At 54.1% G+C, this 57,671-nt stretch carries 49 protein-coding genes and 1 pseudogene (1 of these 50 running past the window's edge); 21 read left to right on the forward strand and 29 right to left on the reverse strand.

Annotated elements, in window-relative coordinates; translation table 11 throughout:
* Positions 1–6: 6 nt before the first annotated feature.
* Positions 7–849: a pirin family protein gene (locus LMED105_RS13070; RefSeq protein WP_050771243.1), complete on the forward strand. Its 843-nt coding sequence runs from the start codon at positions 7–9 to the stop codon at positions 847–849.
* 71 nt (positions 850–920) lie between these two features.
* Here the strand turns inward: LMED105_RS13070 and LMED105_RS16495 are convergent, their stop codons facing one another.
* Both LMED105_RS16495 and LMED105_RS13080 read right to left on the reverse strand, forming a co-directional pair.
* Positions 921–2,414: a hypothetical protein gene (locus LMED105_RS16495; protein WP_008252110.1), complete on the reverse strand. Its 1,494-nt coding sequence runs from the start codon at positions 2,412–2,414 to the stop codon at positions 921–923.
* A gap of 165 nt (positions 2,415–2,579) precedes the next feature.
* Positions 2,580–4,271 carry an AMP-binding protein gene (locus LMED105_RS13080; RefSeq protein WP_008252112.1) on the reverse strand — a complete coding sequence of 564 codons (1,692 nt, stop codon included), beginning with the start codon at positions 4,269–4,271 and terminating at the stop codon, positions 2,580–2,582.
* Between the two features lie 173 nt (positions 4,272–4,444).
* Between LMED105_RS13080 and LMED105_RS16500 the strand changes: the two genes are divergently transcribed.
* A complete protein-coding gene (locus LMED105_RS16500; protein ID WP_008252115.1) occupies positions 4,445–4,705 on the forward strand; it encodes a hypothetical protein in 261 nt (86 codons plus the stop codon).
* Positions 4,706–4,725: 20 nt separating this feature from the next.
* Here the strand turns inward: LMED105_RS16500 and LMED105_RS13090 are convergent, their stop codons facing one another.
* The 7 genes from LMED105_RS13090 to LMED105_RS13125 form a co-directional block, all read right to left on the reverse strand.
* Positions 4,726–6,021, reverse strand: coding sequence for a thiolase family protein (locus LMED105_RS13090; protein WP_008252117.1), 1,296 nt, complete (start codon positions 6,019–6,021; stop codon positions 4,726–4,728).
* On the reverse strand, positions 6,018–6,899 hold the full coding sequence (locus LMED105_RS13095) for a MaoC family dehydratase (RefSeq protein ID WP_008252119.1): 882 nt from the start codon (positions 6,897–6,899) through the stop codon (positions 6,018–6,020). The genes LMED105_RS13090 and LMED105_RS13095 overlap by 4 nt, the downstream gene beginning before the upstream one ends.
* Before the next feature lie 22 nt (positions 6,900–6,921).
* Positions 6,922–8,064, reverse strand: coding sequence for an acyl-CoA dehydrogenase family protein (locus tag LMED105_RS13105; RefSeq protein ID WP_008252120.1), 1,143 nt, complete (start codon positions 8,062–8,064; stop codon positions 6,922–6,924).
* Positions 8,065–8,073: 9 nt separating this feature from the next.
* Entirely contained in the window at positions 8,074–9,054 is a 981-nt protein-coding gene (locus LMED105_RS16505; RefSeq protein WP_232222759.1) for an alpha/beta hydrolase fold domain-containing protein, read from the reverse strand.
* A 78-nt stretch (positions 9,055–9,132) separates the two neighbouring features.
* Positions 9,133–10,161, reverse strand: a complete 1,029-nt coding sequence (locus LMED105_RS13115) for an AraC family transcriptional regulator (RefSeq protein ID WP_008252123.1) — start codon at positions 10,159–10,161, stop codon at positions 9,133–9,135.
* Positions 10,158–12,197, reverse strand: a complete 2,040-nt coding sequence (locus LMED105_RS13120; protein WP_008252124.1) for an NADPH-dependent 2,4-dienoyl-CoA reductase — start codon at positions 12,195–12,197, stop codon at positions 10,158–10,160. Before LMED105_RS13120 ends, LMED105_RS13115 begins: the two co-directional genes overlap by 4 nt.
* 92 nt (positions 12,198–12,289) lie before the next feature.
* Positions 12,290–13,324 carry an AraC family transcriptional regulator gene (locus LMED105_RS13125; protein WP_083797208.1) on the reverse strand — a complete coding sequence of 345 codons (1,035 nt, stop codon included), beginning with the start codon at positions 13,322–13,324 and terminating at the stop codon, positions 12,290–12,292.
* Positions 13,325–13,457: 133 nt separating this feature from the next.
* On the opposite strand from LMED105_RS13125, the gene LMED105_RS13130 reads away from it, so the two are divergent.
* Positions 13,458–14,618: an alkane 1-monooxygenase gene (locus LMED105_RS13130; protein WP_008252126.1), complete on the forward strand. Its 1,161-nt coding sequence runs from the start codon at positions 13,458–13,460 to the stop codon at positions 14,616–14,618.
* A gap of 34 nt (positions 14,619–14,652) precedes the next feature.
* Here LMED105_RS13130 and LMED105_RS13135 read toward each other — a convergent pair whose 3' ends face one another.
* The 5 genes and pseudogenes from LMED105_RS13135 to LMED105_RS13155 all read right to left on the reverse strand — a co-directional run bounded on the left by LMED105_RS13135 (position 14,653) and on the right by LMED105_RS13155 (position 20,800).
* Positions 14,653–15,090 carry a thioesterase family protein gene (locus LMED105_RS13135; RefSeq protein ID WP_008252127.1) on the reverse strand — a complete coding sequence of 146 codons (438 nt, stop codon included), beginning with the start codon at positions 15,088–15,090 and terminating at the stop codon, positions 14,653–14,655.
* A gap of 3 nt (positions 15,091–15,093) precedes the next feature.
* Positions 15,094–16,772, reverse strand: a pseudogene (locus LMED105_RS13140) (GMC family oxidoreductase).
* A gap of 118 nt (positions 16,773–16,890) precedes the next feature.
* A complete protein-coding gene (locus LMED105_RS13145) occupies positions 16,891–17,979 on the reverse strand; it encodes a nitronate monooxygenase family protein (protein WP_008252130.1) in 1,089 nt (362 codons plus the stop codon).
* A gap of 100 nt (positions 17,980–18,079) precedes the next feature.
* Positions 18,080–19,567 carry a hypothetical protein gene (locus LMED105_RS13150; RefSeq protein ID WP_008252132.1) on the reverse strand — a complete coding sequence of 496 codons (1,488 nt, stop codon included), beginning with the start codon at positions 19,565–19,567 and terminating at the stop codon, positions 18,080–18,082.
* Positions 19,568–19,582: 15 nt separating this feature from the next.
* A complete protein-coding gene (locus tag LMED105_RS13155) occupies positions 19,583–20,800 on the reverse strand; it encodes a hypothetical protein (protein ID WP_008252134.1) in 1,218 nt (405 codons plus the stop codon).
* Between the two features lie 271 nt (positions 20,801–21,071).
* On the opposite strand from LMED105_RS13155, the gene LMED105_RS13160 reads away from it, so the two are divergent.
* Positions 21,072–21,383, forward strand: coding sequence for a pyrimidine/purine nucleoside phosphorylase (locus tag LMED105_RS13160; RefSeq protein ID WP_008252136.1), 312 nt, complete (start codon positions 21,072–21,074; stop codon positions 21,381–21,383).
* Here the strand turns inward: LMED105_RS13160 and LMED105_RS13165 are convergent, their stop codons facing one another.
* Positions 21,384–22,439 carry a hypothetical protein gene (locus tag LMED105_RS13165; RefSeq protein ID WP_008252139.1) on the reverse strand — a complete coding sequence of 352 codons (1,056 nt, stop codon included), beginning with the start codon at positions 22,437–22,439 and terminating at the stop codon, positions 21,384–21,386.
* Positions 22,440–22,525: 86 nt separating this feature from the next.
* Between LMED105_RS13165 and LMED105_RS13170 the strand changes: the two genes are divergently transcribed.
* From LMED105_RS13170 to LMED105_RS13180, 3 genes are read left to right on the forward strand one after another with little or no spacing between them, the layout of a single operon-like run.
* Entirely contained in the window at positions 22,526–23,158 is a 633-nt protein-coding gene (locus tag LMED105_RS13170; RefSeq protein ID WP_008252141.1) for a TetR/AcrR family transcriptional regulator, read from the forward strand.
* Positions 23,155–23,811, forward strand: coding sequence for a hypothetical protein (locus tag LMED105_RS13175; protein ID WP_008252142.1), 657 nt, complete (start codon positions 23,155–23,157; stop codon positions 23,809–23,811). Before LMED105_RS13170 ends, LMED105_RS13175 begins: the two co-directional genes overlap by 4 nt.
* Before the next feature lie 3 nt (positions 23,812–23,814).
* Positions 23,815–25,137, forward strand: a complete 1,323-nt coding sequence (locus LMED105_RS13180; protein ID WP_008252157.1) for an NADH:flavin oxidoreductase/NADH oxidase family protein — start codon at positions 23,815–23,817, stop codon at positions 25,135–25,137.
* Here the strand turns inward: LMED105_RS13180 and LMED105_RS13185 are convergent.
* The 5 genes from LMED105_RS13185 to LMED105_RS13205 form a co-directional block, all read right to left on the reverse strand.
* Positions 25,134–26,390 carry a GDSL-type esterase/lipase family protein gene (locus tag LMED105_RS13185; protein WP_156799698.1) on the reverse strand — a complete coding sequence of 419 codons (1,257 nt, stop codon included), beginning with the start codon at positions 26,388–26,390 and terminating at the stop codon, positions 25,134–25,136. The two genes, LMED105_RS13180 and LMED105_RS13185, sit on opposite strands and share 4 nt — an antisense overlap.
* 155 nt (positions 26,391–26,545) lie before the next feature.
* On the reverse strand, positions 26,546–27,325 hold the full coding sequence (locus LMED105_RS13190) for a nitroreductase family protein (RefSeq protein ID WP_008252162.1): 780 nt from the start codon (positions 27,323–27,325) through the stop codon (positions 26,546–26,548).
* Positions 27,322–30,432, reverse strand: a complete 3,111-nt coding sequence (locus LMED105_RS13195; protein ID WP_040513497.1) for an efflux RND transporter permease subunit — start codon at positions 30,430–30,432, stop codon at positions 27,322–27,324. Before LMED105_RS13195 ends, LMED105_RS13190 begins: the two co-directional genes overlap by 4 nt.
* Positions 30,429–31,538, reverse strand: coding sequence for an efflux RND transporter periplasmic adaptor subunit (locus tag LMED105_RS13200; protein ID WP_008252164.1), 1,110 nt, complete (start codon positions 31,536–31,538; stop codon positions 30,429–30,431). The genes LMED105_RS13195 and LMED105_RS13200 overlap by 4 nt, the downstream gene beginning before the upstream one ends.
* Positions 31,535–32,182 carry a CerR family C-terminal domain-containing protein gene (locus LMED105_RS13205; RefSeq protein WP_008252165.1) on the reverse strand — a complete coding sequence of 216 codons (648 nt, stop codon included), beginning with the start codon at positions 32,180–32,182 and terminating at the stop codon, positions 31,535–31,537. The genes LMED105_RS13200 and LMED105_RS13205 overlap by 4 nt, the downstream gene beginning before the upstream one ends.
* A gap of 173 nt (positions 32,183–32,355) precedes the next feature.
* Between LMED105_RS13205 and LMED105_RS13210 the strand changes: the two genes are divergently transcribed.
* From LMED105_RS13210 to LMED105_RS13225, 4 genes are all read left to right on the forward strand, one after another.
* Positions 32,356–32,772 carry a hypothetical protein gene (locus LMED105_RS13210; RefSeq protein WP_156799699.1) on the forward strand — a complete coding sequence of 139 codons (417 nt, stop codon included), beginning with the start codon at positions 32,356–32,358 and terminating at the stop codon, positions 32,770–32,772.
* Between the two features lies 1 nt (position 32,773).
* A complete protein-coding gene (locus LMED105_RS13215; protein ID WP_008252167.1) occupies positions 32,774–33,943 on the forward strand; it encodes a hydroxymethylglutaryl-CoA reductase in 1,170 nt (389 codons plus the stop codon).
* A 93-nt stretch (positions 33,944–34,036) separates the two neighbouring features.
* Positions 34,037–35,182 (forward strand): ferredoxin reductase, encoded by a 1,146-nt coding sequence (locus LMED105_RS13220; protein ID WP_008252168.1) that lies wholly within the window; start codon positions 34,037–34,039, stop codon positions 35,180–35,182.
* Positions 35,183–35,207: 25 nt separating this feature from the next.
* Positions 35,208–36,362, forward strand: coding sequence for an acyl-CoA desaturase (locus LMED105_RS13225; protein ID WP_008252169.1), 1,155 nt, complete (start codon positions 35,208–35,210; stop codon positions 36,360–36,362).
* A gap of 2 nt (positions 36,363–36,364) precedes the next feature.
* On the opposite strand, the gene LMED105_RS13230 is transcribed toward LMED105_RS13225, so the two are convergent.
* Positions 36,365–36,967, reverse strand: coding sequence for a LysE family translocator (locus tag LMED105_RS13230; protein WP_008252170.1), 603 nt, complete (start codon positions 36,965–36,967; stop codon positions 36,365–36,367).
* Between the two features lie 154 nt (positions 36,968–37,121).
* Here LMED105_RS13230 and LMED105_RS13235 point away from each other — a divergent pair, with 154 nt between their 5' ends.
* Positions 37,122–38,279: a YbfB/YjiJ family MFS transporter gene (locus LMED105_RS13235; protein WP_008252171.1), complete on the forward strand. Its 1,158-nt coding sequence runs from the start codon at positions 37,122–37,124 to the stop codon at positions 38,277–38,279.
* 3 nt (positions 38,280–38,282) lie between these two features.
* Positions 38,283–39,725 (forward strand): PLP-dependent aminotransferase family protein, encoded by a 1,443-nt coding sequence (locus LMED105_RS13240; RefSeq protein WP_008252172.1) that lies wholly within the window; start codon positions 38,283–38,285, stop codon positions 39,723–39,725.
* Here the strand turns inward: LMED105_RS13240 and LMED105_RS13245 are convergent.
* Complete coding sequence (locus LMED105_RS13245; RefSeq protein ID WP_008252173.1) at positions 39,711–41,270, reverse strand: carbon-nitrogen hydrolase family protein; 1,560 nt, start codon at positions 41,268–41,270, stop codon at positions 39,711–39,713. The two genes, LMED105_RS13240 and LMED105_RS13245, sit on opposite strands and share 15 nt — an antisense overlap.
* Positions 41,271–41,564: 294 nt before the next feature.
* Here LMED105_RS13245 and LMED105_RS13250 point away from each other — a divergent pair, with 294 nt between their 5' ends.
* The 7 genes from LMED105_RS13250 to LMED105_RS13280 all read left to right on the forward strand — a co-directional run bounded on the left by LMED105_RS13250 (position 41,565) and on the right by LMED105_RS13280 (position 49,323).
* Positions 41,565–43,043, forward strand: a complete 1,479-nt coding sequence (locus LMED105_RS13250) for a SulP family inorganic anion transporter (RefSeq protein ID WP_008252174.1) — start codon at positions 41,565–41,567, stop codon at positions 43,041–43,043.
* A gap of 62 nt (positions 43,044–43,105) precedes the next feature.
* Positions 43,106–43,552 carry an Lrp/AsnC family transcriptional regulator gene (locus tag LMED105_RS13255; protein ID WP_008252175.1) on the forward strand — a complete coding sequence of 149 codons (447 nt, stop codon included), beginning with the start codon at positions 43,106–43,108 and terminating at the stop codon, positions 43,550–43,552.
* Between the two features lie 365 nt (positions 43,553–43,917).
* Positions 43,918–45,009 (forward strand): TRAP transporter substrate-binding protein, encoded by a 1,092-nt coding sequence (locus LMED105_RS13260; protein ID WP_008252176.1) that lies wholly within the window; start codon positions 43,918–43,920, stop codon positions 45,007–45,009.
* Between the two features lie 15 nt (positions 45,010–45,024).
* Positions 45,025–45,528, forward strand: coding sequence for a TRAP transporter small permease subunit (locus tag LMED105_RS13265; protein ID WP_008252177.1), 504 nt, complete (start codon positions 45,025–45,027; stop codon positions 45,526–45,528).
* On the forward strand, positions 45,528–46,850 hold the full coding sequence (locus LMED105_RS13270) for a TRAP transporter large permease subunit (protein ID WP_008252178.1): 1,323 nt from the start codon (positions 45,528–45,530) through the stop codon (positions 46,848–46,850). Before LMED105_RS13265 ends, LMED105_RS13270 begins: the two co-directional genes overlap by 1 nt.
* Positions 46,851–46,868: 18 nt before the next feature.
* The gene (locus LMED105_RS13275; protein WP_008252180.1) at positions 46,869–47,705 is read left to right on the forward strand and encodes a sulfite exporter TauE/SafE family protein; all 837 of its coding nucleotides are present in this window, start codon (positions 46,869–46,871) and stop codon (positions 47,703–47,705) included.
* A gap of 25 nt (positions 47,706–47,730) precedes the next feature.
* Complete coding sequence (locus tag LMED105_RS13280) at positions 47,731–49,323, forward strand: gamma-glutamyltransferase family protein (RefSeq protein WP_008252182.1); 1,593 nt, start codon at positions 47,731–47,733, stop codon at positions 49,321–49,323.
* Positions 49,324–49,330: 7 nt separating this feature from the next.
* On the opposite strand, the gene LMED105_RS13285 is transcribed toward LMED105_RS13280, so the two are convergent.
* From LMED105_RS13285 to LMED105_RS13305, 5 genes are all read right to left on the reverse strand, one after another.
* On the reverse strand, positions 49,331–50,248 hold the full coding sequence (locus LMED105_RS13285) for a hypothetical protein (protein ID WP_008252183.1): 918 nt from the start codon (positions 50,246–50,248) through the stop codon (positions 49,331–49,333).
* Between the two features lie 3 nt (positions 50,249–50,251).
* On the reverse strand, positions 50,252–50,989 hold the full coding sequence (locus LMED105_RS13290; protein ID WP_008252185.1) for a phosphonate ABC transporter ATP-binding protein: 738 nt from the start codon (positions 50,987–50,989) through the stop codon (positions 50,252–50,254).
* Complete coding sequence (phnE, locus tag LMED105_RS13295; protein WP_008252187.1) at positions 50,986–51,867, reverse strand: phosphonate ABC transporter, permease protein PhnE; 882 nt, start codon at positions 51,865–51,867, stop codon at positions 50,986–50,988. Before phnE ends, LMED105_RS13290 begins: the two co-directional genes overlap by 4 nt.
* An 18-nt stretch (positions 51,868–51,885) precedes the next feature.
* Entirely contained in the window at positions 51,886–52,752 is an 867-nt protein-coding gene (locus LMED105_RS13300; RefSeq protein ID WP_008252189.1) for a phosphate/phosphite/phosphonate ABC transporter substrate-binding protein, read from the reverse strand.
* A gap of 137 nt (positions 52,753–52,889) precedes the next feature.
* Entirely contained in the window at positions 52,890–53,792 is a 903-nt protein-coding gene (locus LMED105_RS13305; protein ID WP_008252191.1) for a VTT domain-containing protein, read from the reverse strand.
* Positions 53,793–53,974: 182 nt separating this feature from the next.
* On the opposite strand from LMED105_RS13305, the gene LMED105_RS13310 reads away from it, so the two are divergent.
* Positions 53,975–54,259 carry a hypothetical protein gene (locus tag LMED105_RS13310; RefSeq protein WP_008252193.1) on the forward strand — a complete coding sequence of 95 codons (285 nt, stop codon included), beginning with the start codon at positions 53,975–53,977 and terminating at the stop codon, positions 54,257–54,259.
* A gap of 13 nt (positions 54,260–54,272) precedes the next feature.
* On the opposite strand, the gene LMED105_RS13315 is transcribed toward LMED105_RS13310, so the two are convergent.
* Both LMED105_RS13315 and LMED105_RS13320 read right to left on the reverse strand, forming a co-directional pair.
* On the reverse strand, positions 54,273–55,868 hold the full coding sequence (locus LMED105_RS13315; protein WP_008252203.1) for a neutral/alkaline non-lysosomal ceramidase N-terminal domain-containing protein: 1,596 nt from the start codon (positions 55,866–55,868) through the stop codon (positions 54,273–54,275).
* A 29-nt stretch (positions 55,869–55,897) separates the two neighbouring features.
* A protein-coding gene (locus LMED105_RS13320) for a hypothetical protein (protein ID WP_156799701.1) crosses the window boundary here: on the reverse strand, positions 55,898–57,671 show its 3' portion. Its footprint extends 683 nt past the window's final position; only the last 1,774 of its 2,457 coding nucleotides appear in the window; its start codon lies beyond the right edge, outside the window; it ends in the stop codon at positions 55,898–55,900.

A 57,671-nucleotide genomic window follows, 5' to 3' on the forward strand; every position in this document is an offset into this window, starting at 1 on the left:
CAATCAATTTCTGTACAACAGCCGCGCACCGTGGAACACATTGTGGTGGGGCAAGCCACCAGCGATGGCGCAGGTGTAAAGCTAACCCGCGTAATTACGCAAAACCTGCAGCGCAGGCTAGACCCATTTCTAATGCTGGACAACTTCGGCAGCGACAACCCCAACGATTACATTGCGGGCTTTCCGAACCACCCGCACCGTGGGTTTGAAACCATCACGTACATGATTGCGGGGCGCATGTTGCACGAGGACAGCAAGGGCAACAAAGGCTTGCTGGAAAACGGCGGTGTGCAGTGGATGACAGCTGGGCGTGGTGTGTTTCACAGTGAAATTCCCCAGCAGGAAGAAGGCGTGATGGAAGGCTTTCAGCTGTGGTTGAACCTGCCTGCGAAAGACAAAATGTGCACACCTTGGTATCGTGATTTCAAGAACAACGACCTGCCCCAATTTAAAACTGCTGAAGGTGTTGCGGTTACCGTGATTGCAGGCCACAGCCACGGCGTAGAAGGCGCGGTGAGCCGCGAGGGTACCCAACCCTTGTACCTGGATTTGCATTTGCCTGCGGGCTCACGTTTTGTGCAGGAACTGCCCGCGCAACACAATGCGGTGGTGTTTGTTTACCGTGGCGAGGTAAAGGTAGGCGGCCAGGTGGTAGGCGACAAGCGCATGGCGATTTTGAAAAACGAAGGCGATGGCGTGGTGATTGAAGCCAGCGCCGATGCAAAAGCATTGCTGATTGCAGGCAAACCGCTGAATGAGCCGATTGCGCAATACGGCCCGTTTGTGATGAATTCTGAGCAGGAAATTCGGCAGGCCTTGCAAGATTTTCGAGAAGGCACGCTGGCGTAAAAAAAGCCCGGAAGAATCCGGGCTTTTTTGTTATCCAATGTCAACCTAAATTCTACGGCTGACACTTTTGCTTAAGGTGCGGGTGCCGCTTGTTCAAAATCACCCACGCGTTCGCTCAAGGAAAGAATGCGGTAGATGGTAAAGATGTCTTGTTCAATGTCGCTTGAATCGATCAACTCACGGTTGGTGTCGTTCAGCGTGGCTGCTCCAACTGCAACAGTCAAACCCTCTTCCAAAGCGGGGTTGTTTACTGGGTCAACGCTAACTGTATCCAGCAAGATGTCGTCGAATGTGAGTGAAGTACCGGCACTGTTCAAAGAATAATTTGCCAGCACCACACCGTTTCTTTCATCTGAGGCCTGCTCGGAATCAAGATCTGTGAACACCAGCATTACTCGCGAATTGGACAGGAAGTAATAGAACACGGCCGCAACATCTGAACCGAAAGTCACGCGACCATTGTCAGGAGCCGCAGCGGGGGTTACCCCGGAATCGCCCTCGGCAAACACCTCGTACCAGGTACCAACCAACGAGTTTTTCACGTTGTTGAAACGCTCAAAGGTGGCCACGATTGTGATGTTGTCTTCAATCAGGGTCAGCTCTAGCTGATTGCCATCCAAAACAATTTTTGAGGTGAAAAAGGCAGGATCGTTTTCAGTGGAAGAATTGCTGAAACCAGAGACCAGCCTGCGCATGGGCAAAGAGGTGAACTGGAACTCGCCCGATTCCATGTTGTAGTTGGTCGTTCCTACACCCACGAATGAAAACAAATCCATCGGGTCAGAAATGTCGTACTCGGAGAATACAAAAGAATTTACAACGCCGTCTTGCGCAGAATTTGCATTGCCCACGTCGAAGCTCAGCAACACCTGGTAGTTCGCATTGGTGGTGGTGGTTACACCCTCTTCAATCGAACTGACCAAACGCCAGTTGCCTTGCAATTCGTTTCTGTAAAAGCGTAACAATGCCTCTACATCAGTGACCACCGTTGGAGCTGGCTCACCCTCATCGCGCAGCTCTTCGCCCATCGTAATGGCAGTGCTCAACTCACCTTGAAATGTTGCGGGTGCATCATCCAGATTGGCCAGCAACGCTTCGGTGTTTCCCAGCGTGGCGCCTTGGCGAATTTCAATTGCTCCGTTCTCGGGATCGCCATCGTTGTCCAGCGTTTGGAACAATGTGGTTAGGTTTGCCAGAATATTGGCCTGGGCTGCAGCGGGATCCATTGCACCTTCTGCCAATTCCTCGGCCAGGGTTTGGGGGGTAATGCGTGTGCCACCGGGCACTGCGATTTCGAGACCAGCAATATTGAAGGTTACTGTATCGCCTGCCTGGAAATCGAACATGCCACCATTCATGGTGGTGCCAGTCAAGCCGCTGGGTGCTGCGCTGTAGCTAACACCATCAACAGGGGAATTGGTAAGCTGGCCAGAAGTGGTAGTACCGCCACCGCCGCCTGCACCACCGCCACCAGCTGCTGGCGCAGTGCCATCACCGCCGCCACCGCAGCCAGCCAAAATAGCCAGGCTCAAAACACTGGCACCGAAAATACGATTCAAACCCATAAAACACCCCTTTTTGAGTAGGCTAATTGTTTCACCCTATTAATCAAACAGTTAACACACCATTAATTATGCAAATAAGTGTTAACTAATTAAGGATATAGAATGAATATGCCAGCAACCACCCACTCAAATTGGGGCCTGTAAAAATACCGACTAACTGCTTGTTTACTGCTCAATCACCACTGGCTTTTTAAGTGCAACCCAGCCTTCGGCCTTGGGCAAGTAGTGTTGTTCAATCACGTTGCGCTTGATTTTCATGGTGGGGGTCAAGAAGCCGTTTTCCATGGTCCACAGTTCTTTCACCACCACAATGCAGCTCAACTTTTCATGAGCCTCGAGCCGATCGTTTACTTTATGAAGCAATTCTGTCATTTCGCTTTCAACCCGTGCCGCTTCATTGGGGTTTTGCTCCACTTGTTTGTGTTCTTCAAGGGGCAACATAACCAATGCAAAAGGTTGTGAAAACGAGGGGCCTGTAACACACACAGCCTCGATCAATTCATGGCCATTCAAGCGGTTTTCAATAGGCACAGGCGCAATGTATTTGCCCTTGCTGGTTTTGAACAATTCTTTCACGCGGCCCGTAATTTTCAAGCGGCCTTGCTCGTCGATCACGCCCATGTCGCCGGTTTTCAGAAAACCGTCAGCGGTGTAAGACTCTGCGGTGAGCTCGGGGTTTTTGTAATAGCCCATCATGTTGCAGGGGCTTTTAACCAGAACCTCGCCCACTTCGGAAATTTTGCATTCCACGCCGGGGTAGGTGTTGCCCACATAGCCCACGCGCACTTTGCCGGGCAGGCTGCAATGGGAGTAAGCGAAGTTCTCGCTCATGGCGTAGCCTTCGAGCAAATCAAGCCCCAGGTTGCGGTACCAAGACATCAGGGCCGGGGCCAAGGGTGCAGAACCGCTCAGCGCCATGCGCACTTCTGACAGGCCCAGTTTTTTCAGCAAAAACTTTTTGAACAAACCGGAAAGAATGGGAATGCGGAAAATAATATGCTGCACACCCAGCGGAATTTTTCCGCAAATGCCGTTGTAAAACTTGGTCCACAAACGGGGTACCGAGAAAAACAGGGTTGGCCGTGCGCGTTGCAAGTCTTGAATAAAACTGTCGAGCCCGAACGAGAAGTACACATGAAAGCCATAGAACAGCGAGCCGGTTTCGAGAATGGCGCGTTCTGCGGCGTGGGCCAGCGGCAGGTAGGAAATCATGCGGTCGGTGTTGCTGAAGCTCATCACCTTGGAGGTACCGCGCAGTGCGCTGATCATGGCGTTGAACGAGATCATCACGCCCTTGGGCTTGCCGGTACTGCCCGAGGTGTACAGCATGGTGGCCATTTCATCTTTGCTGCGCTTGACCGGCTTCTGCGTGGGCGCAGTGGCGGCCACAATGTCGTCCCATTTTTTGGCGTGTTTTAATTCAGGTGCCAAGGGCAAAGTGATGGTGGGCATGCTGGTGGGAATGCCCTTCTCAACCACGCGCCACAGCTCATCCATCTTGCCGATGAAAATCATTTTTGAGTCGCTGTTGTCGAGCACGTATTCAGCAGTTTCAGCGTTCAGTGTGGGGTACAAGGGAATGGACACATGCCCTGCCCGCCAAATGGCCAGGTCGGCCATGATCCAGTGTGCGCTGTTCTTGCCCAAAATACCGATGTGGGTTTTTTCGGGCAGGTTGAGCGACTGCAAATAAGCCGCCATGCGGTTCACTTGGTCGGCCACCTGGGCCCAGGTGTAATCCACTGTTTTCTCGGCCGAAAAAGGCTGTGTGAAGTAAACCTTGTTGGGTTGTGTGGCTGCCCAATGGTCCAGGCAATCCAGCAGGGTTTCGAATTTTTCGTACTGCGCTGCGCTCATTTGTTTGTCTCCCGAGTTTTTTCTGTTCTTTTAAGTTGATACAAGAATATCAGCACGCTGGCTGCTTCATTGAAATTTCACATTCATTTTGTCAACCTGCCAAGGTCACCAAGAGTTAAACGATGACATTGCTTTAAAAAAGTCCTACAGCCTATTTTCATCAGGAGTACTCAATGAAAACGCTTATTTCCATCATCGCTTTGGGCACCACGCTTGCCTTTTCTCAATTGGCCCAGGCTGGCGATGATTACCGCCGCGGTCATGGCCCCACCATCGACATCAACATCCTGATTCCGTCAGCCTATGCCGCCCTTGGTTTCGACGGTTACGACGATCGCCGGGTTTGGGACGACGACGATTGGGACGACCGCGATGATGACGATGACGACGACGATTGGGATGACCGCGACGATGACGACGATGACGATGATTGATTTACTTCATCATTAAGACGCTAGTTCAAAGCCCCCTTGTTTTCCAGCAGTATGGCGGCGCCCAAGCCGCCCCCTGCACAGCTGGACACCACGGCGTAACGCTTGTTCTCCACCTGCAACCTGCGGGCTGCCGTGGTGAGTAAGCGAATGCCTGTGGCCGCAAACGGATTGCCCAGGGAAAGCGAACCACCCCAAGTGTTCAGTTTGTTCATGGGCAATTCGCCGGGAACCGCACCGCCATAGTACTCACCCGCAAATTCGCTACGCTGCATGCAAGCGATGTTCACCAACACTTGGGCTGCAAAAGCCTCGTGTAGTTCCCACACATCGATGTCGGCCATGCTCAACTTGTTTCTAGCCAACAATGCTGGAATGGACACGGCTGGCCCCAACAACATTTCTTCTTCCAGGTTTTTCACAGCGGCCAGTTGATAATCCACCACCTCGGCCAGGGGCTGTAAACCCATGTCGTTTGCGGCTTCCAGGCTGGTGACCAGCAAGGCGGCTGAACCATCGGTAAAACGCGATGAACCCGCGGCGGTGATGACACCTTCTTTTCGGAAAATAGTGCGCATGGTCGACAGCTTCTGGATATTACTGTCCTTGCGGGGTGTGTTATCCAATGTAATGGGGTGTTTGAAACCGGGCACCTGAACCGGAATGATGGTGCCCTCCAAGTAGCCTTTGTTCAGTGCCTCAATGGCCAGCTGGTGGCTGCGCACGGTGAAGGCGTCGCAGTCTTCACGACTTACCTTGAACTTTTGCACCATTTGTTCGGCGCACACGCCCATGGTTTTGCGGGTGGTGAAGTCGGTGCCGGTGGGCATCTCGGGTTTCAAGTCGGCCGGGCGCAAGCTGGCCAGGTTTTTCAGTATGTTTTTCGCGGAAGAATCTTGCCGCACTTTCATGGCGGCACGGCGAATTTTTTGCGAGTAGCGAATGGGAATGTCGGAAAAGCTTTCCACACCCGCTGCAATGCCCACATCGATTCGGCCCAAGGCGATCATGTCGCACAAATTGGCAAAGCCCACGCTGGCCGACAAACCGGCCATGGAGGTGGTGTAGGCGGGAATGGTGGCGGGCAAGCCAGCACTCAACATGCTTTCACGCGCCACGTTCGAGGTTTCAATTTCATGCAGCACGGTACCCATGGTCACCATGTTCACGCGGTTTGCATCAACACCAGTCTTGTTGACCAAACCGGCAATGGCTTTGCCACCCAATTCATAGGTCATAAGCTGCGAATATGCACCACCTGAATCCAGAAAAGGTGTGCGCACGCCATCGACAATTACGGCTTTTCGAATCGACTTCATTTGAAGCGCCCCACCATGTGCAAGATGCCATCAGCGGAGGCCAAACGCAGCTGTGTGTAACCTTCAGAATCGGGCGTGGTGCTGGTTTGTACCTGCATGCCGGCATGGGGCAAAGGCAGTGGTTTGATCCAGCGCACATCAAGATCGGCCACCGTGTGGCCTGCGTTGTGCAGCACTTCCCAGGTGCGGGCCAATTGCCCGAAGCCATGCAAAATACAGCTTTTAAAACGCGTGCGTTTGCCCAGAGCCTTAATGGTGTGAATGGGATTGAAGTCGCCCGTCAGCATGGCAAACGCCAGGCCATCTTCTTCCTCGGCATTCCAGTGCCCTGCGGTGGTGAATTCAAATTCATCGCGCTTGGCGGGTTTGCTTTTGCCTGCTGGTTTACCACGGGGTACGGTGGAGTAACTGTCGATGACCACCGCCAATTCACCCTTGGGGTTGCTGGCCTGCACGCGGGTGTGAATGCGCACTTTGTCGCCATCATCAGTCACGTCCATCAAACTGCCGCGCAGGGCGATTGACTCGCCACGATTCAGTGGCGTGTGAATTTGCATGCGCAAACCCTGATTCAACAGCGACAACAAATTGTAAGGCGCAAGGCTGCCCAACTTGGCCAGCATGGGCATGGCCCAGTGGCTGCAAAAATGTGCAGGCATTTCTGTGCGGTAGCGATTAGCGGGTGCACCGGTCCAGGCCACGTATTGGTCCAGCAATTCATCGTTCAGCGCGGGCACATGCATGCTGTGGTGCACAGGCAGTTGCGGCAAGGTACCGGGCCGGGTCATGGGCGTTGCATTGCGAATGGCCGCCCAACCCATGGATCGAATGTTGGGCCAGTGCAAGGCCAGGTATTTCAATGGATAGTCTGCCAACATGGTGTGTGTGTTCCTTTAACTTTTACAAGCCCAACTGCTTGCCGATAATTTCATTCATGATTTCGTAGGTGCCACCGCCGATCGATGCAATTCGATTGTCGCGGTACAAACGCTCCACCAAACTTTCTCGCATGAAGCCCATGCCCCCAAAAATTTGCACGGCTTCATAGGTGATGAAATCGGATGTTTTGGTGGCGAAGTTTTTGGCCATCGACACTTCTTTCAGCGCAGGTTTACCCGCTTGCATGCGGGCTGCAACCCGGTAAGTGAATTCCCGACTGGCTTCCAGCTGTGTGGCCATGTCGGCCAGTTTGTGGCGAATCACCTGGTGCTTGCTCAGGGGTTTTCCAAAAGTGCTGCGGTTCTTGGCGTAATTCAAGGCCTCGTTGAATGCCAATTCAGACAGCGTGTTGGCGTAGCAAGCCAGGCCCAAACGCTCGGCCTCGAAGTTGGTCATGATCATCATGAAGCCGCCGTTTTCAATGCCAATCAAATTCGATTTTGGCACCACCACGTTGTCGAAGAAAAGTTCGGCGGTGTCGCTGCACCACCAACCCATTTTTTTCAAAGGCTGGCCTGTGGTAAAGCCGGGCATGCCCTTTTCCATCAGCAACATGCTGATGCCGCCATAGCCATCGCCACCAGTGCGCACGGCCACGGTGTAGTAGTCGGCACGAATGCCTGAGGTAATGTAGGTTTTGGAACCTGACACTTTGTAGTGGTCGCCACAATCAACAGCGCGGGTTTTCAGGTTGGCGACATCGGACCCACCACCGGGCTCGGTCACTGCCAGCGCAATGATTTTTTCACCACGCAGCACGGGCGGCACAATGCGTTCTTTCATCTCGGGGCTGGCCCACTTTGCAATGGGTGGCAGTGCAATGCCATGCGACATCAGGCTGGAGAAAAAACCACCGGAACCCGCACGCAACAATTCTTCCGTGGCCACCAGGCTCATGAAGTAGTCGCCTTCGGAATTGCCACCAAATTCCTCCGGGTAGCCAATACCCAGAATGCCGGCATCGCCAGCCAGATTAAATATTTCCCGGGGGAAAGTGCTCGCCTCTTCCCATTCATTGATGTTGGGTTGAATGTGTCGCTCGACGAAGCGGCGAATGTTGCGGCGTGCTTCGTCGTGGGTTTCATTGAAGTAAGAAGTGAACATGCGAAGACCTTACAGTGGTGACGACAGTTGTCGAATTCGATTCTGGAAACAAGGGGGGCGGCGAACCTCGCCATGGCCAAGCCACGCGGAGGCGGCTGCGAAAGCGGCACGACCTTCGGGCATGGTGGGAGAAAACAAAATGAAATCGTGAAACACGCCCGACCACACATCCACATAGCACTCGGTGCCCAGCGCCTGGGCCTGTTTCATCAAGCGCAGGCTGTCGACCATGAACACCTCATTGGCCGAGCACTGCACATACACCGGCGGCAAACGGGACAAATCGCCCAACAGCGGCGAGATCAAGGGGTTTTCCGGATCATGCACGCTGGCATAGGGCGTGGCAAACATGCGTTTGAGCCAATCACGGGCTTTGGCTTCGTTGTGGCCCAGGAAGGCATCTACCACTTCGGGGCGCAAATCGCTTTCGCCCAAGGAAGGATCAAGCCAGGGCGAGCTGAGGTAAACACGGGAAGGCAAGCGAAGTTCACTGGCATTCATGGCGTGGCATAGCGCAAGGCTTAAATTGCCGCCTGCGGAATCGCCTGCCAGCAGCAATTCATTCTGGCCGTGTTCCTGCAGCAGGGCTTTCCACACCTCAACAACATCGTTCAAACCCGCCGGGAAAGGGGCTTTGCCCATGAGGGTGTAATCGGGTACCCAGGCGCGGGCAATGCCCGATTTTTTGCAAAGGCGTGCAACAAAGGCCCGGTAATTGGCAGCGCTGCCAAACGCAAAACCACCGCCATGCAAAAACAGCAGGGTTTGACTGGTGTTGGCGTGTGCGCTGTGGTTCTCGATAATTTCCACCGGTACGCCATTGACTGTGCGGTGCTGCACGGTGCAACCCGCTGGCATTCGGGACAGTTTTTGCAACAGGTTGGTAACGCGCTCGCCAACCCGCCACACCTTTTCAGGATTGCGGGCTGCCAGCAAACGCCCTTGGCACAGGCGCAGGAACAGGGTGACGGATTTGGACATGGAGCTCATGCAAACATCTTGTTGCATGCATGCTGTTTGGCCTAGGGCAAAGCCGGACACAATGGGGGTAAATAGCGACAGGCTGTCTTAATTTACCCTGCTTTGTTCAATAAATGCTTGCGGCGACATGCCAAACCAGCGTTTGAAGGCACGCCTGAAGTTGGAGACTTCTTGATAACCCAGGCTAAGGGCCACCGATTCCACGGTGTTGTTGCTGACCAGCAAGCTGAGTTTGGCCTGCCGTGCTAATTCGGAATCGCGCAGTGTTTGGTAGCTGGTTTGTTCATCGCGCAGGTAGCGCATCAAGGTGCGCGATGACAAATGAAAATGGCTTGCCACTTGCTCGCAAGTCCATATTTGACCGGGGTTGCTGCGCAACAGCTCGGTAACCCTGGCTGCCCAGTTGCTGGGGCGGCGCTGTTCAAGCAACAACTGCTCGCAACGGGCCAAGGCCATGGCGTGGGTTTCCGGATCGGCCATGGGATTGGACATCAAGGCCAAACCATGGGGAATCACAATTTTTGTTTTCGGTTTGCCGAACAGGCAAGGTGCATGCAAAAATTCGGGGTACTGGTTGGCATACGGCGGGGCAGAATACGCCAGCTCCACTCGCAATGCGGGTTTGGAATTACCAATGATCATGCCCAGGTGGTTGACCATGGTGGCCAGCACTGCTTCGCAGAAAAAGCGCCCTACTTCATCCAGCTCAATGCCCATGTTGATGATCACCGCAAAGTGATCGCTGGCAATGTGCCCTTCCATGCGGGCAAAGCCACCGCGTATGTCGTGAAACTTTTCAGTCGCTTTCCAGGCATGGCCCAAGGTGGGCGATGAAGCAATCAAGGTGCCCAGTGGGCCGTGCGCGGCCAGGTGCAAATTGGCACCCCAGCGCAAGCCCAGTGCCGGGTTGCCGCTTAACTGCAAAGCATTGCGCACAATCACGGCCTGGGTTTCTGAATCAATATAACGGTTCAACTCGAACAGATCGGCCGGTGCAAGGCGCGTGCCTTTCAACAGCAGAAGCTGGCCTTTGTGGTCCAGCCCCTGCTCACGCGCCAGTGTGCGCGTGTAGGCCGTTGGAAAAACAACCTTGTTGTTGACGTGTTGACTGGTCACACTGTTGCGGCAAGTCGAGCGCCCTGGTTAATGGCTTCTTTGGCATCAAGTTCAGCGGCCTTGAATGCACCGCCAATGATGTGCAGTGGCTTGCCCAAGGCACGCACGGATTCTTCCAGTTCGCGGTTCGGGTGCTGGCCTGCACACACAATCACGTTGTCCACTTCCAGCAAGTGCTCGGCACCATCGGGGGTGCGAATGCGCAGGCCTGCATCCTCAACACCAATGTATTCCACACCCGACAACAAACGCACGCCTTTGGCTTCCAGCGCGGCGCGGTGGATCCAGCCCGTGGTTTTTCCGGGGCCTGCAATTTTCTTGGGCTTGCGTTGCAAAATCGTGATTTGTCGGGATGCTTTTTCCGGGTTGGCCTTCACGCCGGCAATGCCGCCACGCGCATTTTGCTCACGATCAATACCCCAGAATTCGCAGAAGTCTTCAATGCTGGTGGAGGGGGATTGCGCTACGCCGTGCTCATTTGCGTGATGAGTCAAAAATTCGGCGGTATCCACACCAATACCACCACCGCCCACAATGGCCACACGCTGCCCAACCGGCTTGCCGTGCTTGAGCACATCGAGATAACCCATCACCTTGGGGTGATCAACACCGGGCAGGCTGGGCACGTTGGGAATAATGCCGGTGGCCAGCACCACTTCATCAAAGTCTTTCAGATCATCAGCGTTAATGCGTTTGCCCAATTGGAAATTGACACCTTCTTTCTTCAACATGGTGCTGAAGTAACGAATGGTTTCATGAAATTCTTCCTTGCCGGGCACTTGCTTGGCAATGTTGAACTGCCCGCCAATTTCCTTGGCCTCATCGAACAGGGTCACCGCGTGGCCGCGCTGTGCAGCCGTCAAGGAGAACGACATGCCTGCGGGGCCTGCACCTACTACCGCCACTTTTTTCTTCGCGGTTGTTTTCACAAAAACAAGCTCGGTTTCGTGGCAAGCCTGCGGGTTCACCAAACAGCTGCAACGCTTGCCGCCAAAGGTGTGGTCAAGACAAGCCTGATTGCAACCAATGCAGGTGTTGATTTCATCCACACGGCCTTCTTTGGTTTTCAACACCCAGTCGGGATCAGCGAGGAATGGGCGGGCCATGGCGATCATGTCGGCATCGCCATTTTGCAACACGCGCTCAGCATCGCCGGGCATGTTCAAACGGTTCGACGCAGCCACAGGAATGGACACCACTTCCTTGATTTTGCGGGTCGCCCAGGTGAATGCACCGCGCGGCACTTGCGTGGCGATGGTTGGAATTTTTGCTTCGTGCCAGCCAATACCGGTGTTCAGAATGGTGACGCCTGCTTTTTCAAGTTCACGGGCCAGCAGCAAGGTTTCTTCCAGGCTTTGACCATCGGGTACCAAATCAAGCATGGACATGCGGTACACGATGATGAATTCTGCACCCACTTTGGCGCGAATGCGGCGCACCACTTCCAGCGGAAAGCGCATGCGTTTTTCGAAAGTGCCGCCCCATTCATCGGTGCGCTCGTTGCCGCGCTCGGTCAAAAACTGGTTCAGCAAATAACCTTCCGAACCCATGACTTCGACACCGTCGTAGCCTGCCATTTTGGCGTACGAAGCCGCACTGGCAAAGCCATCAATTTCCTGTTCAATTTCCTCTGCGGTCAGCGCGCGTGGCGTGAATGGGAAAATAGGCGACTGCTTGGCCGAGGCTGAAACCATGTTCACGTTGTAAGCCTGGCGGCCTGCATGCAACAACTGAATCGCAATTTTTCCGCCTGCGGCGTGTACAGCATCGGTCACCGTGCGGTGGCGAATGGCGTCTTGCTCGCTGGTCATGCGGCCAGCGCCTGGCCACAACACGGCGGTTTCCGAGGTGGCAAAACCACCGGTGATCATCAAGCCCACGTCGCCTTGTGCGCGGCGTGCGAAAAACGCAGCCAGCTTGGCCGGGTCTTCCTCTTCAAGCCCTGTGTGCATGGAACCCATGATGACGCGATTTTTCAAGGTGGTGAAACCCAGGTTCAATGGCTCAAGTAGCTTGGTGTGCGACGCTGCTGGCATTTCGATTCCTCAGTGATTGACTCAATAAAACATTACAAAATTATCTGAATACTACTTTAATCTGAAACTATTTCCAGTACAAAAGTACGCATTTACGATGCATGTTGGTGACGATAATCCTTCGGGGTTTGGCCACACCAGCGTTTGAATGTTCGGCTGAAATTCGATGCATCTTCGTAACCCAGCGCATAAGCAATGGCTTCAACGGTGGAATCGGTGTGGGCCAGCATCCAGCAGGCGCGTTCTTGCCGCACTTCATCCAGCAATTGTTGAAAACTGGTGCCCTCGGCCTGCAGGTGGCGCATGAAAGTGCGTTCAGTGAGGTTTTCCTTGGCGGCCATGGCTTGCAAGGTGGGCATGTGGCCTTCGCTTTGCTGCAACTGCATGCGCACGCGCTGGGCCAGTGTGCCGCCCGCTTGCAGGCGTTGCAGCTGCAAATCACAATCGCGAAGCAAACGTTGCAAGGCTTCATCATCAGCCGCCAGGCTGGGGCTGTTCACCAAGGTGCTACCCAACACCACACGCAACTGCGAAAAACCAAAGCTGTTGTGTTGCGCAATGCGCTGATATTCATGCGCCCATGCCGGTGCGTCGAAAGGCCATTCAATTTTCAGCTGTTGCGGCAGTTCTTGCCCGGTCATCGCGGTGAGCAATTGCACCAAGCCACCCAACAATTGGCAGTGGAGGTATTCACGCACAGGGCCCAAATCGACCCATTCCTCCAGCACAGCGGCAAACTCGGGTTCATGCTCAAACTTCAGATTGGCCAGGTTTTGGCGCAAGCCGGCGTAGCGTTGCAACAGCAACATGGCACTGGGCAAATTTTTGCTGGCGATCATGGCGGCGCCCAAGGTACCGTGGGCCGAGGCAGGCGTGCGCAAGCCCACTTCCAGCCCCAACCAGGGGCAGTCGCTGAGTTGTACGCCACGCTCAATCAACTGGCGCATTTGATCGAAACTCAGGAACTGGTTGCTTTCATGAAGTTGCTGCCAGCTCAGTGGCAAGCCTTCCAGAATTTCGCCCGGCGCAAATCCACGGCGCTGCAATTCGGCACACAGCAAACGTGCGTACACCGGGTGCAAAGCAGGCTTCAAGGCCGCGACTGAATCGTGCAAGTGTTGGGGCAAGTGGTTTGTCTCTGAGTGTTTGTTGTTGTTTTGTGTTTGTCACTTTATGACGATCTTATGCCACCCTGTGCGGTGTTGTCCATCGCCTTGCACGCCTAAGATGAAATCATCCTGAACAACCCGGTGCACAACAATGACTTCCAATACCCTGCCCGCTACACAATACAAAGACCCAAAAAAATACATGTGGCTGTTGTCGGTGATCGCGCCTTTTGCTGCGCCACTTGGCCCGATCATGTATTTGTACACTGGCCACACCCAATGGCTGTGGATCTTTCTGGCCTTCTTCTACATCGGCCTGCCCGTGCTTGATTTCGTGTTTGGCGAAGACAAGCAAAACCCGCCCGAGCAAGCGGTGCCCCAACTGGAAAACACCGCCTACTACCGTGTGATTACCTACCTGTTGGTGCCGATTATCACGTTCGGATTTTTGTTCAACGTTATCTTCCTGGCCACGCACGACTTGCATTGGCTGCACTGGCTGGCTGTGGCCATTACCACCGGCTCACTGCTGGGTTTTGGTTTGAACCTGGGCCATGAAATGGGCCACAAAAAACGCAAGCTCGACAAGGCATTGGCGCTGTTTACCCTCTCGCTGGGTGGTTATGGTCACTTCTCGATTGAACACAACCGCGGCCACCATCGCGATGTGGCCACACCCGAAGATCCGGCCACTTCACGTATGGGTGAACACATTTATGAATTCATGCTGCGTGAAATTCCGGGTGCTTTCAAACGTGCCTGGAGGCTCGAAAGTGAACGCCTGGAACGCGCAGGAAAAAGCCGCTGGAGTGTGGGCAATGAAATGTTACAAGCCGGTGCAATGACCCTGGTGCTGTACTCGGCGCTGCTTGCCCTGTTTGGCTGGCCCATGGTGCCCGTGTTGGCTGTAGTGGCCTTCTGGGGTGCATTTCAGCTAACCAGTGCCAACTACATTGAGCACTACGGTTTGATGCGCCAGAAGTTGCCCAATGGCGAATACGAGCGTTGTGCCCCACACCATTCCTGGAACAGCAACCATTTGGTGTCCAACCTGGTGGTGTTTCAGTTGCAGCGCCATTCAGACCACCACGCAAACCCGGCACGCAGCTACCAGTCGCTTCGTGATTTTCCGGAACTGCCAAGCTTGCCATCGGGCTATTTCGGCATGTTCTTGATCGCGTATGTGCCACCGCTGTGGTTTGCAATCATGAATCCACGGTTGCTGGACGTGGCGGGCAAGAATGCGCAGAAAATCAACATTCACCCACGCAAACGCGCACGTGTGATTCAGCGTTATTCGCTGGCCGCGTGAGAGTTTTTCTTCTGCGGGAATACGCAGATCAAATTTAGCCAGCCTGATTGATCTGCTTGCCCACAGCGCCCTCTTGCAGGGCGCTTTTTAATTCTGCTGGAATACTTTGCTTGGTGAATTCTTTGGCACACACCAACACGTAAGTGGCCTGTGATGTGGCCACCAAGGTGTTGGTGTCGGCATTTACAAATTCAAAATTCAAAGTGAAACTGGTGTTGCCGAAGTGGCTCGGGTAGACACTGGTTTTCAAGACATCATCAAACCGCGCCGGGTTTTTCCATTCGGTCAGCAGGCGCACCACCTGGGTTTCATAGCCCATATCCACCAGTGCGTTGTAACCGCCCATGGCGGCGCGCATGAATTCCGTGAGCGCCAAATCGACGTAATCGCCATAGCGGGCGTTGAACACGACACCTTGCGGGTCGCATTCGCCGTACCGCACCCGAAACAAAAACTCAAAGGGTTGTGCCATCAATTACACCGGTTGTGGAACGAGGGCTTGGGTCAGGTGTTCCTGACGGGCCCGTGCGTTGTGTTCGGCCTGTTCAAGTGCAGGCACGCGCGACACGCCACGAATCAAATCTACCGCTTTTTCAGCCATCATCATGACCGGGCCGTTGGTGTTGCCGCCAATCAGGCTGGGCATTGCAGACGCGTCCACAATACGCAGGCCTTCCAGCCCGTGCACACGCAGTTGCGGATCGACCACAGCCATGGAATCGGTGCCCATTTTGCACGTGCCGGTGGGGTGATAAACCGTGTCAACCCTGTTGCGCAACACTTCACGAATTTCGTCATCGGTGCGCACATGCTCGGTGAATTTGTCTTTCAAAATCCACTTGGCCAAGGCAGGCGCATGCATAATCTTTCGGGTCAATTTGAAGCCCTCCACCAGCTCATCCAGATCACGAGGATCTTTCAAAAACCAATGTCAATCAAGGGTGGCGTGTCCATGGTGTTGCCTTGCAGGGTAAGGCTTCCGCGGCTGCGCGGGCGCAACAAACACACGTGGCAGGAAAAACCGTGGCCCATGTGCATTTTGCGGGCGTGGTCATCCACCATCGCCACCACGAAGTGCAATTGAACGTTGGGGTCTTTCAACTCGGGGCTGGTTTTTAGAAACGCACCACCTTCAGCGAAGTTGCTGGTGAGCGCACCACGGCGATGCTTGCGGTAGCGGAAAATTTCACGCAGCAAACGAATACCACCGCGAATGGACAAACCCAGTGTGTCCAGGCTTTTGGTGGAATAACCAAAAATAAAGTCGGGGTGATCCTGCAGGTTTTTACCCACGCCGGGTAAGTGATGAACCACATCGATATCATGACGTGCCAACTCTGAAGAGTCGCCCACACCGGAAACCATCAACAATTGCGGCGTTTGAATGGCACCCGCAGTCAATATGATTTCTTTGCGCGCCTTCAACACAGTGACCTGGCCGTTGATGGACACCTCCACACCCACCGCACGCTTGCCTTCAAACAGCACGCGTTGAACCATCGCCTTGGTGTGAACCGTGAGGTTTTTTCGGTGCATGTGCGGAAACAGGTAGGCGCGCGCAGCACTGAAGCGTTCACCATTTTTTTGGGTCACCTGGTAAATGCCAACGCCTTCCTGATCGGCACCGTTGAAATCATCAGTGATCTTGAAACCAGCTTGCTTGCCAGCCTCCAGATAAATTTGCTGAAAGGGATTGTCGGAACGCAAATCGGCCACATTCAACGGGCCGCTGTTGCCGTGGTAGGCGTCGCGAATTCGCTCGTTGCATTCACTGAGTTTGAAATAAGGCAGCACGTCTTTGTAAGACCAGCCGCTGCACCCCTCTTCATTGGCCCAACGGTCGTAGTCCGATGCCGTGCCACGAATGTAAACCATGGCATTGATGGCCGAGGAACCACCCAAGGCCTTGCCACGCGGCTGGTAACCCTTGCGACCGTTCAAGCCGGGTTGCGGTGTAGTTTCGAATGCCCAGTTGTTGATTTTGGTGGGCAACATGGCCACCGCACCGCTGGGAATATTGATCAGATTACCGGTGCCATCGCCCCCGGCTTCGAGAAGGCATACATCGAGTGCTGAGTCTTCACTGAGGCGGCCTGCCATGGCACAACCGCCGGAACCACCACCCACCACAATGTAGTCGTGCTCTGTCTTCATCTGCTCCTCCTGATTTTCAAACCCGCTTGGATCGGATTTTGTGATTTTCTCACTTGATCATAGAGGAAGCCGGGCAAAAAGAAACACCCCAAAGCGCACAAAAAATTGATAATTCCGGTCAAGCGATGCGGGTGATCTTCTCGGGTGCAGCGGGCGCACTGCTCTGTGCATTTCCAACCAACTGATTCACTTGCCCCAAAGCTTCCTGTACTTCTCGCATTACACGTTGGGTCAGTTCTTCCACGGTGGGTACGTCTTGCACCAGGCCTTGAACCTGACCAATCAGCTGAACACCTTGTGTGTGGTTGCCCTCAATGGTGGCTTTTTTGATTTGAAGCACTGCGGCTCCGTAAAAAGTGACTGTGAGCGTTTGCTCCAGACCCATTTTGAATACGTCTTTGATGATTCCCGAAAGGGGCTTGTTCATTTCACGCGCAGCCAGGTAGGCGCGCCACATGGCACGAACCGGATTGAATGGCTTCGACATGATTTTTTTGGAGTTGGGTGTGGTCATGACACGGCAAGGAATGCTGTCGAAATTCTTGCTGTAAATGGTGTCTTCCACTTCTTTTTTTACAATCAATTCTTTGGTGTTGGCATGCACCGGGCTTTCTTTCGATGCGGCCCAGCGTGTGCCCATGGCCACGCCGTCTGCGCCCAAAGCCAAGGCCGCGACCACACCGCCGCCTGTGCCAAAACCACCGGCTGCAATAATTGGAAGCTTGGTTACCTGCCGGATTGCAGGCACCAGCACCAGTGATGTAACTGCGCCGCCGTGCGCTGCGGCCTCATGGCCTGTGACCAACAAGGCATCCGCGCCCGACTGCTCGGCCTTCAAGGCATGCTTGGCATTCACCACAGTCACAATGACTTTGCCGCCATAGTCGTGCACACGCTTGCAAACATCTGCGGGGCTACCGAGGCTGAAGTTGATCACGGGTACTTTTTCATTCAGGGCCACTTCAAGATTTTCACGGGCACCCGGCATGATCAATGCGCAACCAATGCCGAAAGGCTTGCTGGTCAGGCTTCGAACCTTGCGAATTTCAGAGAGGGTTTGTTCAGGCGTCAAATGCCCAATGGCCAGAATGCCCAGACCACCTGCGTTGGCTGTGGCAGCCACCAGATCGGCATTGGCCACGTAGGTCATGCCGGGGCATACCAGCGGGTATTGAATGTTGAACATCTCGGTGATGCGGGTTTTCATGGGCTGTCCGTAGATCGAGTGGGCCGGATCGGGCAATCCAATGAATATTACATCAACCGAGATATTCTGATAAGCACTGTAAGTATGCGCTGAGTTGCTTTTATCCCAGTGTCTTGGTCAGGTCACCCAACAATGGCAAGCCTCCGAGCAAGCCACCCTCGGCACCGCTGGTCGAACTGATGGAGGAAGTCAAACCACCCAACACGTCGCCAAGCACTGGAATACCCGCCAAGGCATCACCACCGGAAAGCAAACCGCCGCCGCCTAGCCCACCGGTCAAGCTGTCCAGCGCACCGCCGAGGAATGGAATGTTGCCTAATGCAGAACTGACATCGCCACCCAAAGAACCGGCAAGATCGCCAATCAAGTCGGTGACTGGCGCTGCGGGTGTGCTTGCGCCCACCGACGATATTGCGTCGCCCACCCCGCCCAACAAACCGCCAACGGTGTTCAGCAAAGTGTTGCCGCCCTCGCCAATCAAAGCCAAAGGCGTGTCAGCAAGACCGCTTTCCAGCCCGCCACCCAAACCGCTCAGAATTCCACCCAAGCCACCGTCGTTGTTACCCGTGGCCACTGAATCCACAACGCCACCCAAGGTACCGGCAATGTCGCCCAGCACGGGCACCGGTGCCAGCAATTGCCCCACGCTGTCGGTGACATTCACCACGGTGCCTACCACGCCACCCACACCACCATCGGTGTTCGGGCCTGTGGTTCCCAACAGGCTCGCCACCAAATCCGACACGGGTGCCAGCGGTGTACCTTCACCAAATCCACTCACTTGGTTTGCTGCCACACCGAGCAGGTCAGTCAATGTACCCAGCCCCATGTCCAACACATTGGCCACAGGTGCCAAAGGGGTACCCTCCAGTCCGCTGGTCAGGCCATCGGTCAAGCCCGTCAAAATGCCATTCAAGCCACCGTTGTTGTCGCCCACCAATGTGGATTCGATCACGTTGCCCACGGCGTCGACCACATCGCCCACCACGGGCACGGGCTCGGTCAATTCGCCAAGGTTGTTGGTAAGGTCACTGACTGTTTCAGCCAGGCCGCCCGCATTTTCTGCAGGCAATGCGCCGGGATTTCCACCACCGCTGCTACCGCCGCCATTGTTGTCGTCTGAACCTGCGAACACCGCCGCTGCGCCCACGGCGCCTGCCAATGGCAAAGCTCCCAAGCCCGCACCGGCGCCCAGCAAGCCTGCACCAAACAGGCCACTCATTTCCCCCGTGGCTTCCTGACCATCCAGTACGGCTGCCTGGTTTTCTCCGTCAAATTCAGACACCAGCGTGACATTGCCCAAGCCATCACCCGCGTTGGAGGTAATGACCACCTGACCGTTGGGGCCAGCATCTGGATCGAAACCCAGCGTGGCCACACCACCATTTGAAATTTCAAGGAAAGCGGGGATTTGTTGCTGTGTACCCGGAATACTAAGCACTGCAATTGAGTTGCTGGTGGAGCGCAACACATCACCTGCCTGCAACACCATGTCTTCGCGTAGCGGAGTTTCAATGCCGTTTCGCTTCACAAACACATCGCCATCAATATTGGTCACAGAGGCTACTACTGGGCTGTCAAAGTTCATGATGTTTTCCTTGAATCAAGCAAAGTCAGCGTTTTGAACCACGATGGATTCAGCAAATGCTGCGGAGGAGTTAATGGGAGAGGAGGACTGAGAGAAATCGGTGAAGTCTGTCGGGGAAATTGCGGCTGTGGCAGCATCAAACTGACTGTTCATGCCGAATAACGAAAGATCAATTTGCGTGATTTGCGACACAATGCTGTTGAACAAATCGGCGGGAATGACCGTGGAGGCCAGTGACAGATCCGTGCTGTTCATACCAGGCAAAGTGTCCATGCTTTCCAGCGAACCGGAAAACTGTTCCAGGCCGGGAAATGCATCCGCCGCCTCGCCCAAACTTGCGGTGAGATCGTTCAACAAGCCTGACACCGGGTCGGTACCAGCATCACCGGCCAACAAGGTGGTGGTGGTTCCACCCACCACGCCGCCCAACAAATCGCCTAGGCCGCCGAGTACGGGTATATCGGCCAAACCATCTTTGATTGCATCGCCGAGAAAGGCCAAACCATCGGCCAGCCCACCGGGCAAGGGGATCAAATCGCCCTGACCGCTGCCGAGCAGATCAGTCAAACCATCAATCAAAATTCCCAAACCGGGAATGTCGCCCAAACTGCTGTCCAGGGTGTCCGCAACATCGGCAAGCAAGCCGGCAAGCCCGGTCAGCTCGGTGGTACTCACTGGCGGATCAACCGGGTCAGTAGGATCGGTGGGATCGGTGGGATCGGTAGGGTCGGTCGGCATTGCCGGGCTGCCAGTATCCACAACTTCATCGTCGTCGCCGTCCAGCACAGCAGCACCCAGCACACCGGCACCAATAACGCCCGCTGCTGTACTGGCTGATGCACCGCCAGCCAACAAGCCAGCACCGACAAGGCCAGAGAATTCTCCGTCCTGCGAAGCCAGAACAGCGGTATTGACCGCGTCACTCACTTCGTAAAGTTCCACGCCTTCGCTCAGCGCCGTGACTTCAGTACGGGCGGGCGCATCAGGCACATCGGCCTCAAGCATATCCAGCCTGGCCGATGCATTCGGCGCCAGTTCAAGCAAGGCATCACCGTGGCTTGCGTGCAATGCAGGCATTTCTACCTGCACGACCTGACGGCTATTGTTCACAATCGTGTCGTCCCAAAACACGGGGTCGCCGGGCTCCAGTGTCAAGGTTTGACCCATCCGCTGCACGGTTACACCGACAGCCTGCGTTTTCAAAATGCCCACCGAGGCCATTTCGTTCGACATGTGAATTCCTTGCTGATTGTTCGGATTGATGTGGGTTAACTATTTTTGGTTAACCATTTCTAGGTAGCAAATATACCCAATATGTAAGGTTTTTACTGACAAGATGTAGGGGTTTTTTGTAAAAATTGTACGAAAGCAACAAAAAAACCAATTTAGGGGGCTCAAAATTGGGGGGAGTCAAGACCGAAAAACCGGGACGACCAATGCCGCAATACCTGCAAATTAAGGCATCATTCAGCATCCAAATTTTTTGCAATCAAAGGGAAATCAAATGGCTCAATTCGAGAACGTGACCGTGGTGAAAGCCGCGAATATTTACTTCGACGGCAAGGTCACAAGCCGCACGGTGTTGTTTGCCGATGGCACCAAAAAAACCCTGGGCGTGATGTTGCCCGGCGATTATGAATTCGGTACCGCAGAAAAAGAAATCATGGAAATTCTGGCGGGTGATATGGACGTGTGCTTGCCTGGCGAGAGCTGGAAGACGATCACCGGTGGCCAGTCTTTTGAAGTACCGGCCAACGCAAAATTTCAGTTGAAGGTGAAAACACCTGTGGATTACTGCTGCAGCTACATCAAGTAATTACGCGGGCACTACAAACCGTCCAAACTCAAGATTGCCCGATCGCATGGTTGGGGCGGTACCGGGAAACAGCCAGTAAGGCTGCGCCTCGGAGGACGGCACCACATTGGGAAAACGTTCATCGGCCGGGTTTGGCCCGGCCATGCTTTTTTCCTGCACCATGGAAATGTATTGGTCCACCACATATTCCTGCGTGTTGCCATTGATGATCACCTCGGCCCCGGTCCTTTTGGCGAAGTCTGCAAGCCCGCTGATCTTCGAATGCCTGGGTTCATAAGCATCCAGGCTAACCCCGTTTTCGCTGGTGACCAACAAACCCTGTTCGGTGTGCGCCACAATGGAATGATTGCCCTCGGTGTGCCCTTTGGTGCGCACCAGTGCAACGGCACCGTCACCCAGCCAAACGCTGTCATCGAGCAACTCAATTCGTTCGGGCGCAATACCCTGTGTACCTTGCGGGCAATACCACTGGTTTTGCCAAGGGATCAACGCCTGTGCGCTCTCCCATTCTTCACGCATCACCAGCAACTTTGCATTCGGAAACAGCGGCGCTTGGCCGTTGCCACCAAGCCAGCGGCTTACATTTTGCGTATGCAGGTGATCGTAGGTGATGTAGTCCACATCCTCTGGCCGTAAACCGATGCTGGACAGGCACTGCAACACGGTGGATGTTTTCTTCAACACCAGTGCTTCCATTACGCCTGCCAAAGGGCCAGCCTTGGCATCCAGATGCGCAAAAAATGGTGTGGCGCGCTGATTCTCCCAATCAGAGGGACTAACCAGCAAAGTTTTGACACCTTCGCTGCTGGAAAACTGAATGACAAACAAACGGTTGCACAAATGCACAAAGGGTGTGGGCAATCCAAATGCATTGAGATAGGCAAACTTGCTGGGGTATGGCACACGCACCAACTCGAAAGTTTTGTAGAAAAGCACCTGCGGTTTGGCCAACATATCGCGCCGAAAGTCTTTGGCAGCCTCGCGCGCGTTGTCCACGCGCTGCATGGGACGCAGTGCATCGCGAGTGCCGTCAAAATGACTGATGCGTGTGAACATGGTGTAAGCCCTCAAACTGTGGTTGCGCTTTGTGAAACAAGCTCACTATAATTTGGACAAGAAATCTTGTCAAAAGTGAAACCTGAATGACCAAAACACCCACAAGGGCCTACGGGGGCGTTGCCGCAGAGCAACGTGCAGAAGAACGAAAAGCGCGGCTACTGGCTGCTGCACTGGAATTGTTTGCGCGACAAGGTTACGCGCGAACCACCATTGAGGCCTTGTGTTCTGAGGCCAAGGTAACGGCACGCCACTTTTATCAACTGTTCGACAGTCGGGAAGCAATTTTGCGCGCGCTGTACGACAACATCATCGCAGATCTTCGCGCGGGTGTGTTGAAAGCGATGTCTGCACCCAACCTCAGTTTGTCTGAGCAAATTCCGCTGGCGGTAAGTGCCATGGTGCACCATTACCTGGAAGACACACGCCATGCACGGGTGGGCGTTCTGGAGGTGGTCGGTGTAAGCCCGCAAATGGAGGCCCGCAGGCGCGAGGCCATCCATGACATGGCGGGTTTGATCGAGGCCTACCTGGGCAGCCTGGTGGAACGCGGCGACTTGCCCAAACGCAACTACCACTTGGTGAGTGTGGCTTTGGTGGGCGGCATTAATGAATTGCTGGCGGAGTGGCTGACGCTGGAAAACCCGCCAGACATTCCCGAACTCAGCGAAGAAATCATCAACATTTTGAACGCCCTGATTCGAGGAGCCGCCCGATGAACAGAGTGGATTCAAAAGGCGTGCGCGATGCCTTGGTGTTTCATGCTGCATTTTTTGCCATCGCCATTCCGGTTGCATTGAATACGCAAGGCAATGCCCTGGGGCTTGCGCTGGTGGTTTTTGCGCTGGCTTACAACATTGCGCTACCGGTGGTTGGGGCCTTACGGGGCCATGGCGAATGGGTGCGTTTGTGGAAATTTTTATTGCCGCTTTCAATTGCCCTGCCCTGCGCGGACTGGATGCTGGTTGAGCTCCTGGGCACACTCACCTTCCCAGACCACGGTATTGTGCGGTTGGGGGGTGCAGTGCCGGTGTACTTTATGGGCTTGTGGATCATGTTGCTGTGGCAGGTGTGCTGGCTTGCACTGGCCACAAAAAAGCCATACCCGGTGGTTGCTGCATTGTCGCTGGGTGGGTTTTTAGTTTGGGAATGGGCAGCACGCCCAATGAACCTGTGGCATGCGCAAGACGTTTTACAAATACAAGGCTTTGCCATTTACCCCTTGATTCCGGAAATGCTGCTGGCAATTGGTGCGCTGTGGCTGTGGAACGTACTGGGTAACAAATCTACTTTTCAACAAATCACTGGTGCACTGGCCCTGGCTGTTTTTTACGCAGGTGCGCTGTCACTTTCACTGCTATGGATTGGCTGACACATGACTACAATTGAATTAAAGCAACCCTTCACCCTGCCCTGCGGCGTGGTGGTTCCCAACCGGCTTTGCAAAGCAGCCATGACCGAAGGTGTGGCCAACGCAAGGCTTCAAGCCACTGAACGCCATGCCACACTGTACAAGCGTTGGGCCGAGGGCGGTGCGGGCATTTTGATCACCGGCAATGTGTTGATCGACCGGAATATTCTGGAAAGACCCGGCAATGTATCCATAGACCCAGCACCCGAGCATGGCGAGCCCGAAGGCATGGAGGCCCTGCGTGCATGGGCCAAAGCAGGCACCAGCAACGGCAACCACCTGTGGATGCAAATTTCACATGCAGGCCGACAGTCGCCCCGCTATGTCACCACCAAACCAGTGGGACCTTCTGCAGTTCAACTGGAATTGCTGGGCAACTACGCCCCACCCCGCGCCCTGCGCGAGGATGAAATTCTGGACCTGATTCAGCGCTTTGCGCGTGTGGCCCGAATTGCAAAAGAAGCCGGTTTTACGGGCGTGCAGGTGCATGGAGCACATGGTTATCTGCTGTCGTCTTTCCTGTCGCCAGTGACCAATCAGCGCACGGACCAATGGGGCGGCAGCCTGGAAAACCGCGCCCGCTTTTTGCTGGAGGCCGTGCGTGCCGTGCGCAAGGCCGTTGGCCCTGCTTTCCCGGTTGCAGTGAAACTGAATTCAGATGATTTCCGCAAAGGCGGGTTTTCCAATGAAGAATGTCTGCAAGTGGTGAAGTGGTTGAATGACGAAAAAATCGACCTGCTGGAAATTTCGGGCGGCACCTATGAGCAGCCCCGTTTGCTGGGCCACACGGGTGCAGCAGACTCGGTGAAAGACGATCAACCCGATGTACGTGAAAGCACGAAGAAACGCGAAGCGTATTTTTTGAATTATGCCAAAGCAATTCGCGAAGTGGCCACCATGCCACTGATGGTGACAGGTGGTTTTCGCAGCCGTGAAGCGATGGAAGAAGCGATGAACGAAGGCGTGTGCGATGTGATTGGCCTGGGTCGCCCTTTGTGCACCCACCCTGACACACCGAAGCAATTAATGAACGGAAAAATTGACCGTGCAGCCAGCTTTGAGAATATGTTGAAGTTGGCAGACAAGGGAATTTTTTCACCGGTCAGCCCAGTGCTGCCACTGAAATTAATCAACGTGCTGGGTGCACAAGCCTGGTATTACCAACAAATTTTCCGTTTGGCAGATGGGTTGGAAGCCAAACCTTCCATGAGCTTGATCGGCGCCTTCTTCAAATATTTGTTCAATGAATGGACAACGGCATTTCGGGTAAAACGCGCCACACGCTAGGGTTTGGCCTTGCCCACCCAGTCACTCAACGGCGTAGCAGCCGCCCACAAGGCATGGCCTGCGTCGTTGGAGTGAATGAAATCGCCACTGTTGTACTGGGGCAAAAATGTGAGGCCACCCGGTGCTTCCACTTCACCGTTGTAATCTGCCACACCATCACACTCACCGCTGTTTAAAATCCAATCGTTCAGCTTGGCGCGTTCACCATTCAAATTGGCCTGCAAGGATTGTGCTCCGGGAATCCAGGTGGGGCAATACACATTAATACCTCTCGCATGGGCTTGGGCAATCACTTCCTGATAATTGACGATGATTTCATCGGCACTTCGGCTGGACAAGTCATTGGTTACCCACACCACCACCGAGCTGACGCCGACCGTATCAAATACATCCCGTTCAAGCCTGCTTGCACTGGCGTTTTGCAAGGTGTCGCCGCCGATACCACGGTTCACAATCGTATTGCGCTGGCCCTGCGGAATTTCATTCAACATGCGAACTGACAACAAATCGCTAATGCGCTTGAAACCATTCTGGCTGGTATTAAATCCATGAAAACTGGAACTACCTAAAAACACCATGGCTCCCTTTGCATCCGTGGTCAGTACTTCAATATCCCGAAGTGCGTACACCGTGCAACCATTGCACATAATCGGTAAACCTGGCGGAGTTGAAAAACGACTTTCATCAATCAATCCATAACCCGCGCCAGAGTCCTCGAGTGTTTGATTGCCAGAGCCATTGGGCAGTTTGTAAGATTCAATCCAGGTGGCACCGAACTCACCAGGATTGTCCGCACCTTTCACATACAAACTTACTGCCAGATCGTCTTGATTGTTCACCTTGAACTGAATGGGATCGCTGTAGAACGATTCGGTTTGGGGAGGAATGGTGGCGCTGCTTTGACCGCAATTGAAGGTCACTGCCTTGCTGGTATTCAACTTCAGATTTGCGCCCGTTGCCCCTTCGCGCACACCAACGGCTGCGGCACCAATTTGCATAGGCTGGTCGCTTAGGTTGATAAAACGAACACGCACCGCGTTGCCACTCGCTGTCACCCGGGCGATGTTTCGAACCGTTGTTTCCACGGGTGCAGTACCTGTAACGTGGGTTACACCCCAGGCTGACATCCACCGCGCACCATTTGCCGCATTTGAATTGCTATTACAAGACAAGCCAGAGGACTGCGTGTTGGTACCCGAAGTACCCGCAGAGACACCACTGGATTCCGAGGAACAGGCGGCCACTAGAAGCATTGCAAGCGGCCAAAAAAGTTGTTGTAGTTTGCGGTAATTCAAAAATATCCCCTGAAGTGGTCGTACTGATACTTCAGAGGATGCCTTGGCGGATGTATTCCATCATTCGTGGATAGCCGCAGCAGAAATGTACCTAAGTGGTTCTGCGTGCATTGTTAAATTTCATGTACAAACAATTCCCGCTCAAAGCGAATTTGAGGCCAGAACACGCCATCATCGGCGCGCTCGCCAGCCCCGATCACCATGATCGGGAAAGCATCGTCGGTCAGCTTTAATAATTTACGCACACGGGCTTCGTCGTAACCCTCCATCATGCAGGTATCGAAGCCATGCGCACGCAATGCCAGCACCAGGTTTTCGCAGGCCAATGCTGCACTTTTCGCTGCCCACAACTCCACTTCGCTCCGCGTGTAGGGGCCGCGTGGCAAGGGTGCGATCAAGCCGCCCACATTCGATGCAGCCTTCTTCACCATTGCGAAACTGTTCAATGGGCCGGGTGAATAGTTGTAAGGAATCAGTTGGTAGTAGCGACGCACCAGCGTGGGCACTTCCGGCATGGGCCAGTCTTTGATCATCTTTTTGGAGAACTCGCTGACCCGGTCCACACGCGCCACGCACACAATCAGTTCCTGTGCCGTTTTTGCAGCCAGTTGCCCCAAGCAGGCCGTGACCAATTTGGCTTTTTTGGCCGGGGTTTTCACCACATAGAATTCCCAGGGCTGCAAACCCGACGAACAGGGTGCGAGCAAAGCCATGTCCAGGCACTCGTCCAGCACTTCTTTGGGAATGGGTTTGTCGGTGAACTTGCGCACAGATCTTCTGCTTTCAACCACCTTCTTGAAGTTGGCTGCGCTGATGCCCTTGGGCGCTGGTTCGTAATAGCGCTGCTTGCCATCCACATCGATGGTCTTGAATTTCTTTGCTGCTGCTTTCATGTGTTGCGTGCTCCAGACTGCTTAAAGATTGAACCCAGTTTTTGATAAACATTTTTCATGCCGTGCTCAAAGTCATCCATCAAGGTGTAGACCACCGGAATGACCAAGAGGCTGAGGAAAGTAGAGGTCATCAAACCACCAATCACGGCAATGGCCATGGGGCTGCGGAAACTGGTGTCTGCATCGCCTGTGCCAATTGCGATTGGCAACATGCCTGCTGCCATGGCAATGGTGGTCATGATGATGGGGCGTGCCCGTTTGTGGCAGGCATCCACCACTGCATCCAGCCGGTTCATGCCCTTTTCGTTGCGTGCAACAATGGCGTATTCCACCAACAAAATAGAGTTCTTGGTGGCAATGCCCATCAACATGATCAAGCCGATCAGCGAGGGCATGGAAAAACTTTTCCCTGCGATCAACAGGCCCACAAACGCGCCACCCAAACTCAGTGGCAATGCAGCCAGAATTGTGACGGGTTGCAGGAAGTCTTTGAACAACAACACCAGCACCACAAAAATACACAACACACCAGTGAGCATGGCCAAACCAAAACTGGCAAACAGCTCTTCCATCACTTCGGCATCGCCAATGTTTCGCTGCGCCACACCTGGTGGCAGGCTTTTGATGCTGGGCAATTGTTGAACAGCTGCGGCCACATCACCCAAAGGTTGCCCTTGCAATTCAATTTCAAAGTTCACATTGCGTGCACGGTCGTAGCGATCAATTACCGAAGGGCCCGCGTTGATACCCAACGTTGCCACCTGGTTCAGAGGCACACTGGGTACCCCTGGTTTCGCTGAGGGAACTGCGAGGCGTTCAAGCACGCTGAGGTCTTTTCGGGCTTCGTCGTCGAGGCGAACCACAATCGGCACTTGCCGTTGCGACAGGTTCAGTTTGGGCAAGGCTGCATCGTAATCACCCACTGTAGCCACACGCAGGGTTTCGCCCATGGCTGCTGTGCTCACGCCCAGGTCGGCTGCTTTGGCAAAATCGGGCTTGATCCAGATTTCCGGGCGAACCAAAGCTGCACTGGAAGCAATGGAGCCCAAACCGGGAATGGTGCGCAAATCGCGCTCCACTTCACTGGCTGCTTTGGACAGGGCTTCCCCGTCTTCACCAGACAGCACCAACACATACTTTTCACCCGAAGCACCCAAGCCCACCTTATAACGCACACCGGGCAGGTTGCTGAGCGCTTCACGCATTTGCGTTTCTGTCACCTGCTTGCGCACGGCACGTTCGCCGCGCGGATCCAGCAACACAGTGAGCGTGGCTTTACGCACCTCAGCCTGCCCGCTCATCATGAACGGGTCGGTGCCGGCTGCACCGCCGCCAATGGTGGTATACACACTTCGTACGTACTCCACTTCACTGATCAGTTCACGGGCTTTTTCGGCCGCCTTGCGAGTTTGCTCGTAGGTGCTGCCCGGCTGCAATTCAATGTAAACCTGCGTTTGCGACAAATCATCGGGCGGGATAAAACCGGTGGGCAACAAAGGAATCAGCAGGATGGAACCAATAAAAAAAGCACCAGCCGCGATACAGGTAATCAGCCTGTGCGCCAAAGCCCAGCGCACCCAGTCCAGGTAATGGGCCATCATTTTGCCGGGCTCATTTTTCTCACTTTCATGGCCGGCCGATTTCAACATGTAAGCGGCCATCATGGGCGTTAACATGCGGGCCACGACCAGTGAAGCGAACACGGCCAGCGCGGCGGTCCAGCCAAACTGCTTGAAGAATTTACCAGCAATGCCGCTCATGAAGGCCGTGGGTAAAAACACGGCAATCAGGGTGAACGTGGTTGCGATTACAGCAAGGCCAATTTCATCGGCGGCCTCGCGAGCGGCATCCAGTGGGCTTTTGCCCATGCGAAGGTGGCGCACAATGTTTTCCACTTCCACAATGGCGTCATCGACCAAAATACCCACCACCAGCGACATGGCCAGCAAGGAAACCACGTTCAAGCTGAACCCCAGGTAGTACATGCCGGCAAACGCCGGAATGACTGACAAAGGCAAGGCCACAGCCGACACAAAGGTAGCGCGCCAGTCGCGCAGAAAAAACCACACCACCACCACGGCGAGAAATGCGCCCTCGTAGAGCATTTTCATGGAGCTGTCGAAATCATCTTCCACAGGCTCTACAAAGTTGAAAGCCTCGACAATCGTAAGGTCGGGCCGCTGCGCTTGCAGTTCAGCCAAGGCCTTGGCCACACCCTGGCCCACCTCAACTTCACTGGCACCTTTGCTGCGGGTAATTTCGAAACCCACCACATCTTGGCCATTGAGCAAGGCAGCCGATCGCCGATCGGCGATGGTGTCTTTAATCGTCGCGATTTCTGGCAACTTCACACGGCGACCATTGCTCAGCACAATTGAAATTTCTTTCAATTGATTGGCATTTTCTACGGTGGCAATGGTGCGCAGCGGTTGCTCACCCACACCAAGGTCGGCCCGGCCACCCGCAGTTTCCAATTGGGTATTGCGCAGTTGACGGGATACATCGAGTGCGCTCACGCCCAGTGCCTGCATTTTTAACGGGTCAAGCTCGACAACAACTTCTCGCGTAACACCGCCCACCCTGTTTACTGCGCCCACACCTTTCACATTCAACAGTGTTTTGGTGATGGTGTCGTCCACGTACCAAGACAAACCTTCCTCATCAAACGCAGTGGATGCAATGGTGTAAGCCAACACAGGAGCGCCACTTAACTCCAGTTTGTTGACCACCGGGTCGCGCAAATCAGTAGGCAGGTCTGCACGCACACGCGACACGGCAGACCGCACATCGTCCACGGCCTCTTGTGTGTCTTTCTCAAGATTGAACTCGACCGTGATGCTGACAATGCCGTCTTGAATCTTGGTGTAAATGTGTTTGAGTTGTTGCAGCGTGGCCAGCGAGTTCTCGATTTTGCGAGCCACATCGTTTTCAAGCTGTGAAGGCGATGCACCTGGCAGGCTCGCAGTGACCAGCACCGTGGGCAGTTCAATGTCAGGGAACTGCTGAATCTTCATGCTTGAAAAGCTGTACAGACCCATCACGGTGAGCAGGAAGAACAGCATCACTGCTGGAATGGGGTTCTTGATTGACCAGGTCGAGACGTTCACTGAACCACCTTCACCAAGTCGCCGTGGGCCAGGAAGGCCACACCGCTTTTCACCACTTTGTCACCGGGGCTTAAACCCTCCAGCACCTCGATAAACTCACCCTGCGCTTTGTTAACCCGCAACTTGATGCGCTGCACCTTGCTGCTGGCTTGGTCCAGCGTAAACGCATAGGTGAAACCATCCCGTTCAATCACTGCGGTTTGTGGAATTACAGTGGCAGTTTGCGCACCCAAATCAAATTCGCCACGCAGGTACATGCCAGGCTTCAAACCCTTGGCGTAGGCACCGGGAATATCGACATAGACCATGCCGGTTCGGGATTGCGCATTGATGACCGGGCTGAGTGTTCGAACCTTGCCGCTCAAAGCTTGATCATTGTTGAATACGTTCACCGCCATGCCCTCTGAAATTCGGGCCAGCTCAGCATCAGTGACCTCCGCCTGCCACTCCAGCCGCTGCTGACGCACCAATCGGAATAACTCTTGCCCTGGGGCGGGCACTGACCCCAAGGTGGCAGTGCGTGCGCTGATTACTCCGTCGTCCAGCGCGGTCACCGTGGTGTTGCGCAAGCGAATTTCCTGCTGGGTTTGCAAGGCCCGGGCCGACAGCAAACGGGCCTGTGCAGACTTTTCCGCGGCAATCACCTGGTTGCGTTCTTGCGCACTAACCGCGCCCGCATCGGTGATGTTGCGAATCATGTCAGCATTCAGCTTCGCCTGCTCAAACAAAGCCTGTGCTTCGGCCACGCCCGCTTTGGCTTGTGCCAAATCGGCGTTCACGGTTTGTTGATCAAACAGCGCAAGCGTTTGCCCTTTTTTCACAACATCACCGACCTCGGCGCGCAAAGAATCAATTCGCACACCGTTGAGTTGTGCCCCAATCACGGCCTCTTGCCAGGCAGCCACACTGCCATTCACCGACAGGGTTAGAGGAATGGTTTTTTCCTCGACTGCGGCCAGTTCAACCGAAAGGCTGGCCTTGCCGGGCGCTTGATTTTCGGTTGCCGCGTTGGGCGCTTGCTCAGCACCCGGAGAACAAGCGCTTAGCAGCAATGTTGCCGCGAACAGGGCAACTGGATACTTCGTGAACACCATTGAAATTTTCATTTGCTGCAATCCTGTTTGCGTCGTTTACTTTCACCGTCGAGCATGGCACGGGCATAGCCGGCCAGGCGTTCAGACAATGTATCGATGGCCTTGGCACTGCCCATTAATTTGGGGCACACCACATCCACCACGTCTTGGGCCACATAAAAGTTGACCGCCATGCCCATCATGGCGAAGGCCAGGCGCTGAATATCCAGGTCGGGTTTCGTCAAACCAAAATAAGCGGTCAACATATTCACCAAGGCCATGTGCTGCGGCTTGATTTCCGCATCAATTTCATGCTCCCAGGCACCAGTGGGTTCAATCATTTCGCGGAAATGCAATTTCATCACGAGGCGAAAGGTTTCCCCGTGCTTCAAGGGCTCCAGAAAATCCCGAAACAATTGCTTCAACGCCTTGTCCACATCGGTGCTGTTCAAATCAGGAATGCCCTGCTCGAACGGCGTGCCACACAAAGGTTCGGTGTAAGCGGCCCGGTAAAGGCCAGCCTTGTCGCCAAAGTAATAGCGAATGGATGAAATGTTGGCACCCGCCTTGTCAGCGATTTCGCGCGTGGACGCGCCTTCATAGCCCTTTTCAGCGAAGGTAATGAGTGCAGCCTGCACCAGCTTTTGCCGTGCAGATTGCTGCTTGTCTTGAAGCATGGGAAAGTCCGAAATTAATTCAATCGATTGATTTAAAAATATATCAAACGAATGATTAAACAGCAATCGCGAAAGGCTCTTTTGTCCGGATTGAAACGAATCGACACCACTGAATTCCTGAAACTTGCTACTCTTTGTTGGCAAATTCAAAAAACAACAATCAGGAGACAAACATGGGTGTGGCACAAAAAGGCAGCAACGCGTTAAGAAAACTGAAATCGGTCGCTCAAAAACGGGCATCCAGCCTTCCGGCCAGCAATTTGATCAATGCCGTGGTGGATCAAGTGAACCAGTTTGAAACCGGGATCAAGCAAACCGTGGACGGCGTTCAGGACAAAGTGAAAGGTTTGCAGGCCAACCTTTTGAAAATGTACCAGGCCAACAAGGAACTGGAACAGGAAAACCGGGAGCTCGCCAAAACCATGGTGGGCCTTGAAAAAGAAAATGCCCACCTGACCATGAAACTGGACCGCACCCAGATGGAACTCGATGTATTGAAGGCCAAGCTGGAGAACATTGGCAAACTGGTCAGCGGCTACGAAGAATCGATTGCAGCAGTAACCCGTAGCACCAAGACCAAGCGCAAATAATATGACACGCACGCCCATTCCCCGCTTCGAAGACAACTATTCCGAGGAAGCCGCCAAAGCACGTCGCGAATTTTTGACGCAGCACACCGGTGCCAGCCTTCAACACACTGGCACCTACTCCCTGCCCCCAGAAAGTTTGAAAAGCAACACCGAGAACTTCATTGGCGTGGTGCAAATGCCGGTGGGTGTGGCTGGGCCTGTGTTGATTCATGGTGAACATGCGCAGGGCTGGTTCTATGTGCCACTGGCCACCACCGAAGGCACACTGGTGGCCAGCTACAGCCGGGGCATGCGCATGGTGAGCGAATCCGGCGGTGTGAAGGTGACTGTGGCTGAAGAATTCATGCAGCGCGCCCCGCTGTTTGAATTCGAAGATGCCCGAGCCGCCAAACGGTTTTTGAACTGGTTGAATGAGAACCTTCAAACAGTGAAAGCCGAGGCTGAGAAAACCACCGGCTTTGGCAAGCTTGAGCACATTCAAACCTGGCAGGTTGCGCGCATGGTGTACACGCGCTTTAACTACACCACGGGCGACGCGGCTGGGCAAAACATGTGTGGCAAGGCCACCCATGCCGCTTGCCAATGGGTGCTGAAAAACAGCCCTGAAGCAATTACTTACTTTGCCCTGAGCGGTGCCATTGAAACCGACAAAAAGCATTCGCACATGAACTTGCTGCACAGCCGGGGCAAGCGGGTGATTGCGGAAGCCACCATTCAGCGTGAAGTGCTGCAAAGGCTGGCACGCACCACACCTGAAACAATTTTCAAGCAGCGCCAGCGCAGTGCCATCGGCGCGCAACTGGCGGGCAGCGCCTACAGTGGGCCCCACTCGGCCAACGGCATTGCCGCGTTGTTCATTGCCACCGGGCAAGACGAGGCCAATGTAGTTGAAAGCCACACCGGCATGGTGTTCATGGACATTACCGCCGATGGGGATTTGTATTTTTCTGTCACATTGCCTTCCGTGATTTGTGCCACCAAGGGCGGCGGAACCGGCCTGTCCACCCAAGCAGAATGCCTGAGAATGCTCGGCTGCGAAGGCAGCGGCAAGGCACGCAAACTGGCGGAGATTGTGGGTGCCACGGTGTTGGCGGGCGATTTGTCTTTGTTGTCGGCCATTCTGGCGGATGAGTGGGTTTCTTCCCACGACGCTTACGGCAGAAACCGCTAGGTCAGTAAATCACTGACCGCTGGTGCAGTGCGGAATGACTTGTAATGTGTTTCAGTGCACACTCGTTTTACAATACAAAAACGAGGAGACACAATGCAGTCTGAGGCAGGATCCACGCAGTTCAACAACTCATTGTTTAAACGTGCAGCTGGCCTCGTGACGAAAGTCTCCGACGCCTTTGCATTTCCACTTCGAACTTCCCACTACATTGAACTGGTCAACCCACTGTGGAGTACCCACGCCCTGCAGGCGCGGGTTGAAGCCGTGTGGGACGAAACCTCCGATTCACGCACCATTACATTGCGGCCCGGGCTGAACTGGCGAAGCCACCGCCCAGGTCAACATTTGCGCATTGGTGTGCCCATTGGCGGGCAACATTTCACACGCACCTATTCCATCAGTTCTGCCCCGGAGCGAAGCGACGGTTGCTTCACCATCACCGTGAAAGCAATCGACAATGGCCGCATGTCGCACCACCTGGTTCGCAAGTTGAAAGTGGGCGACTACGTACCGATTGGTGTGCCCCAAGGCGACTTTTACCTGCCCGATGCACAGCCAGTACTGCCACTGTTTATTACTGCGGGTAGTGGCATTACGCCGATCATGAGCATGTTGCGCAGCCTGGTGCTTCAAGAACGCATGCCCAACACCGTGCACATTCACTACGCACCACACACTTACGACGTCATTTTTGGGCGTGAACTGAAAGAAATTTCAGACCAACAAAAGCTGTACACACTGAACCTGGTGCACACCCGTGAGCCAGGCCAGAAGCCGGAAGAAATCACCGGCAAACGCCCCCACTTTTCCAAAGAGCAACTGGAGCAACTATGCCCCGACTGGCGCAAACGCGATGTGTACGCCTGTGGTCCGCAGGCCATGCTGGATTCCATCGAGAAGCTTTACGAAGCCGAAGGACTTAGTCGCCAGGTACACACCGAGCGATTCCGTGCACAACTGGCGGGGGTACCCACCGAAGTTAAAACCGGCGTGGTGAAATTTTTGAACAGCAATGTGAGTGCCAATTCTGACGGTGAAACGAATTTGCTTCGCCTTGCCGAAGATTCTGGCTTGAACCCGGAACACGGTTGCCGGATGGGTATTTGCCATGGTTGCGATGTGAAACTGGCCAGCGGCTGTGTGCGCGATTTGCGCACGAATGCGCTGATCAATGAAACAGGACAAGTGATTCAGATTTGCGTGTGCGCAGCAGTGGGCGACGCAGAAATCGAAGTGTAAGCAACACAGGAAGCAGGAGACAAACATGGGCATGCCAAAACATTTGAGCGCCAGCGACATCGAGGAATTCGGTCGCGAAATGGACGCCATACGCAATGAAATTGCAGACTCGCTGGGCAGCAAAGACCGCGCCTACATTCTCTCGGTCATCAAATGGCAGCGAAGCCTGATGCTGGCCGGGCGTATTGTGGTGTTTCTCAGCTTTTTCCTGTTGCCAATGAGCGACTGGACCTTCACTGGCTGGCCGCAATTCTGGGCGGTGCTGTTGCTGGGTGCGATCATGCTGGGTGTATCGAAGAGCATTGAGAACATGGAGTTGGGCCACAACATCATGCATGCGCAGTTCGACTGGATGCGCGACCCCAATATTCAATCCAACACCTGGGAATGGGACAACGTTTGCCCTTCCGACCAGTGGAAACACAGCCACAACGTGGTGCACCACACCTGGACCAATGTGCATGGCAAAGACCCAGACATTGGTTATGGTGTGCTGCGCGTCACCGACGACCAGCGCTGGCATGCCAAGTACCTGTTCAACCCGGTGATCAACTTTGTGCTGATGATGATGTTTCAGTGGGGTGTGGCCCTGCACGATCTGGAAGCTGACAAATTGCTGGCTGGCAAGAAAAGCTTTAAAGAAATCATTCCCATGCTGAAACGGATTGGCTGGAAGGTACGCCACCAGCTGTTGAAAGACTATGTGTGTTGGCCTGTATTGGGCGCAGCAGTCACAGTGCCAGTCACTGTGTTTTTCGGATTTGATGTGGTGAATATTGCGTTGGCTGGTTTCGGCTTCACGATTGTGGCCAACCTGATCGCCAACGGCATTCGCAACATTTGGTCGAATGTGATCATTTTCTGCGGCCACTTCCCGGCCGGTGTCCACCACTTCACCAAAGAAGAAGTGGAAGGCGAAACCCGCGCAGCCTGGTATGTGCGCCAACTGCTGGGCAGCTGCAATATTACCGGTGGCAAGTTGTTCCATATTTTGTCGGGCAACCTGAGCCACCAGATTGAGCACCACCTGTTTCCGGACATTCCTGCCAACCGCTATGCAGAAATGTCACCCCGGGTACAGGCTTTGGCTGCGCGCTATGGCCTGCCCTACAATAAGGGCAGCTTCACGCGCCAGTTTGGCACCACCACCTGGAATATCTGGCGTTTGTCTTTACCCTGAAACTAAACCGCCTGAACGGTGCTGTATGCGAAAAACAGCACCAGACTGGCGGCCATGGTTCCATTGAACCACTTCAAGCGCAGCGGGCTGTTAATCAAGGCCCGCAAGCGTGCACCCAACACAAGCCACAATCCCACGCACAACAAACCCACACTGGCCATGATCACGGCCACCATCAATACATCCAGTACAGGCGTATTCGAGCTGGACGGGAAAAGCGCGACAGCCGCTGTGGCCATGAACCACGCTTTGGGATTCACCCACTGAAACAACACCGCATTGAAAAAGCTCAGTGGTTTGGCACCAGGTTTAAGCGCATCAGCAGACGGTGAAAAGCTGGCAATTCGCCAGGCCAAATACACCATCATCAACAGGCTGAACACCAACAGGGCCGTGTGAAACCAAGGCAGGCTTTCAAACACCGCATTCAAACCCAGACCCATGGCCAGCAGCATTAATGGAAAGCCCACAATAATGCCAAAGAAGTGTGGCAGGCTTTTTCGCACGCCAAAATTCATGCTGCTGGTCATGATCATCAGGTTATTGGGCCCGGGCGTAATAATGCTTAAAAATGCGAACAGAGCAATGGCTTGAAAGTGCTGCATGGCGAACTCCTTTTGTGGAGTAACAATGGAACACTCACTGTAAGAACTTTTGCAATTTCAGTACAGATTCAGGATAATGAAATAATGTGCAGTACAGATAAATCTTACGAAAATCTGTACTGCTTTTGAAATTCGACTTCTGTGCGGGTACCCCATGAAACTGGAACGTTGGCAAGTCATTGCAGCTGGCATTTGTTCGCTGATCCTGACCGTGGGTTTGGCCCGATTTTCTTACACTCCCCTGCTGCCCATCATGCGCGACCAGGCTGGCTTAAGCGCCTTTGATGGTGGCTGGCTGGCCACCGTCAATTACATTGGCTACATCAGCGGCGCCTTGTTGGCCTCGACACTCAGCAACCTGGATTACAAATACCTGCTTTACCGTTTCGGCCTGATTGTGGCCGTAATCAGCACCATTGGCATGGGCCTGACCACCGATGTCAACCTGTGGGTATTTCTGCGCTTTATTTCGGGTGTGTCCAGTACCGCAGGCATGTTGATCGCATCGGGCCTGATCATGAACTGGCTGGCCCGCCAAAACCTGAAAACCGAACTGGGTCTGCACTTTGCCGGGGCGGGCATGGGTTTGGTGTTGTCTGGCCTTGCGGTTATGGCCATGGTTGACCATTTGGCCTGGGACCAGCAATGGTGGGTGCTGGGTGTGGTGGGCATTCTTTTCTTCGTGCCCGCCTGGATATGGATGCCCAAACCTGCCAAGGCAGGCAGCGCAGAAGCACAGGTGGCCGATGTGGCACCACCCAGCGCAAAATGGATGCGCTTGATGCTTGGCGCTTACTTCTGTGCCGGCTTTGGCTACGTGATCAGCGCCACCTTCATTGTGGCCATTGCTGAAACCCTGCCTGAACTTCAAGGCAAGGGCCCTTGGGTGTGGGTGGTGGTCGGGCTGGCGGCGATGCCCTCCACTTTCATTTGGGATCGCGTGGCCCGAATTACCGGTGTATTCGAGGCACTGGTGCTGGCCTATGTTCTGCAAATCATCTCCATTCTGATGGCTGGTTTCATCGATGGCTATTGGGCCAACATGGTTAGCGCGGTGCTGTTTGGCGGCACGTTTGCAGGCATTGTGAACCTGACACTGAGCATTGCAGGCCGCCAGTTTCCCGCCAACCCCAGCAAGGCAATGGCCCGCATGACACTCAGCTACGGCGTATCGCAAATTGCAGCACCCGCCCTGGCCGGTGTGATTGCAGAACGCACGGGCACCTACCGTGGCTCGCTGTACCTGGCTGCGGCATTGATGGTGGCGGGTGTGTTCATGGTGTGGCAACTGAAAAAGCAAACCGAGGTTTAAGCGGTGGACACGACCTCTTGCAAATACGAAACACTGGCTTTAAACCTGCAGGCCTTGATTGAAAACAATCATTTTGCAGCGGGGTACAAACTGCCCTCGATTCGAAAGCTCTCGGAACAATGGCACTACTCCATCGACACGGTACAAAAAGCACTGAACCTGCTTGAAGACCGGGGCTACGTACAACCTGTTGCGAAATCCGGCTACTACGTGCAAGCCCGCAATGTGCCCGTTGGGGCCGTGTGCACGCAGGCCCCCGATTCCATAGTGCTGGAACCGCCGGTTAACCTGGAGGTAGCGGACCAAATTGCCATGCTGCTTCGAAGTTCGACCCGCGAGGGTGTGGCACCACTGGGTGTTGCTTTTCCAGCCAATGAATTGTTGCCGATCGCCACCCTGCGCCGAAGCTATGCCACTGTGAACCGTACCCGCCCTGACCTGCTCACCCTGGGCAGCCACGTAGAACCCAACCAGCCGGAATTGGTGCAACAACTGCAACAACGGTTTGAGTTGATGGGCATGAAATTGAAACGCGATGAACTGGTGATTACCGATGGCTGCACTGAGGCCCTTAGCCTGGCCCTGCAAAGCGTGGCCAAGCACAACGACATTGTGGCGGTAGAGTCGCCCGGGTATTACCTGCTGTTGCAAATGATCGAATCGCTGGGCCTGCGCGCCCTTGAAATTCCAAGCAGCCCCGAGCATGGCATGTCGCTGGAAGCGCTTGAAATTGCCGTGAAGCAAACCCGAATCGCGGCTTGTATTGTGTGCCCCACCGCCAGCAACCCCATGGGTTCTGTGATGCCCGACATCAACCGAAAAAAGTTGCTGGAGCTGGCCGAGAAATACGACTTTCCAATTGTGGAAGACAATGTGTACGCCGACCTGTACTTCGAACGGTTCCGACCGCGGCCACTGAAGGCCGGCAAGCAAAGCGACCGGGTACTGATGTGTGGCTCGTTTTCGAAATCACTGAGCCCATCGCTTCGAATTGGCTATGTGGCAGGCGGCAAGTACGCCGCACAGGTATTGTCCAAGAAGCGGATTCTCAGCGGTTCAACCAACCCGATTACCCAGGTGGCTGTGGCGCACTATCTTGAAAAAGGATCGTTCGAGCGGCACTTGCGCACCTTGCGCCAGCAGTTTGAAACACAGGTGCGTGCCATGGGCAATTTGGTGCTGAAACATTTCCCGCAGGGCACCCGGATTTCTGAACCCAAAGGTGGATTTGTGCTGTGGGTTGAACTGCCGGGCGACATCGATACTGCCGCCCTGTTCAACAAGGCCATTGCCCGCAAAGTCGCCTACATGCCGGGCAGCGTATTCTCTGCCAGCGGCCTGTACAAAAACTGCATCCGCCTGAATTGTGGCCACCCGGTGACAGACGACACCGCAGTGGCCATTGCAAAGTTGGGTGCCTTGTTTGAAGGCTCACTCGTCGCCTAGCCACACCACCTTGTACAAGTCGCGGCGGCGATCGAGGTAATTCCGAACAGAGCCCTCATTCTTCAAAATTTGAAGCTTGTCCAGGTCCACATCCACAATCAGCGTCATCTCGGTGTTGGGCGTGGTTTCCGCCATGATTGCATCGTGCGGAAATGCGAAATCAGACGGTGAAAACACGGCGGTTTGCCCGTACTGAATGTCGACATTGTCCACCTTGGGCAAATTACCAAAACTGCCTGAAATGGCCACATAGCACTCATTTTCAATGGCGCGGGCCTGCGCACAACGGCGCACACGCAGATAACCGTTCTTGGTGTCGGTCCAGAAAGGTACCAACAATATTTGCATGTCCTTGTCGGCCAGCACCCGCGACAGCTCTGGAAACTCGGAGTCGTAACAAATCAGGATGCCGATTTTTCCGAAGTCGGTGTCAAACACACTCAACTTGCTGCCCCCCTCCATCATCCATTCACGCTTTTCATGGGGGGTGGGGTGAATTTTGTACTGCGCTTCAACCGTGCCATCGCGGCGGCACAAATAGGCCACGTTGTACAAGGCGCCGTCTTCCATCACCGGCATGGAGCCCGCCACCACATTGATGTTGTAGCTAACAGCCATGCGACTCATTTCGTCGCGAATTTGATCGGTGTAAGTGGCCAGGTGGCGAATCGCCTCCAAGGAATTGCCGTTGCCCGCCAGGCCCATCAAAGGCGCGTTGAAAAATTCGGGAAACAAGGCCACATCACAGCGGTAATCTGAAAGCGCATTGATGAAGTACTCGGCCTGTTTTACCACGTCTTCCACGCTGTGGAATTCACGCATTTGCCACTGCACGCAACCCAGGCGTGCGGTGGTTTTGGGCGCGCCAAACAGCATGGGTTTTTCAGGTTCGTAGTAAATATTGAACCACTCCAGCAAGGTGGCATAGCCTTGCGACTCTTTGTCCTCTGGCAGGTAGCCCTTCAGCACCTGCTTCACCTCAAAGTCGTTGCTCAACTGAAAAGTCAGAATCGGGTCGTAAATGTCTTTGCGTTTCACTGCCGCAATGTACTGCTGCGGCGACATGTCTTTCATGTGCTCTTTGTAACCGGGAATTCGGCCGCCCGCCATAATCGCGCGCAGGTTCAAGTTTTGGCATAGTTCTTTGCGGGCTTCATACAAACGGCGACCCAAACGCATATTGCGGTATTCGGGGTCGGCAAACACATCAATGCCGTACAACACGTCGCCCTTGGGGTCGTGTGTGGTGGCGTAAATGTTGCCGGTAATTTCCATGTAGGTGTGCTTGTCACCAAACTTGTCATAGTCCACCACCACTGCGAAGGCTGCAGCGATCACCTTGCCATCGTCTTCGATGCAAATCTGGCCTTCGGGGAATGTTTTAAGGATTGAACGAAATTTGGCCTCGGGCAACGCACCGCCCGCGCTGTGGTAAACCACTTCCATAATGCGCTTGATATCAGGGTAATCAGACACCTGCAAATTGCGCAGCGTTAGCTTGTGTTCGGTGTGTTCATATTCGGTGTTTTCGATTTCTGTCGACATGTTTTCAACTCCATTTGTTTACTCTATGAACCCTTCTATTAGAACACATTCGTTAATTTGATGAATTTTTGGTCAATAAGCCAAGGGCTTCTTGGTTTGACAATTCTAGAGTGCTGCGGTTATCCTTCGCGCCTGATTTGTAGAACCAACACGTCCCTACCCTTGTAACAGTTCAGCTTTCATCTCTGCTTTTTCCTTGTCTGAAACCCAGCGGTTTTCAGGCTTCCCCGCTATTTATTGCGTCGTTCAAAGCCTGCAAGCGCTTCGAATGGCAATTGCTTTGCTCTAAACAATATGATTAAAAATTTCCGCGCGGACTGGTTATCCAACGTCCGACACGACCTTCTTGCCGGCCTGGTTGTTGCGCTGGCGCTAATTCCCGAGGCGATCGCCTTCTCCATCATTGCTGGTGTCGATCCGAAGGTGGGTCTGTACGCCTCGTTCTGTATTGCAACCGTGATTGCGTTCACTGGCGGGCGGCCAGGCATGATTTCCGCTGCCACCGGGGCCATGGCTTTGGTCATGGTCACCTTGGTGAAAGACTACGGCCTTCAATACCTGCTGGTGGCTACGCTATTAACCGGAGCGCTTCAAATTTTGGCCGGGGTGTTGCAACTGGGCAAGTTGATGCGCTTTGTATCCCGATCGGTCATCACAGGTTTCGTGAATGCGCTGGCCATTCTCATTTTCATGGCGCAACTGCCTGAACTGATCAACGTGACATGGCATGTGTACGCCATGGTGGCGGCGGGCCTGGGCATTATTTACCTGCTGCCCTACCTGACCAAAGCAGTACCATCCCCGTTGGTGGCTATTGTGGTGCTGACCGCGTTCAGCATCGCGGTGGGGCTTGATATTCGCACGGTGGGCGACATGGGCGAATTACCAGACTCCTTGCCAGTGTTCCTGCTGCCCGATGTACCCTGGACGCTTGAAACCTTAAAAATCGTATTTCCGTTTTCACTGACCCTGGCCGTGGTGGGCTTGCTGGAATCGATGATGACCGCGCAAATTGTAGATGACTTGACTGACACACCCAGCGATAAAAACCGCGAGTGTGTCGGCCAAGGTGTATCGAATATTGCAGCGGGTTTTCTGGGTGGCATGGCCGGTTGCGCCATGATCGGGCAGTCTGTGATCAATGTGAAATCAGGTGGCCGTGGGCGCTTGTCCACTTTGTGTGCCGGCGTTTTCCTGTTGATCATGGTGGTATTCATAGGCGACTACGTGGCGCTGATACCGATGGCTGCTTTGGTGGCCGTCATGATTATGGTGTCAATCGGTACATTCAACTGGGCATCCATTCGCAACCTGCGAGAGCACCCAAAAAGCTCCAGCATCGTGATGCTAGCCACAGTAGCCGTTACCGTGGGTACGCATGATTTGGCTCAGGGCGTGTTGGTGGGTGTGCTGTTGTCTGGTTTCTTTTTTGCCAACAAGGTGGGGCGAATTCTGCACGTGCAATCGAGCAAGCCAGATGAAGGACGCAATCGCACTTACGTCATTTCCGGCCAGGTGTTTTTTGCCTCAGCTGAAACATTCGTCAACTCATTCGATTTCAAGGAAGAGATTGACGAAGTCACCATCGACATCAGCCACGCTCATTTTTGGGACATTACGGCTGTAGGCGCTTTGGACAAAGTGATTCTCAAGTTCAAACGCAATCAGACCAAGGTCAATTTGTTGGGCATGAACGAAGCGACAAAAACCATGGTGGATAAATTTGGACTGCATGACAAGATGGGCCCGGGTTCGGAGCTTCCTGCCCATTAAGGTCCATAAATAGCAGGTACATCTCTTGCATTCCTCATGGCAAACCCACACCGGAATTTGCCATGAACGAACTGGATGCCGCCCTGCTCAGCTTGCTGATTAAAGATTCACGCTTGTCTTTCGCTGACATTGCCCGCCAGCTTGGGTGTTCGCGTGCCCATGCACGCGCACGTGTGCAAGCCTTGCTGGTAGAAGGTACGGTTGAGCAATTTACCGCCGTGGTGAACCCGGAAAAGCTGGGCAAAGTCACCAGCACCTTTGTTGACCTGAAGGTTAAAAGCCACGTGATTGAAGCGGTTGCAACCGAATTGGCCGCACAACCCGAGGTGGCCAGCCTGTACATCATGTCTGATCTACAAAGCCTGCACATTCACACCCTGACCGACACGCAAGAGAGTTTTTTGGCCTTCGCACAGAAATACCTGTTTGGTCAGCCCGACATTATTTCAGTGGAATGCAAGAACCTGTTGAAGCGTGTAAAACACCGCCGAGGTGGCGCGCGTTTGTAAAATCAAAGGCTCCCTGTTGTGGTGCAGTGCCACATTTTGGGTGCATGAATACATTCGACACCAAACTGCCTTATTTCAAATCCATCTGGTTCCGATTGATTTTTTCAATGTATCAATCGCATACGATTTGGTAACAAAAGTAAACAAAAGGTATACAAATGGCAGGCTGGTGCAATCATCCAATGCCTCATTCTGGTGTTTAAGCAATCATCCAAGGGTAAACCCTTGATCAATAAATACCTTTATATTTCAATCACTTAAAATATTTCCGAGCTGGCACACCTTTCGCTAAAGAAGGGTTATGACCGGTCGCCATTTGTGCGGTCGGCGAACCCTTTGTTTTCCAAGCAGCAGGAGTGTGTTCCATGACCTCAATTGATCGTCGCAAGTTTATTTCAGGTGCTGCCACCGCAGCCGCAGGTGGTGCAGCCTTGGCTGTACCTGGTATTGCAAATGCACAAAATGGCAAGGTCACCATGAAAATGACCAACGCCTACCCACCTGGCTCGCCTTTTTATGTGGCAGGCCCTGGCAGCCCCACCGACTTCTGCAAGAAAGTGGAAACCATGTCGAGTGGACGCCTGAAAATTCAACACTTTGCAGCCGGCGAACTGATCCCCGCGCTGGAAGGTTTCGACGCAGTGTCTGCCGGCACCGTTGAAATGAACGCTGCGAATGCCTACTTCTGGTCAGGCAAAGCACCTGCTGCACAATATTTCACCACCGTGCCTTTCGGCATGAACACACAGGGCATGATGGCCTGGCTGTACCACGGCGACGGCATGAAGTTGTGGCAAGAGGTGTATGCGCCTTTCGGCCTGACCGCCATGCCCATGGGCAACACCGGTGTGCAAATGACAGGCTGGTTTCGCAAACCCGTTGAAACAGTGGCCGACCTGAATGGCTTGAAAATGCGTATTCCTGGCCTGGCCGGCAAGGTGTACAGCCAACTGGGTGTGAATGTGCGCTTGTTGCCCGGTGGCGAAATTTTCCCGGCACTGGAACGTGGCGTCATTGATGCCGCCGAATTCGTGGGCCCTTTCCAGGATCGCCGCTTGGGCCTGCACAAGGCAGCCAAGTACTACTACACCACCGGCTGGCACGAACCCACCAACGTGACTGAATTGCTGATCAACAGAAAAGCTTGGGACAAGTTGCCCAAAGATTTGCAAATGATGGTGCAAATGGCGGCGCAAGCCAGCGTGATGGAAAGCCTGGCCTGGTCAGAATCGGTGAATGCCGAGGCGCTGGAAGACCTGGTGAAAAACCAGGGCGTGAAAGCACAAGCACTGCCCAAACCAATTGTGGACAAGCTGAAGGAAGCCACCATGGATACGCTGGAAAGCGTGGCCGCCTCCGACCCCTTGGCCAAGAAAGTGCACACCTCATTCATGGCATTCAAGAAGAAGCATGAATCCTGGGCAGCACTGAGCGAGAAAACCTTCCTTAACCTTTGATAAGCGGTTGTTGTCATGAAGCAAGCCATCCCCAAACTCGAGGCGTTTGTCGAGTTCACTGGGGGGCTTGCACGCTTTTGCGTGCTTGCCCTCGTCGTTTTGGTGGCCACCAACGTCATTCTTCGCTACCTGTTTTCAATTGGCCCTGTGTCGATGCAAGAACTGGAGTGGCATTTAATTTCCCCCATTGCACTGTTCGGTTTGGCCTACGCCATGAAACACAAGGCCGATGTGCGGGTTGATTTTGTGTATGAACGCTTTGGTCCACTTGGCAAAGGCTGGATTGATTTGTTCAGCGCAGTGCTTACCTTTTTGGTGGCACTGGTGATCGTGTATTTGTCGGTGCCCTATGTCATGCAATCTTTCGACATGATGGAAGGTTCGCCCGATCCCGGTGGCCTGCCCTATCGATACCTGCTGAAAATCTTTCTGCCATTGGGCTTTGGCCTTTTGATGATTCAAGGCATCGCCAACCTGTTGCATGCTGCTGTGCAAATTAAAGAAGCGAAGGTGGCCTGATGGACAATGAATGGATTGTTCTGGGCATGATTGCAGGCTTTTTGGGCCTGATGATCATTGGTATTCCAGTGGCCATTGCCCTGGCGGTTTCCGGCTTTGTGGCCGGCTACATCGGCTTTGGCCCCATGCTATTTAACCTGATGCCCGCGCGCTTGTATGGTGTGGTCAGCAATTACACCCTGTTGGCCATTCCACTGTTTGTGTTCATGGGCGTGATGCTGGAGAAAAGCCGCGTGGCTGAAGACATGCTCGACACCATCGGCACTGCAATGGGCGGGCTGAAAGGCGGCATGGGCTTGGCCATTGTGCTGGTGGGCGTGTTGATGGGTGCTTCCACAGGCATTGTGGGCGCAACCGTGGTTACTGTGGGATTGCTAACCCTACCCACCTTGATGCGCCGTGGTTATGCACCCAGTGTGGCCTGCGGCACCATTTGTGCATCGGGCACCCTGGGGCAAATTATCCCACCCAGCCTGGTGCTCATTTTGCTTTCCGACATCATGGGTGAATCGGTGGGCACCTTGTTTGCCGCTGCGCTCATTCCCGGTTTGGTGCTGGCTGGCATTTACTGCGCCTACCTTATTTTGCTGGGCATGTTTATGCCGAAGCTTGTGCCCGCAGTCCCGCTGGAAGAACGCCAGAAAATCAACAAAGCGGAATTGCGCAAAAAGCTGATTCGCGATGTGTTGCCGCCAGTGTTGTTGGTGTTTGCCGTGCTGGGGTCTATCGTGGGTGGTGTTGCTGCGCCAACAGAAGCTGCATCCATGGGTGCTTTGGGTGCCCTTTTAATTGCAGTGGGCTTTGGCCGCATGAACATGCAATTGCTGAAAGACACCATGCACGGCACCTTGACCATTTCTGCGATGGTGTACTTCATTTTGCTGTGCGCGCAGCCCTTTGCACTGGCCTTTCGCGGCTTGGGTGGAGAAGACATGGTGCACGGATTGTTCGACATGATTCCCGGCGGTGAAGTGGGCGCTTTGCTGTTCCTGATGGCCCTGCTCTTTGTTCTCGGATTCTTCCTGGAATGGATTGAAATTTCCTACATTGCTTTGCCCATGTTTTTGCCGGTGTTCATTGGTTACGGCACCGACATGGTTTGGCTGGCCATCCTGATTGCGATGAACCTGCAAATGTCTTTCCTGACACCACCTTTTGGTTGGGCATTGTTCTTCCTGAAAGGAGTAACGCCACCGGGCATTACCACACGCGATATTTATGTGGGTGTGCTGCCGTTTGTGTTACTCCAAGCATTGGCCGTGGCAGTCATTTTCGTATTCCCATCTGTCGCAACCTGGCTTCCCAAAGCCATTGGTTGGTAAACAAGGCAAGGAGCTTTCATGGAATTATTGAGTGGATACTCCCTGCCGTGGCTGGCAGGGCTGGTGGTGGCGCTCGCCATCACAGGGACCATCGCAGGCCTGTTGGCTGGCTTGCTGGGTGTGGGTGGCGGCATTGTAATTGTGCCGGTGTTGTACCACCTGTTCACCCTGCTTGGCGTGGATGAAAGTGTGAAGATGCATGTGGCTGTGGGTACCTCACTGGCCACCATCATTCCCACTTCATTCATCTCGGCGAAAAGCCACAAGGCCAAGGGCAATCTGGATGAACCGCTGTTCAAAAGCCTGGTGTTGCCTTTGTTCATTGGCGTGGTCATTGGCAGTTTTGCAAGTGGCTATGTGTCGGGCGATGTGTTGTCGATTGTGTTTGCCAGCATCGCTTTGCTGGTGGCCGCCAATATGGCATTTCGAAGCAAAGCAAAACCGGTGGCAGAAAGTTTGCCGCGCAGTCCTTTCAAACAAATCATGGGCACATTCATTGGCGGGTTTTCAACGCTGATGGGCATTGGTGGTGGCACCTTGAGCGTACCGATTCTGAATGCCTTCAATGTGCCCATGCACAGGGCGGTTGGCACTGCGGCGGCCATTGGTATGGTCATTAGCATTCCCGGCGCAATCGGGTTTTTACTCAATGGCTGGAACGTTGAAAATACGCCACCATTGACCATTGGTTACATCAACTTGATTGGCTTTGCACTGATTGTGCCCATGACCATGTGGATGGCCCCTGTGGGCGCACGCATGGCCAGCGCCACAACCGCAGCGCGCTTAAAGCTGGCGTTTGCATTTTTCCTGTTCATTACTGCCGTACGCATGTTTTACGGCGTGTTGGGCTAAGCAATAAAAGGGAGTTAAAAGAACAATGATTCACACCAAACGCGCACTGGGCGGCGTATTTGTAGCGCCCCACCATTTGGCTGCACAGGCCGGCCGTGATGTATTGAAAGAAGGTGGCAATGCCGCGGAAGCCATGATCGCCGCTGCCGCTACCATCGCAGTGGTGTACCCGCACATGAACTCGATTGGTGGCGACGGTTTCTGGCTGCTCAGCGAACCCGGCAAAGCGCCAGTGGGTATTGATGCCTGCGGAAAAGCTGCCGCAAAAGCCACGCGTGCTTTTTACACCGAGCAAGGGTTCGATGCCATTCCCAACCGCGGACCCTTGGCTGCACTCACCGCAGCAGGCACCGTGGGTGGCTGGATCAAGGCCCATGAAGTAGCCACGCAATGGGGTGGCAAGTTGCCATTGAACCGCTTGCTGAGCGATGCGGTGGTGCATGCACGCAATGGTGTGGCCGTTAGCAGCAGCCAGGAACGATTAACCCGCGTGAAGTTCGATGAGCTGTCAACTGCTCCCGGTTTTGCAGAGCATTTGCTGATGGATGGCCAAGTGCCTGTTGAAGGCAGTGTGTTGAAGCAAGGCGCTTTGGGCGACACCCTGGCGCGCATGGGCCAGGTAGGCTTGGACGATTTTTACCGCGGCGAACTGGCACAAGCCATGGCAGACGATTTGGCCCGCGTGGGCAGCCCAATCAGCCTGGCTGATTTGAACAATCACCATGCGCAGTTTGTTACCCCCCTGCAAACCGAGCTGAACAACAGCACGATCTACAACATGACACCGCCCACGCAGGGCATGGCCTCGCTGATGATTCTGGGCATGTTCGACACACTGGGCGTGCAAGAAGCCGATGGATTTGATTACCTGCACGGCATGGTGGAAAGCACCAAGCAAGCCTTTCTGGTGCGCGACCGGTATTGCACAGACCCTGCTTACATGGCGGTGAACCCCAGCGATTTTCTGACCCGGGAAGCGCTGGCCGAACGTGCGAAAAAAATTGACATGAAACAGGCGCTCGCCTGGCCACAAGACCCCTGGCAAGGCGACACCATCTGGATGGGTTGCATTGACAGCGAAGGCCGCACAGCCAGCTTTATTCAAAGCGTGTTCTGGGAATTTGGATCAGGCGTGGTGTGCCCTTCAACCGGGGTGATGTGGCAAAACCGCGGCATCAGTTTTTCACTGAAAGAGGACGGGCTGCACCGGCTTGAGCCGGGCCGCAAACCCTTCCACACCCTGAACCCGGCCATGGCGCGGTTTAAAGACGGGCGCAGCATGGTGTACGGCACCATGGGTGGTGAAGGTCAGCCGCAAACACAAGCTGCAGTGTTCAGCCGCTATGCACTATTCAATCAGCCATTGCAAACAGCGGTGACTGCACCGCGCTGGCTGCTGGGCCGCACCTGGGGTGAGCAAAGCACCACCTTGAAACTGGAAAGCCGATTTGATGAACAACTGGTTGCCCAACTGCGCGATGCAGGCCATGTACTGGAGGTGTTGCCAGAGGCCTTCAGCGACACCATGGGACATGCAGGTGCGGTGGTGCGCCACCCCAACGGCATGATGGAAGGGGCGGCCGACCCACGTTCGGATGGATCAGTGGCGTGTGTTTGATCTAGTTTTAAACGCCTTCGCTGATGCGTTTAAAATACGAGGTGTGCGCAGCAGTGCCTTCTGGCCATTGGCTTAGGAAGTGCTGCTGCCATGCAGCCTGGTCGAATTGAACGCGGACCTGTTCAACCCACACAGCATTCAGTTGTGTAGATTGAAAAACCAAAGCGCTGTCGTTCAGGCGGGTTGCTGAAATTCGAGTGAACAAACCGTTCAGGCTTCCGGGTTCACTGGCCATGCCTGCCGCACCATTGTTGCTGATCAAACCTGTTTGTCCGTTCGGCAGTGGCTCATGGTGAAACGCCGCACTGCACGTGTGGCTGCTGGCAAAAACATTCACTTGTGCTTTTTCAAACAGCGCTGCACGCCAGGGGGCTTCGTCAGCCCGATGCAAATGAGCAGGGTCGAAACGCCAGCCTGCCAATGAATCGCCATCGCCATGCACCACAGCCACCTTCAACGCGCCCACGCTGTAACGCGCAAAGAAAGGTTTCTGCAACAAGGCGCCCAGTAACTCAGGCTGTTGTTGCGCGCACCGCTTCAATTCGGTGTGAATGAAGTTAGATCGATCCACCACACCCTGGTCTACATTTTCGGGATATGCACAACCGCAATCGGCCACATCCAAAGGCTCGCCCAACTCGGCTTCCACATTGCCCAAAATACAATCGTGGTTCAATACACGCTGGTTGATGTGCTCAAAATCTTCAGGCGATTTATTGAACCAGTTGAAGTCGCCATTGAAACAAATACGAACTTTACCCGGCTCACGTGCAGCGAGATTCTCGATGGCTTCCAACGCAAAAACGTTGCCATACAAACCGCCCACCACGTACAACACATCGCAAGGTGTTGCGGGCACCTCAGCAATTTTGGCTGCGCCATACTGGTATCGAATGGGGCAACTGCGCCCCGCCTTTTCAGTCATGTTTCACTCGTACAAATGATCAAGTTGCGCTTGCGTCAATTCATGGCTGGCACAATCCAGCACCACCTCGCCGGCTTTCAGGCCAATCACACGGTGGCTGAGCATGGGCACCAGGCTCACATTGTGAACCACGGTAATCAAGGTGGAGTTTTCGGTGGCTTTCACCAGCAATTCACACACCTCATCAGCAGCGGTAGGGTCGAGTGCCGCAGTGGGCTCATCGGCCAACACCAGTTCAGGTTGCTGCATCAACATGCGGGCAATCGCCACTTTTTGACGCTCGCCACCTGAAAGTTTGTCCGCGCGTTTTTCAGACAGGTGCGCCATGCCAACGGCTTTCAATGCCGCTTGCGCGCGCTGCGTTTCCTCAGTGGTAAAAATTCTTGCCCAACTGCGCAAACGCGGCATGCGGGCCAAACCACCCACCAGTACATTTTCCATGGCGCTTAGCCGTGCAACCAAATGCAGGCCCTGCAACACCTGGCCCACTTGTGCGCGCACAGGGCGCAAATCGCGTTCGCGACGCAAAGGAAACACAGTGTGCTGGTTCACCACAATGTGGCCGGCCGTGGGTTTTACAAACCCGTTCAAGCAACGCAACAGCGTGGACTTTCCCGCGCCGTTTCGCCCAAGAATAGCCACTTTTTCGCCGCGTGCAATTTGAAGTGATTCCACTTTCAAAATGCGTCGCCCGGCAATCACCATTTCCAGGTTTTGAATGTCGATGATGTTGCTGCTCATAACAAAGCCGTCCGGATTCGGCGGCTAATTGCATCAAATGCAGTCACCATCAACACCACCACGATCAAGATGCTCGACAAGCGACCCCATTGAAACAGCGCCACTGCCTCTGAAATCAGCAAGCCCAAACCACCGGCGCCAATAATGCCGAGAATGGTTGAATCGCGAATATTGTATTCCCACAGGTACAAGTGGCTGCTCACCCACTGCGGCAACACATTGGGCCACACCGACCAGAAGAAGGTTTGTGAAGGGCTTGCGCCCACGCCCTTCACAGCCTCAATCGAGGCCATGTCCAGTGTTTCTATCGATTCTGCAAACAGCTTGCCGTAAGTACCCAGACTGTGAAAAGCAATGGCCAGAATACCCGCTGTGGGGCCAAGGCCCACAATGCCGACCAACACCAGACCAAACACCAAGGTGTGAATGGATCGGGAAGTATCCAGCACCAGTCGCGAAAGCGCAGTCAGCAGGCGTGGTGCCTTGATATTTTTTGCACTGAGCACACCAAATGGCAAAGCCAGAATGGCGCCCAGCAAAGAGCCCAAAGTGGCAATTTTGAATGTGGTCCAGGTGGCAAAACCCAGTTGCACCAACCACTGTTGTTCAACTTCCTGCCGGTTCTCGGTGCGCAGCACTGTGCCGTCATCACTTTTGTATTCATAGGCCGGATCGCCCAGCCACACATCCAGAAAACTGGGGCGTGCAAACTCAGTGGCTGTTTTAATGAAGTTGGCCACTGGGTTGCGGCCCATGGACAAATCGCCCGCTGTGGCCAGGCTGTACACGCAGCCAAACACAATGAGCGCATACAAAAAGACCAGCCCGAAAAAACCGAGCCGGCCTTTCAAGCGCAACTTGAACTGCATCCAATTCATGGTGGTTAAGCAGCCCTCTTACTTGGGCTGCAAACGGCCAGTGGCCAGGCCTGCATCACGAATTGGCTTGTAATAGCTGTTGTCTTTTTTTGCAAAACCGGTGTAACGCGGTGGCAGCAAATTGGGCTGGTTTTTCAGTTCAGCACCAATGCCAAGCAAAGCCTCTTGCAACTTCGCCACAAACGCTTTGTCTTCAAACAACTTGCTGCTGACTGCAAATGCATCGTTGGGCAGGGGGTCGGAAGTCCAGATGATTTTCGAATCTTCCGCCTTGATCAAACCATCGGCGATCATGGCATCGCGGTTGCGGTTGTAATCTGCACCTGCATCAATTGCGCCCTGGGTGACCTGGGTTTGAATGGCTTGGTGGCTAGTGTTGATCACCTTGGAAAAATACGTGTCGGGGTTGATGCCCTGCTTCTGGAAATAGTGGAAAGGAATGAGGTAACCCGATGTTGAGCCCTTGTCGCCAAACGCAAAGGTTTTGCCTTTCAAGTCGGCCATGCTTTTGATGCCGCTTTTCGGGTTAGTCACCATGATGCCAAAATACTCTGGCTTGCCTTCGTACTCGATGGTGGCCACTGCCTGTGCTTTGGCTTCATTGTTGGCCAACACATAGCCCCATGGACCCATCAGCGCAATGTCGGTTTCACCATTGGCCAGCGACTTCGCCAAGCCTTCCCAGCTGCTCACGGTGCGCAGCTTCACGGGTTTGCCAAGTTTCTTTTCCAGGTATTGCGCCAAAGGTGTGTACGTGGCGTCGTTTTTGTCTTTGTCGGGCTGGTACAAGCCAACACCAAATTGAATCACCTCTTGGGCAAGCGCAGGCGTTGAAACAAGGGCAAAGCTGAAAGCGCCGATCAGGGCTTTGGTCAACAAACGCATGGTCAGGTTCCGTAATGAAATTGGATAATTGGAATAAAACGAAATTCTCAACGTTTATTACGCTAAACAAGCAACAAAGGTTACAGGAATTTGAATTGAATTCGAGGGGGATTGTTGCGCCAGTTGCGCACTGGCGCTTAATTCAGTCGCTTGCTGGCCAGCCAGGCCTCATAACCACCTTCCATGGCCTTGGCCTGCCTGTAACCCTGCTTGCGCAAAAGGCCCGCCACATGGGCTGCACTGACATCATCGGGGCAGGCACACATGGTGACAATGACATCGGTTTTTGGCCAGGCGCGGGCTGCAGCCAGGGCACTTTCCGCATTCGCGGGCAACCAACCCGCCAATGGCTCGGCTTCTTGCACCATGGCGGGTCGCAAATCGACCAGGCGCAGGTTGGACTGCCCTGCCTTCACCAAAGCCAGAACCTCTGCGGCCGGCATTTTGGGAAGTTTCAAACGTGCCTGAAATGCATCACGCCGTGCCAGTTTCCACATCAACCAAAAAGCACAAATGAGCGCGGCAACCACGCCGACGATAAACAAGTTGTCTTGCAGCGCTGCATAAATAGCGTTGACCTGGTCTTTGAACAACCAGCCTGCCAGCAAAGCTGCCATGGCCCATAAAAACGCGCCCAGGGCCGACGCTATGGTGAAGCTGAGAATGGACATTTTAACGGCCCCGGCAATGGGGGGCGCCACCGTGGAAAATCCAGGAATAAACTTGGCCACCACCAGGGACCAAGGCCCCCACACGCGGAAACGCGATTCGGTTTGACTGACACATGATTCAGGATTGATGGACAACTTGCACAGCACCGACAACACCCGATAACCGTAATACCGGCCGGCGATATACCAAGCCCAATCGGCGATCAGCGACGCCGAAGTTGCAACCACAGCCAGCAAAAAAATACCCGACCACTGACCCGACAAACTGGCGGACAAAATCATGGTGGGTACAGCAGGCACGGGGGCACCCAACTGCTGCAACAGCACGTTGAAAAAAACCAGAACTTCTGTGGTTTCAAACAAAGACATGGTGGGTACCGCCAAAAACTGCCCGGCAAGAATAATGCGCGAATTGCAGATAGCGACATCATAAGCATTTTCCAGCGACTGCTGCCGGGTTTAGAGGAAGCACTCGGGCAATCCGTCTACTTCAAGTCACAAAGTGTTGTTACCCTGACACTTCCGGTTTACAACATGAAGGAGTACACACCATGGCAGACCTCGAACATTACAAGGCCAAACTGAACGCCCAATTGGACGAGTGGAAAGCAGACCTGGACAAACTGAAGGCCAAAGCCGACGGCAAGTCAGCAGACGCCAAAAAGGAATTGAACGAATCCATCGACGCACTGGAGGCCAAGCTGGCTCAAGGTCGTTCGAAACTTGAAGAACTCAAGGGCGCCAGCGCTGAGGCCTTCGAGAGTTTAAAAGAAGGTGCCAACAGCGCCTGGGACAATATCAAAGAGGCCTTCGACAAGGCCAAGTCCAAGTTCTAAAACACCACACGGCTTACTGCGCAAACAGCGGATCGTAAGCCTGCAAGTTCAGCGCTGGGGTTGTCAAAGGCCCCAGCGACACGGTTTCTTCATAAAAAGACTGGCATTCAAACAAACCATTGCCAAATTCATCTTCAGTCAAAATATAGCCCAGCGAATTGTGCGTCAGGCCCAGCAGCATCATGGGGGTTTGGCTTCGCGCACGAATAGTGTCGGCCATGCCCTTCGAACCCTCGCCCGGAATAGTCACCAATTCAAGCGCCTTGCCTTCGCCCTGCCCCAGCTGAATTCGACTGACTGGCGTTTCCGCATACAAAGCCACTTGAGGAAAGTTTTCGTAGCCAGGAATATTGGCGGCCAGTTCTTCGCCCAACGGTGTGAAGTTGTAATAGCCGTTAAAGCTGCGCAAGCCACCCGCCCCAACAAACAAAGGGTTGGTCACTGGCAAAAAGGCATTGGCATGCGCAACCTGCAAACCGCCCTCTACCTTTTTGCGCTGACTTAAAACATTCATGGCGGCTTGAGCCACTGCCACGCCCATGGCATTGGCTTTCTCATAGGGGTCTTCCGCGGCAGGTGCGCGTGGCGAAGAATCGGCAATTGCGCCGTTGTAAAACAGCACGGTGGAATCGAAATTTCGCTCAAGCAGACGCAGCGCCCCGCCCACCCAGTCAGTGTGCACCAAGCGGTTACTGGAACCCAGCACAGTGGGGTGTGCCGAATAGTTCAACAACGACCCCAACACCTCTCCGCGCGCAGTCCGGGCTTGCAACAAGGTGAGTGTGGGGTCGGGCATGCGGGAGTCATCCGGGTCGCAGCGGCGAAAGTTGTTCAAGCGCGCTTCGCCTTCCAGCACTGTTTGGGCAAAATCCACATACGCCGGCTCAAGCCTGGCCACCGCTTCGGCAGCGGCTTGGGCAGCCAGTTGGTACAAACCTCCTTTCAAGGCAGGGTCACAGGCTTGCGCAGGATCCGCCTGTTCGCAATTCAACCAACTGGCAGGTACACCACCCCACAGGCCTTGCAAGTCGGCCGAAGAATGGGAATGGGTTTGTGCAAACAGCACATTGTTGGGCGGCACATTGGCAGCTTGCGCAACTGCCGCTTTCAATTTGTTTTGAATGACATTGCCTGCACCAATGGCATCCATGGTGACGAATACCAGGCGATTCACCGGCTCCGCCTGGCTCTCGAGTACAAACACACGCACAAAAGTGCCATCACCGATTCCGTTGGCAGGAGGACCACCAATATCAAAGTTCACCACGTCTTCAGGACCATCGAATGCGAATCCGCCGTAACCACCCAGGTTGAATTGCTGCAGCTTTCCAATGATCGGCGTGTTGCTGGTCACCACACCCTGAATTTGTGCAGGAGTGGGATCTATATTTCGCTTCGCCGACGCTGCACGAAACTGCGAAGTATCGAGCAAATTTGGATTGCCACCGCCGCCATTGCCACCACCGTTTCCGGGAGGCGGATCAACAATCACGGGCGGATCGTTTTCACTGACACCCGTGCGGGATGCAGTGACTGAATTGTTGTCAGAGTTCAAACAAGCCGACAGCAAAAGGCTGACAAACACCACATTCCATTGAAGCATTTTCATCGACGTGTACTCCTCATTTCAATGCGGGATTAAAGCCGCGTGACGCTCAATGCGGGATTAAAGCCGCGTGACGCGCAAGGCAAACCATTGCACACATCAATCAATGCACCCTGCTTTTTCAGGAAAGCAGACTTCATGTCCATATTCTTTTCTTCGTTGCGCGGGTGGCCATGCGGGTCAGCACCATAACCGGTGGTCATGGGTCGGTTGTCCAGCGGTGGGGGCGCACTGCCATTGGGGTTGGCAGAACCATCGGCATTGGTCATGGGGCCGCTGTCCCACACGGTCAGCGCGTTGCCCGCATGCGGGTATTTCTTGATGCATGGCAAACCGAAATATGGGTGATCGTCGGGGTGCCTGCGCCCAAAAGAAACATTCGGAAACTGTTCCTGCTCGGCGCGCACTGCCGGGTGTGCCTGCTTCAGCACAGCGGCTCCGCGTTGCGCGGACGGACCACCCACCACTGCGGGGCATTGCAAGGGTGCCTCAATGGTGCGCGCCATGATTTCTGCGGTGTTCATGTACACCTGGTGATCAGCAAACGCAGGGATCAATAACACGCGCTTGTTGGGTCTTGTTCCGGGTAATTCACGCCCAGGGGCCAAGCTCCAGGCATAGCCATTGTTTTCGCCACGGTCCCAAAGCATTTGAATTAGCGAGAGAATGAATTGTTGGTCCAGCGATGCGGGGTATGCCTCATAAAACGCAGGCGCGTAGGGTGCAAAGTCCACGGAACGTTGCAACAAAGTGGAGTACGCCATGCCGGGCACCCCCAACGTGGCAGCCTGAATATCAGGTGAAATCGCAGTAACCGGCCCACCGTTGATGCCGCCCTGCGAATTGCCGTCATAAAACAGTTCGCTGCGGTCTATCAGGCATTTGCCTTCTTTTTGAAATGCGGGGTGAGTACAAAATCCGTTCTCGGAAATCATCGCCCGACCCAACATCGTGAAATTCAAAAAGCCTTGTTGCAAACGATCCGTCAGGCGGTTGAATCCACTGAAATCGGTCAGCATCAACACTGTGCTGGCAATGTCTCCACCAACACCATCCCACAAGGGATCGTATTTGCGATTGTCGTTTTGATCGTCGGGCAAATTGCCTGTGGCCAAGCCTGCCCAATCCACCATGCAGAACAGAAAATTGTGACGCTCTGCCATCACGCGCACATTCAAGTCGTAGGTGTTGCCTTCATCGCGCGAACCCAACAAACCATGACCGTACAGCGAGGCACGTGCTGGTTCGCCTGTGTCCAGGTTCTTGCGCGCTATTGAGCAAATAAAAGGAACACTTGCATTGGGTGTTAATGGGTTGCGCTGCGGCAATGCAGTGGCCGGGCTGCCGGTGGGTAGCAATGGGTAGTTGTAGGTGCCCCCCGACAAGCAATTGGGGCTGGTGAGAAAACACGGCACGTCGATGTGTCCTCGAATTCGCCGTGCCGTAATTTCACTCGCCGATCCGTTCTCGGGATTTTCGATGACCGCATCAATCGTGAAGTTCGGCGATTGTCCTGCTGTGGCTTCAATGGATTGATCGCGCGCATGAATAAGACGCTCGGTCAGGTTGCGGCCAGACGCCACGGTGAAATCCCAGGCAAGGTACAGGCTTTCCCGTTCAACACCCGCCATACCCAATACACTGAAAATATTTTCCATCAGCGGTTTGCGCGCGTTTTGGGCAGCGTTGCCCAAAGGCAAACCATCGCGGTATGCCTTGAAAACCGGGCTTGGCTCGATGGTGTCACCTGCACTGTTTTTCAAGTTGCGCAGGGCCACAATATAACGGCGCCCCGGTTCCAGATTC

The sequence above is a fragment of the Limnobacter sp. MED105 genome (assembly GCF_000170915.1).
Classification (GTDB): Bacteria; Pseudomonadota; Gammaproteobacteria; order Burkholderiales; family Burkholderiaceae_B; genus Limnobacter.

Coding starts and splice junctions, on each gene's coding strand:
- LMED105_RS13200 (WP_008252164.1), bottom strand. CDS start 31,538: ATGAAAATTTCAATGGTGTTCACGAAGTATCCAGTTGCCCTGTTCGCG.
- LMED105_RS13150 (WP_008252132.1), bottom strand. CDS start 19,567: ATGAACTTTGACAGCCCAGTAGTAGCCTCTGTGACCAATATTGATGGC.
- LMED105_RS13235 (WP_008252171.1), top strand. CDS start 37,122: ATGAAACTGGAACGTTGGCAAGTCATTGCAGCTGGCATTTGTTCGCTG.
- LMED105_RS13260 (WP_008252176.1), top strand. CDS start 43,918: ATGACCTCAATTGATCGTCGCAAGTTTATTTCAGGTGCTGCCACCGCA.
- LMED105_RS13210 (WP_156799699.1), top strand. CDS start 32,356: ATGGGTGTGGCACAAAAAGGCAGCAACGCGTTAAGAAAACTGAAATCG.
- LMED105_RS13270 (WP_008252178.1), top strand. CDS start 45,528: ATGGACAATGAATGGATTGTTCTGGGCATGATTGCAGGCTTTTTGGGC.
- LMED105_RS13280 (WP_008252182.1), top strand. CDS start 47,731: ATGATTCACACCAAACGCGCACTGGGCGGCGTATTTGTAGCGCCCCAC.
- LMED105_RS16495 (WP_008252110.1), bottom strand. CDS start 2,414: ATGGGTTTGAATCGTATTTTCGGTGCCAGTGTTTTGAGCCTGGCTATT.
- LMED105_RS13250 (WP_008252174.1), top strand. CDS start 41,565: ATGATTAAAAATTTCCGCGCGGACTGGTTATCCAACGTCCGACACGAC.
- LMED105_RS13220 (WP_008252168.1), top strand. CDS start 34,037: ATGCAGTCTGAGGCAGGATCCACGCAGTTCAACAACTCATTGTTTAAA.
- LMED105_RS16505 (WP_232222759.1), bottom strand. CDS start 9,054: ATGAGCTCCATGTCCAAATCCGTCACCCTGTTCCTGCGCCTGTGCCAA.
- LMED105_RS13185 (WP_156799698.1), bottom strand. CDS start 26,390: ATGCTTCTAGTGGCCGCCTGTTCCTCGGAATCCAGTGGTGTCTCTGCG.
- LMED105_RS16500 (WP_008252115.1), top strand. CDS start 4,445: ATGAAAACGCTTATTTCCATCATCGCTTTGGGCACCACGCTTGCCTTT.
- LMED105_RS13305 (WP_008252191.1), bottom strand. CDS start 53,792: ATGTCTTTGTTTGAAACCACAGAAGTTCTGGTTTTTTTCAACGTGCTG.
- LMED105_RS13105 (WP_008252120.1), bottom strand. CDS start 8,064: ATGTTCACTTCTTACTTCAATGAAACCCACGACGAAGCACGCCGCAAC.
- LMED105_RS13160 (WP_008252136.1), top strand. CDS start 21,072: ATGGCTCAATTCGAGAACGTGACCGTGGTGAAAGCCGCGAATATTTAC.
- LMED105_RS13205 (WP_008252165.1), bottom strand. CDS start 32,182: ATGCTTCAAGACAAGCAGCAATCTGCACGGCAAAAGCTGGTGCAGGCT.
- LMED105_RS13215 (WP_008252167.1), top strand. CDS start 32,774: ATGACACGCACGCCCATTCCCCGCTTCGAAGACAACTATTCCGAGGAA.
- LMED105_RS13080 (WP_008252112.1), bottom strand. CDS start 4,271: ATGAGCGCAGCGCAGTACGAAAAATTCGAAACCCTGCTGGATTGCCTG.
- LMED105_RS13180 (WP_008252157.1), top strand. CDS start 23,815: ATGACTACAATTGAATTAAAGCAACCCTTCACCCTGCCCTGCGGCGTG.
- phnE (WP_008252187.1), bottom strand. CDS start 51,867: ATGAATTGGATGCAGTTCAAGTTGCGCTTGAAAGGCCGGCTCGGTTTT.
- LMED105_RS13095 (WP_008252119.1), bottom strand. CDS start 6,899: ATGTTGGCAGACTATCCATTGAAATACCTGGCCTTGCACTGGCCCAAC.
- LMED105_RS13245 (WP_008252173.1), bottom strand. CDS start 41,270: ATGTCGACAGAAATCGAAAACACCGAATATGAACACACCGAACACAAG.
- LMED105_RS13120 (WP_008252124.1), bottom strand. CDS start 12,197: ATGCCAGCAGCGTCGCACACCAAGCTACTTGAGCCATTGAACCTGGGT.
- LMED105_RS13145 (WP_008252130.1), bottom strand. CDS start 17,979: ATGAAAACCCGCATCACCGAGATGTTCAACATTCAATACCCGCTGGTA.
- LMED105_RS13315 (WP_008252203.1), bottom strand. CDS start 55,868: ATGAAAATGCTTCAATGGAATGTGGTGTTTGTCAGCCTTTTGCTGTCG.
- LMED105_RS13265 (WP_008252177.1), top strand. CDS start 45,025: ATGAAGCAAGCCATCCCCAAACTCGAGGCGTTTGTCGAGTTCACTGGG.
- LMED105_RS13290 (WP_008252185.1), bottom strand. CDS start 50,989: ATGAGCAGCAACATCATCGACATTCAAAACCTGGAAATGGTGATTGCC.
- LMED105_RS13300 (WP_008252189.1), bottom strand. CDS start 52,752: ATGCGTTTGTTGACCAAAGCCCTGATCGGCGCTTTCAGCTTTGCCCTT.
- LMED105_RS13285 (WP_008252183.1), bottom strand. CDS start 50,248: ATGACTGAAAAGGCGGGGCGCAGTTGCCCCATTCGATACCAGTATGGC.
- LMED105_RS13155 (WP_008252134.1), bottom strand. CDS start 20,800: ATGTCGAACGAAATGGCCTCGGTGGGCATTTTGAAAACGCAGGCTGTC.
- LMED105_RS13170 (WP_008252141.1), top strand. CDS start 22,526: ATGACCAAAACACCCACAAGGGCCTACGGGGGCGTTGCCGCAGAGCAA.
- LMED105_RS13190 (WP_008252162.1), bottom strand. CDS start 27,325: ATGAAAGCAGCAGCAAAGAAATTCAAGACCATCGATGTGGATGGCAAG.
- LMED105_RS13310 (WP_008252193.1), top strand. CDS start 53,975: ATGGCAGACCTCGAACATTACAAGGCCAAACTGAACGCCCAATTGGAC.
- LMED105_RS13135 (WP_008252127.1), bottom strand. CDS start 15,090: ATGGCACAACCCTTTGAGTTTTTGTTTCGGGTGCGGTACGGCGAATGC.
- LMED105_RS13230 (WP_008252170.1), bottom strand. CDS start 36,967: ATGCAGCACTTTCAAGCCATTGCTCTGTTCGCATTTTTAAGCATTATT.
- LMED105_RS13130 (WP_008252126.1), top strand. CDS start 13,458: ATGACTTCCAATACCCTGCCCGCTACACAATACAAAGACCCAAAAAAA.
- LMED105_RS13225 (WP_008252169.1), top strand. CDS start 35,208: ATGGGCATGCCAAAACATTTGAGCGCCAGCGACATCGAGGAATTCGGT.
- LMED105_RS13255 (WP_008252175.1), top strand. CDS start 43,106: ATGAACGAACTGGATGCCGCCCTGCTCAGCTTGCTGATTAAAGATTCA.
- LMED105_RS13275 (WP_008252180.1), top strand. CDS start 46,869: ATGGAATTATTGAGTGGATACTCCCTGCCGTGGCTGGCAGGGCTGGTG.
- LMED105_RS13175 (WP_008252142.1), top strand. CDS start 23,155: ATGAACAGAGTGGATTCAAAAGGCGTGCGCGATGCCTTGGTGTTTCAT.
- LMED105_RS13165 (WP_008252139.1), bottom strand. CDS start 22,439: ATGTTCACACGCATCAGTCATTTTGACGGCACTCGCGATGCACTGCGT.
- LMED105_RS13090 (WP_008252117.1), bottom strand. CDS start 6,021: ATGAAGTCGATTCGAAAAGCCGTAATTGTCGATGGCGTGCGCACACCT.